This window comes from Spirosoma flavus (assembly GCF_054778555.1).
In genome coordinates this window covers 865072-922742 of the sequence record NZ_BAAGZL010000003.1, presented here as the reverse complement: position 1 = coordinate 922742, position 57671 = coordinate 865072, and the positions used below count along the sequence as shown (strand labels likewise).

37 protein-coding genes (2 of these 37 only partly in view) are annotated in these 57671 nt (G+C 48.5%); 26 read left to right on the top strand and 11 right to left on the bottom strand.

The annotated features are described in order from the left end of the window. From plsY to ACYVF1_RS20195, 6 genes are all read left to right on the top strand, one after another. A protein-coding gene (plsY, locus tag ACYVF1_RS20220; RefSeq protein WP_461082185.1) for a glycerol-3-phosphate 1-O-acyltransferase PlsY crosses the window boundary here: on the top strand, nucleotides 1–38 show its final stretch. The gene continues 613 nt to the left of window position 1, outside the view; 38 of the gene's 651 nt are visible here — the last part of the coding sequence; the start codon falls outside the window, past its left edge; it ends in the stop codon at nucleotides 36–38. Nucleotides 39–189: 151 nt separating this feature from the next. Next, nucleotides 190–1551: a dipeptidase gene (locus tag ACYVF1_RS20215; protein WP_461082183.1), complete on the top strand. Its 1362-nt coding sequence runs from the start codon at nucleotides 190–192 to the stop codon at nucleotides 1549–1551. A gap of 102 nt (nucleotides 1552–1653) precedes the next feature. Further along, the gene (locus ACYVF1_RS20210; protein ID WP_461082181.1) at nucleotides 1654–3000 is read left to right on the top strand and encodes a DUF1207 domain-containing protein; all 1347 of its coding nucleotides are present in this window, start codon (nucleotides 1654–1656) and stop codon (nucleotides 2998–3000) included. An 85-nt stretch (nucleotides 3001–3085) separates the two neighbouring features. Continuing rightward, the gene (gene purB, locus ACYVF1_RS20205) at nucleotides 3086–4426 is read left to right on the top strand and encodes an adenylosuccinate lyase (protein WP_461082179.1); all 1341 of its coding nucleotides are present in this window, start codon (nucleotides 3086–3088) and stop codon (nucleotides 4424–4426) included. 267 nt (nucleotides 4427–4693) lie between these two features. Next, entirely contained in the window at nucleotides 4694–5137 is a 444-nt protein-coding gene (locus ACYVF1_RS20200) for a putative quinol monooxygenase (protein ID WP_461082177.1), read from the top strand. Between the two features lie 408 nt (nucleotides 5138–5545). Next, nucleotides 5546–12388, top strand: coding sequence for a DUF11 domain-containing protein (locus ACYVF1_RS20195; RefSeq protein WP_461082175.1), 6843 nt, complete (start codon nucleotides 5546–5548; stop codon nucleotides 12386–12388). Nucleotides 12389–12482: 94 nt separating this feature from the next. Here the strand turns inward: ACYVF1_RS20195 and ACYVF1_RS20190 are convergent, their stop codons facing one another. Continuing rightward, nucleotides 12483–13505, bottom strand: coding sequence for a LacI family DNA-binding transcriptional regulator (locus tag ACYVF1_RS20190; RefSeq protein ID WP_461082173.1), 1023 nt, complete (start codon nucleotides 13503–13505; stop codon nucleotides 12483–12485). 276 nt (nucleotides 13506–13781) lie between these two features. On the opposite strand from ACYVF1_RS20190, the gene ACYVF1_RS20185 reads away from it, so the two are divergent. The 10 genes from ACYVF1_RS20185 to ACYVF1_RS20140 all read left to right on the top strand — a co-directional run bounded on the left by ACYVF1_RS20185 (nucleotide 13782) and on the right by ACYVF1_RS20140 (nucleotide 34770). Beyond that, nucleotides 13782–16823, top strand: a complete 3042-nt coding sequence (locus tag ACYVF1_RS20185) for a SusC/RagA family TonB-linked outer membrane protein (RefSeq protein ID WP_461082171.1) — start codon at nucleotides 13782–13784, stop codon at nucleotides 16821–16823. 104 nt (nucleotides 16824–16927) lie between these two features. Further along, nucleotides 16928–18403, top strand: coding sequence for a RagB/SusD family nutrient uptake outer membrane protein (locus ACYVF1_RS20180; RefSeq protein ID WP_461082169.1), 1476 nt, complete (start codon nucleotides 16928–16930; stop codon nucleotides 18401–18403). Between the two features lie 93 nt (nucleotides 18404–18496). Further along, nucleotides 18497–19639, top strand: coding sequence for a hypothetical protein (locus ACYVF1_RS20175; RefSeq protein ID WP_461082167.1), 1143 nt, complete (start codon nucleotides 18497–18499; stop codon nucleotides 19637–19639). Between the two features lies 1 nt (nucleotide 19640). After that, nucleotides 19641–21443 carry an FAD-dependent oxidoreductase gene (locus ACYVF1_RS20170; protein WP_461082165.1) on the top strand — a complete coding sequence of 601 codons (1803 nt, stop codon included), beginning with the start codon at nucleotides 19641–19643 and terminating at the stop codon, nucleotides 21441–21443. Beyond that, nucleotides 21418–22422 (top strand): FAD:protein FMN transferase, encoded by a 1005-nt coding sequence (locus ACYVF1_RS20165; protein ID WP_461082163.1) that lies wholly within the window; start codon nucleotides 21418–21420, stop codon nucleotides 22420–22422. Before ACYVF1_RS20170 ends, ACYVF1_RS20165 begins: the two co-directional genes overlap by 26 nt. Next, nucleotides 22419–25022, top strand: a complete 2604-nt coding sequence (locus ACYVF1_RS20160; RefSeq protein ID WP_461082160.1) for a glycoside hydrolase family protein — start codon at nucleotides 22419–22421, stop codon at nucleotides 25020–25022. Before ACYVF1_RS20165 ends, ACYVF1_RS20160 begins: the two co-directional genes overlap by 4 nt. Nucleotides 25023–25055: 33 nt before the next feature. Beyond that, on the top strand, nucleotides 25056–27929 hold the full coding sequence (locus tag ACYVF1_RS20155; RefSeq protein ID WP_461082158.1) for a hypothetical protein: 2874 nt from the start codon (nucleotides 25056–25058) through the stop codon (nucleotides 27927–27929). A gap of 3 nt (nucleotides 27930–27932) precedes the next feature. Continuing rightward, nucleotides 27933–29654: a sodium:solute symporter family protein gene (locus ACYVF1_RS20150; RefSeq protein WP_461082156.1), complete on the top strand. Its 1722-nt coding sequence runs from the start codon at nucleotides 27933–27935 to the stop codon at nucleotides 29652–29654. Nucleotides 29655–29666: 12 nt separating this feature from the next. After that, complete coding sequence (locus ACYVF1_RS20145; RefSeq protein WP_461082154.1) at nucleotides 29667–32516, top strand: sugar-binding domain-containing protein; 2850 nt, start codon at nucleotides 29667–29669, stop codon at nucleotides 32514–32516. Further along, nucleotides 32491–34770, top strand: a complete 2280-nt coding sequence (locus tag ACYVF1_RS20140) for an FAD-dependent oxidoreductase (protein WP_461082152.1) — start codon at nucleotides 32491–32493, stop codon at nucleotides 34768–34770. Before ACYVF1_RS20145 ends, ACYVF1_RS20140 begins: the two co-directional genes overlap by 26 nt. Nucleotides 34771–34781: 11 nt before the next feature. Here the strand turns inward: ACYVF1_RS20140 and ACYVF1_RS20135 are convergent, their stop codons facing one another. Then, nucleotides 34782–35549: a DeoR/GlpR family DNA-binding transcription regulator gene (locus ACYVF1_RS20135; protein WP_461082150.1), complete on the bottom strand. Its 768-nt coding sequence runs from the start codon at nucleotides 35547–35549 to the stop codon at nucleotides 34782–34784. A 358-nt stretch (nucleotides 35550–35907) separates the two neighbouring features. Here ACYVF1_RS20135 and ACYVF1_RS20130 point away from each other — a divergent pair, with 358 nt between their 5' ends. Genes ACYVF1_RS20130 through ACYVF1_RS20105 form a run of 6 tightly spaced genes read left to right on the top strand, consistent with a single transcriptional unit; the run spans nucleotide 35908 to nucleotide 42639 of the window. After that, on the top strand, nucleotides 35908–37155 hold the full coding sequence (locus ACYVF1_RS20130; protein WP_461082148.1) for an MFS transporter: 1248 nt from the start codon (nucleotides 35908–35910) through the stop codon (nucleotides 37153–37155). A 37-nt stretch (nucleotides 37156–37192) separates the two neighbouring features. Continuing rightward, a complete protein-coding gene (locus tag ACYVF1_RS20125; RefSeq protein WP_461082146.1) occupies nucleotides 37193–38197 on the top strand; it encodes a 2-hydroxyacid dehydrogenase in 1005 nt (334 codons plus the stop codon). Between the two features lie 13 nt (nucleotides 38198–38210). Beyond that, nucleotides 38211–39656 (top strand): FGGY-family carbohydrate kinase, encoded by a 1446-nt coding sequence (locus ACYVF1_RS20120; protein WP_461082144.1) that lies wholly within the window; start codon nucleotides 38211–38213, stop codon nucleotides 39654–39656. Beyond that, on the top strand, nucleotides 39656–41092 hold the full coding sequence (locus ACYVF1_RS20115) for an FGGY-family carbohydrate kinase (protein WP_461082142.1): 1437 nt from the start codon (nucleotides 39656–39658) through the stop codon (nucleotides 41090–41092). Before ACYVF1_RS20120 ends, ACYVF1_RS20115 begins: the two co-directional genes overlap by 1 nt. A gap of 8 nt (nucleotides 41093–41100) precedes the next feature. Further along, nucleotides 41101–41700: a histidine phosphatase family protein gene (locus tag ACYVF1_RS20110; RefSeq protein ID WP_461082140.1), complete on the top strand. Its 600-nt coding sequence runs from the start codon at nucleotides 41101–41103 to the stop codon at nucleotides 41698–41700. Between the two features lie 36 nt (nucleotides 41701–41736). Next, the gene (locus ACYVF1_RS20105) at nucleotides 41737–42639 is read left to right on the top strand and encodes a glycerophosphodiester phosphodiesterase family protein (RefSeq protein WP_461082138.1); all 903 of its coding nucleotides are present in this window, start codon (nucleotides 41737–41739) and stop codon (nucleotides 42637–42639) included. A gap of 92 nt (nucleotides 42640–42731) precedes the next feature. Here ACYVF1_RS20105 and proC read toward each other — a convergent pair whose 3' ends face one another. From proC to ACYVF1_RS20070, 7 genes are all read right to left on the bottom strand, one after another. Continuing rightward, nucleotides 42732–43535: a pyrroline-5-carboxylate reductase gene (gene proC, locus ACYVF1_RS20100; RefSeq protein ID WP_461082135.1), complete on the bottom strand. Its 804-nt coding sequence runs from the start codon at nucleotides 43533–43535 to the stop codon at nucleotides 42732–42734. Between the two features lie 130 nt (nucleotides 43536–43665). Then, the gene (locus ACYVF1_RS20095; protein WP_461082133.1) at nucleotides 43666–44802 is read right to left on the bottom strand and encodes a redoxin domain-containing protein; all 1137 of its coding nucleotides are present in this window, start codon (nucleotides 44800–44802) and stop codon (nucleotides 43666–43668) included. Then, a complete protein-coding gene (gene gatB, locus ACYVF1_RS20090; RefSeq protein ID WP_461082131.1) occupies nucleotides 44799–46295 on the bottom strand; it encodes an Asp-tRNA(Asn)/Glu-tRNA(Gln) amidotransferase subunit GatB in 1497 nt (498 codons plus the stop codon). Before gatB ends, ACYVF1_RS20095 begins: the two co-directional genes overlap by 4 nt. Before the next feature lie 58 nt (nucleotides 46296–46353). After that, nucleotides 46354–47190: a phytoene/squalene synthase family protein gene (locus ACYVF1_RS20085; RefSeq protein WP_461082129.1), complete on the bottom strand. Its 837-nt coding sequence runs from the start codon at nucleotides 47188–47190 to the stop codon at nucleotides 46354–46356. A gap of 131 nt (nucleotides 47191–47321) precedes the next feature. Beyond that, complete coding sequence (locus ACYVF1_RS20080) at nucleotides 47322–48794, bottom strand: phytoene desaturase family protein (protein WP_461082127.1); 1473 nt, start codon at nucleotides 48792–48794, stop codon at nucleotides 47322–47324. A gap of 452 nt (nucleotides 48795–49246) precedes the next feature. After that, entirely contained in the window at nucleotides 49247–49762 is a 516-nt protein-coding gene (locus ACYVF1_RS20075; protein WP_461082125.1) for an RNA polymerase sigma factor, read from the bottom strand. Nucleotides 49763–50111: 349 nt separating this feature from the next. Then, nucleotides 50112–51080, bottom strand: a complete 969-nt coding sequence (locus ACYVF1_RS20070) for a KpsF/GutQ family sugar-phosphate isomerase (RefSeq protein ID WP_461082123.1) — start codon at nucleotides 51078–51080, stop codon at nucleotides 50112–50114. A gap of 107 nt (nucleotides 51081–51187) precedes the next feature. Between ACYVF1_RS20070 and recQ the strand changes: the two genes are divergently transcribed. The 3 genes from recQ to ACYVF1_RS20055 all read left to right on the top strand — a co-directional run bounded on the left by recQ (nucleotide 51188) and on the right by ACYVF1_RS20055 (nucleotide 56032). Next, nucleotides 51188–53398, top strand: coding sequence for a DNA helicase RecQ (gene recQ, locus ACYVF1_RS20065; protein WP_461082121.1), 2211 nt, complete (start codon nucleotides 51188–51190; stop codon nucleotides 53396–53398). A gap of 82 nt (nucleotides 53399–53480) precedes the next feature. After that, a complete protein-coding gene (gene purD / locus ACYVF1_RS20060) occupies nucleotides 53481–54767 on the top strand; it encodes a phosphoribosylamine--glycine ligase (protein WP_461082119.1) in 1287 nt (428 codons plus the stop codon). A 110-nt stretch (nucleotides 54768–54877) separates the two neighbouring features. After that, nucleotides 54878–56032, top strand: a complete 1155-nt coding sequence (locus tag ACYVF1_RS20055; RefSeq protein WP_461082117.1) for a PSP1 domain-containing protein — start codon at nucleotides 54878–54880, stop codon at nucleotides 56030–56032. 69 nt (nucleotides 56033–56101) lie between these two features. Here the strand turns inward: ACYVF1_RS20055 and ACYVF1_RS20050 are convergent, their stop codons facing one another. After that, nucleotides 56102–56767: an immunoglobulin domain-containing family protein gene (locus ACYVF1_RS20050; protein WP_461082115.1), complete on the bottom strand. Its 666-nt coding sequence runs from the start codon at nucleotides 56765–56767 to the stop codon at nucleotides 56102–56104. A gap of 148 nt (nucleotides 56768–56915) precedes the next feature. Next, nucleotides 56916–57071, bottom strand: coding sequence for a hypothetical protein (locus tag ACYVF1_RS20045; protein ID WP_461082113.1), 156 nt, complete (start codon nucleotides 57069–57071; stop codon nucleotides 56916–56918). A gap of 370 nt (nucleotides 57072–57441) precedes the next feature. On the opposite strand from ACYVF1_RS20045, the gene ACYVF1_RS20040 reads away from it, so the two are divergent. Continuing rightward, nucleotides 57442–57671: the 5' end (the start) of a hypothetical protein gene (locus tag ACYVF1_RS20040; protein WP_461082111.1), read on the top strand. The gene runs 568 nt beyond the window's last position; the window shows 230 of its 798 coding nt (coding positions 1–230); it begins with the start codon at nucleotides 57442–57444; its stop codon lies beyond the right edge, outside the window.

Sequence of the window (57671 nt, the reverse complement as noted above, 5' to 3'; positions counted from 1 at the left end):
ACCGCACCGTCCTGATTCGCTTCCGAAAAAAGTCATAGGCTAAGAAACCTGGTTTTCCATAAACATAAATGCCCCGGCGTTGCGTGAAAAGTACGTAACTTCGGGGCAAATTTTTGGGTGTACTCTGAATGGTGTAGGAGTTTTCTGAAAGAAACTAGTACACCCTACGCCCTACATCATACATCACATATGACTGCTTTTCTCGAAACCAACAAACAGCGGTTTTTGGATGAACTGCTCGAACTGTTGCGGATTCCGTCTGTTTCGGCAGATTCACGCTTCAAAGATGACGTACGCCGAACGGCCGAATTTGTCAGGGATAAATTAACGGCGGCCGGACTGGATAAAGCTCAGTTGTTTGAAACGGCGGGCCATCCAATTGTGTACGCCGAAAAAATTGTAGACCCTGCCAAGCCAACCGTATTAGTGTACGGTCACTACGACGTTCAGCCCGCCGATCCGTATGAACTCTGGCATACGCCCCCTTTCGAACCGACGATACGTAACGAACGTATTTACGCTCGTGGCGCCTGCGACGATAAAGGCCAGTTCTACATGCACATCAAGGCCATTGAGGCAATGGTGGCTACAGACGGCCTGCCCTGCAACGTAAAAGTGATGATTGAAGGTGAAGAAGAAGTCGGCTCCGACAATCTGGGTACCTTTGTTCGCGAGCAAAGCGAAATGCTCAAAGCTGACGTCATTCTGATTTCAGATACCAGTATCATTTCCAACGAAACGCCGTCACTCGAAACGGGTCTCCGGGGACTTTCCTACGTAGAGGTTCAGGTTACGGGGCCAAATCGTGATTTGCACTCGGGTGTGTATGGTGGTGGTGTAGCTAATCCGATCAACGTATTGGCCGAAATGATTGCATCGCTGCACGACGAAAACGGACGTATCACCATCCCTGGTTTCTACGATAAAGTTGTTGATCTGAGCGATGAGGAACGTAGCGAACTCGCAAAAGCCCCTTTTGATCTGGATGAATACAAGCGTGATCTGGGCATCAACGACGTAATGGGCGAAGTTGGTTATTCGACCAACGAACGTACTTCGATACGTCCAACGCTGGATGTGAACGGCATCTGGGGCGGTTATACCGGTGAAGGCGCCAAAACAGTGCTGCCTTCCAAAGCATCGGCTAAAATCAGTATGCGGCTGGTACCCAACCAGACTCCCGACGAAATTACGGATCTGTTTACCAAACACTTTACGGCGATTGCCCCGGCGGGTGTGAAAGTACAGGTAACGCCCCATCATGGCGGTATGCCCTACGTAACGCCCGTTGACTCCGTCGAATTTGAAGCGGCCAGTAAAGCCTTTGAGGAAGCCTGGGGAAAGAAACCGATTCCGACAAGGGGCGGGGGGAGTATCCCAATTACGGCTTTATTTGAAGAAGTACTAGGTATCAAATCGATTCTGATGGGCTTTGGCCTGGATAGCGATGCGTTGCACTCGCCTAACGAAAGTTACGGCTTATTCAATTTCTATAAAGGCATCGAAACGATTCCCTACTTCTATAAACACTACGCTGCTCTGAAAAGCTAGTGACCTTGTCTGGGCCAGGCTGGAGCTTGGCCTTTGAGAATTAATAAGCATTTTACATAGACCAAACTGGAGCTTGGCCCAGACAGAGTTGCTTTTATTCGTATGAAAAAAACGCTGTTACTTCTTTTGTTCAGTTGTTGTTTTACAATAGTGGCTTCGGCCCAGCAAGGGCGCGTATTGACGCCTGCCGAGCAGCGGCAAAAAGAAAAAGTAGAAAGGGAAGTTCAGCGCGAACGGGAGATTCGGGCGAAGTGGTTGCAGGACCAACGGGATTATGAAGCCAAAAAAGCTGAAAAAGAACGTCAGCGTCAGGCGAAAAAAGCTGCGAAAGAGAATCCCGTTGAAAAACCAGCTCCGGCTCCAGCCGTAACGCCCACCACTACGTCGGCACCCGCGACTGATGCGCCAGCAACGGCAGCTCCCGCTGTAGCTGAACCATCTCGGAAAGAAAAACGCGAGAAGAAGAAAAAGGCTGTTGAACCGGCTCCTGCGGCTACAGCACCAGCGGCAACAGAAGCGCCCGCTGCCGCTACTCCGACACCGGTTGAGCCACCGAAAGTGGCTGAGCCGGCAAAACCAAAACGAGAAAGAAAACCCAGAGAGACGGTCAGGCCAGATTCAGTAGCCGTAGCATCGGGCAGCACTAGCGAACCCAACGTAGTACAGCCTCGGAAAGAATTTCTGCCAAAAGGCCATTTGTTTGACCCGATTCTGCTCGATCCGCTTGAAGCGCAGACGTATGGCAGTGTATTGCCAGGTTATTGGACGGAGGGAAAAAAATATCCGGGAAGTATCGTTCCGTTTGCCTTTGGTTTTGCGAAACCGTTCTATCGTCGAACCACCGAAGCGGGGCGGTCGTCGGAGTGGGTACTGGATTTAGCCTCCTTTACGCAGTTTGAAGCCTGGTATGATTACAAAGCTGACAAAGCCCGGCGGACAATCATGAACAATGATTACAAAGTCAGTATCATTTACAACCTACGTCGGGGCGAAAATAACTACCGGTTCCGGGTGTACCATATCTCGTCGCACCTGGGTGACGATTACATCTACCGAAACCAGATTACGGCTCCAACCCCCAATTCAGTAAATTATGAATTGCTGGACGTAACGTACAGCCGCACGGTGAACAACTGGCGTCTTTATGGGGGTGCCGGTATTGTACTACGTAAGGCGGAAGAGCGCAAGTTGCTGAGTGCACAACTGGGAACATACTACAAAAAACCATCGCTGAAGGCGGCCCGATTAGTAGGTGGCGTGGACATTAAATTCTGGCAGCAAACCGATTTCCGGCCTGGTATCCACGGTGGTATCGGCTTCGAGCTGGGCCGCACGCAGAACAACCTGACGTTTTTGCTGGAAGGTTATTCAGGATTCCGGCCGTATAGCCAATACGAAAATCAGCAAACTTCCTGGATCGGCTTTGGCCTGTACCTCAATCCGTTCTGATACGATATAGGATGTATGGTGTATGAAGTATGATGTAGAAGACACACCATATCTCATACATCATACTTCATAGATGTTACATCTCATGACTTTCTCTCCCCTCACCGCCATTTCGCCTATCGACGGTCGCTACCGGTCGCAGGTCGATGCGCTGGCTCCTTATTTCTCGGAATATGGCCTGATTCATTATCGGGTACGTATTGAAATTGAATATTTTATTGCTCTTTGTGAATGGCCCATTCCGCAACTGGCCAGCGTAGATCCGGCACAGTTTCAAGTGTTACGTGCTCTGTATCAGAACTTCACGGAAGCCGATGCGCTACGTATCAAGGAAATCGAGAAAACGACTAACCACGACGTAAAGGCGGTTGAATATTTCATTAAGGAGAAACTACAAGGCTCCCCAGTTGAGCCATTTCTGGAGTTTATTCACTTTGGTCTGACCTCGCAGGACATTAACAATACAGCGACCCCACTGCTGTTAAGTGAAGCGCTCGATACAGAGATTTTGCCAACGTATCGGCAGGTATTTGTTCGCTTGCAGGAACTGGCGCAGCAATGGGATAACGTACCGATGCTGGCCCGTACCCACGGTCAGCCTGCCTCGCCAACGCGATTGGGAAAGGAGTTGATGGTTTTTGTGGAACGTATCGAAAAGCAGCTTCACCTGCTGGACGCTATTCCGACGGCGGCAAAATTCGGCGGGGCTACCGGCAATTTCAACGCACACGTAGTGGCTTATCCGAACGAAGACTGGAAAAAATTCGGAGATAAATTCGTTGAAAGTCTGGGAATGGTACGTAGTCAGTTTACGACTCAGATTGAGCATTACGACATGCTGGCTGCCCTGTTCGACGCCTTCAAACGGCTGAATACCATCCTGATCGACCTTGATCGTGACATCTGGACCTACGTATCGATGAACTACTTCAAGCAGAAACTGAAAGAAGGGGAAGTCGGGTCGTCGGCCATGCCACACAAGGTAAACCCTATTGATTTTGAAAATTCGGAAGGTAATCTGGGCATTGCCAACGCGCTGTTCGAACATTTATCGGCCAAGTTGCCCATCTCGCGCTTACAGCGTGATTTAACCGATTCGACTGTGTTACGTAGCACAGGCGTACCGCTTGCTCATTCTATCATTGCCCTGAAATCACTGTTGAAAGGGCTAAATAAACTGGAACTGAACGTAGCAGCACTCAACGCCGATCTGGAAGATAATTGGGCGGTTGTTGCCGAGGCTATTCAGACCATTCTCCGGCGCGAGGGTTATCCGAAGCCTTACGAAGCCCTGAAAGCATTAACGCGAACCAACGAGAAAGTAACGGAACAGACCATCAGCCAGTTTATTAACGAATTGAACGTATCTGATGCCGTAAAAGCCGAATTGCGAGCTATTTCGCCATTTACGTATACAGGCATTTAACAAAAGTCTGCTGTATATTTTATGACCTCAAACCCGAGCGTCTTTATCAAGGGTGTTCAACGAAGTGTGTTATGCTGGGTTGAACACCTCGATAAAGACGCTTTCTGACTTACATTCAATTCTTTGTTCTGCAATGAAAAAAGCAGTAATGTTTCGGTTAGGATCTAGAGTTTGACCAGTTTTGACCAGTTGTTTTGTTGACTGATAAACGATGACGTTTGGTCCAGAAAGACGGTTTTTATACTGTATAGACTTTTACTTACTACGATGAACAAGTCCAATCTTCGTGATAAATTGCCCAATAAGATTCCTCGTTGCTATGGCTTACGGTTACTAGGGCTGCTGACAGCAGGCCTGTTGGCTTTATTAAGCACTGAGCGTGCTTTTGCCCAAACTAAAACTCAGATGGTACGAATCGCTAAAATCGTAGTTGACCCGGCACAGGTTGAAGCGTATAAGGCGTTTGCTAAAGAAGAAATTGAAACGTCCATACGACTGGAACCGGGTGTATTAACCCTATATGCAGTTGCCGAAAAAGACGCTCCTAATCACTTTACAATTCTGGAAATTTATGCAGATACCAATGCATACAAAGCCCATATTCAAACCCCACATTTTTTGAAATATAAGAATGGGACAAAGGACATGGTAAAGTCGCTGGAACTGGTAGAAGTAAATCCGTTAGTGCCTGGTATGAAAATTAAGGATTAGACTTAAAAGTGAGCATTATTCGGTTAAAACAAGGCCAGAAATAAATACTAAACTCCTGATCGCTTACTTCTATTCTTCTATTTTGTAACTAAAGGTTGGCATACTATTTGATATTATAAATAAGAGAGTTACTTACCAGATAGTTTGTTAGCTGGTTGGTATAATGAAAATTAGAAACCGAAGACATAGCCTACCGAATAATAGATAGTATATAAGTTATAGTTGGCCAATAGACCTAAGGCATAGCCTTTGTAAACCGCATGACGGGTGCAAAGGCTATGCCTTTGCGCTTTAGCGTACCTCCCTAATATTAACCGTATGACTACTTGTACTTCAACAGGCTTCTGCCGCTGGGAAAACCGTACCCATAGCGACAGAAGTCGGGCTTTTCTTTCAATACGTAACTCTTTGAGCAGGAAGCTGATCACCTTTATCAGTCTTCAGCTTATCGGCTTGTTTTTCGGTTCAAGTGCTGTTCAGGCGCAATACCTTCAATGGAGCACTTCGGCGCCTAACAAATATGCAGGGCAGGGTGTAGCGCATAAAATCGGCCCCGATGGCTCTATCTATGTATTGACCGAAGGACAAAATAACGCATCCGGTTACTCAACGGGTGATATTAAAGAATTTGGTCCACCGCTAGGGGGACCGGGCGGTGGTTACAACGCGATTTTGTCAAAATACTCGCCCGACGGTAATACGTTGTTGTGGGTACGAATTTTCAACGGGGGTAACAACAGCAGTTTCTCTCCATTGGATTTCGAACTAGCTCCCAACGGCGAACTAGTACTGCTTTGTTCGGTGAACGGAAGCGACCAGGTACCAGCGCTGATTACGCCCAATGGCTTCCAAACGAGCCCATCCAACGGAAACGTAGCGATTTTAATGAAACTGTCGGCCGATGGCAAGACAATCAACTACGGTACGTACCTGGGTTCTGTTAGTGGCGAAGCGAACGAACGGGCGCGATTCTGGAACGAATCACCTTATTTCCAGAACCTGATTGTGGCCCCCGATGGTGCTATGATTCTGATGCTACAGAATCAGACCTGGTCGGGAGCGTTGCCAACTACGCCGAACGCCTACCAGGCTATGCCAAAAGGTGGCAGCGACGACCCGTATATGGCCATTTTCAACCAGGATGGTACGCTACGTTACGCTTCGTATTACTCAACCAACGCGTCCGGAGCTCAATTCACAACAGATATTCTAGCCGATACAGATGGTAGTTTCTACGTAACGTATCGAAATGGTAACGGGTATATTCTGCCGGTTACGCCCGGAACGGCTTATGCTAACCCGTCACTAACCAATCAGGTGGGGTACATTGCCCATTATAATTTGTCGGGGCAACTGATCGAAGCAACGGCTCTGCCCGGAACGCAGGTGCAGGGCATTCGCAAACGTCCCAATGGAAACATAGTGGTAATGGGCGTTTTGACTACACCGGCTGAGTTTACAATTGTAGGTTCATCGCCTTACACAGCCTCGCATAATGGGCAACTAACGCTGACCGAATTCAATCCCTCGTTGCGATCGGTGATTCGGAGTGTAGTGATTAGTGCCGGCAATGTGGATGCGTCGGATATGGAAATTGATGCGCAGGGCCGCATTCATATCAGTGGAAAAGCTAATTCGGCGGGGGCCATCAGTCCAACGCCCGGTGCACTGAATTCCTCGTTTGGTAATAACAATACGTATTACCTGGTTGCCGACTGCAATTTCGACAAAGTTCTGTACGCTACGTACCTGAATACCGGCGAGAACAACGCTACAACGGGGGCTTACGATCTGGAAGTGAGCGGATGCCGCGCCACCATTCTGGCAACCGCTGGCTCGCAACAACCCTTTCCGGTTACGCCAATTGGATTCGCCAACGACGGTACGACGACCCGCACGGGTTATAACCTGACCGCCAACCAGGAAGGCTCTACCGCTTACCTGACTGCGTTTAATTTTGCGAAATACGTCGATAACACGAATACGATTGCGGCCACTATTACGGCCTATTGCGAGGGTGCGGGTTTGTTTCCAATAACGGGTTCAAAACCAGTTTATAACACGCCAAAACTTAAAGGTGTAGCCGATACCAATCCGGTACCTTATTCGCTGTATTACCAATGGCAAAGCGGCTCTTCGGCAGCGGGGCCGTGGACGGATATTCCTGGCGCAACGTCAAAAGATTATACACCAACTTCGTTAACGGCAGGATCCGTTTTTTTTCGTCGGGCCGTTCGGCAAACACCTTTTGATGCTACGTGCTCACCCGCTGCCGGTTGTGTCGAAACAAATTACAGCAACGTAGTGGAATACACGGTTTCGACCAGCAAAGCCGCTTCGACGAATCTAGCCAGCCAACCTTATGGTATTTGCCGAGGTACTACGTTGCCCATCGACGTAACAATTACGCCGGGCAGCGATGGCGACCATGGGGCTTATACATACGTACTTAGCCCATTAAAAGGTGGAACGCCGGTTTTGTCGGGAAGCGTTGCTACGTCGGCAACACCCATTACGTTGCCCATAAATACCGAAGGCGAATACGCGCTGAACGTAACGGACAATCGGGGCTGCACCACTTATGATACGTTGAAAACGCTTTTCTTTCACATAAAACTACCCGCCCGAACGGTATTTACCTGCGGAAATTCGAGCGTTACGTTGGGACCACCGGCTTTACCGCCAACCTATGCCAACGTACCGACCAATACGTTCAGTTGGTCGCCCACGGCGGGACTGGATAACCCGAATGGCATCAATCCAAGATTATCCAGCTTACCGGCATCGGGCGCATCGCAGGATTACTATCTGAATTTCAACGGATGCCGCACTGATACCGTTACAGTGATCAATCAAAGTGTAACCCCTTTACGGGCTTTACCCAGCCTGACTATGTGCCAGGGTGATACGGTTCGACTGGGGCAGGGGCTTACGGTGCAGGCCGGTGTCGATTATAGATGGGCGCCGGGGCTTGGTATTGCTGAACCGGCTTCCATTCATCCGCTTCTAACCGCTTCGTTTGCTCCGCAGGGTGTAAATTCACTGACGTATGTCGTGCAGGCATCCAATGGCGTATCGGGCTGCATTCAGACAGCCACGCAACAGGTTACCATTTTCAAAACGCCAAACAACGCCTTTAACCATATTCAGCCTTACGTATATTGCGCACAGGCGGGGCCACCGGCCGCCACTCGTTTTGGTACTCCGTCTGAACCCGGAATCACGTATAGCTGGACAGCGGTTGTTACGAACGTATCGGCCACACAAGGACTACCAACGCCCGAACAGGCACTTACGTTTTTGAGCAGTACGACCGCTTCGAACGTATCGATGCAGATGCCCGGCCCGGGTATTCCGAACGGTGGGCTGGCAGATGGCTCGTATGACATTAAGTATATCCGAATTAGTCAGAATACCGCCAACGCTATCTGTGCGCGGGCTGATACGGCTATTCTTCGGTATATGATTGGGTGTGGCCCCGGCGGTGATTTCTGCCAGCTCGACCAGAAGGGCGGTACGGATGGCCAGTGCGGTGGTTCCAGCACAACGATTGGCCCTATCACAACGGCCGCTAACGGCATTTATACCTGGTCGCCGGTAACGGGTTTGTCGGACCCAAATACCGGATTGCCTTTAACACCGGGAGGACCGCATCCATCCAGAGTAATTGCGAATCCGTCGGGTACGGTTGCCGTGATATATACACTGTCGCTGGTACTGCCGGGAGTGCCCGATACGTGCCGTGTGTTTGTGAAAGTCTTTCCGGCGCAGGCGTCGGTGCCCGTTACGTCGTATTCGTCGCCACTCGCTGCCTGTAAGGGAAATACCGTACAGATTCAGCAGGTACCTATTCCGGGTTATACGTATCATTGGTCGCCGGGATCTATGGTCAACGATTCGACGGTTGCGAACCCCACTACGTTGCCTTTAACCTCAGATAAAACCCTATATGTCAACGTAACGGATGCCACATCGGGCTGTTCGGTACGTGATACAGTATCTATTGTGGTAACGCCAATTGATAACAGCGCCGGAGCCGACGGTACGTATTGCGAACTATCGGGCGGTACGCTGACGATTGGAACGGCTGCTAAATCGGGTTATACATATACTTGGTCGTCGCCAACAACGGGTGTTACGTTCTCCTCAACCACCAGCGCCATCACCGACGTAACCATACCACCCAACACGTCTGGCCCCATCTTATTTATCCGGAACGCAACCAACGGAAATACATCAGCCAATTGTTCGTTTGCCGATACCCTTTACTACCGACAGTTTACCTCGCCCTCGCTACGTATCGCCACGCCCGGACGCTTATGCAATGGGGGAGGGGGCTCAGTAACCATCGGCCCTGTTCCCGATCCAAACCTGACGTATCTATGGTCGACCGGCGAAACAACGGCTCAGATCAGCGCGACGGCAATTGGTACGTATTCGTTAACCGCCGGGCAAGGTTCGTGCGTGGCAACAGCTACCATTGATGTGCAACCGTCCATCGATCCGACGGTAAATTTCGACGCCAGTCCAATTCCGGCCCCTTGTAACGGACCATTATTGATCGGTGTAAACAACTCGCCCGATGGTGGCTGGAGCTACAGCTGGAGTCCATTTACGGAAGTCGTATCATCGGCCAGAGACATGTCGACAATCAGCGTTTTCCCGAGTGCACCAACAGAATATACCCTGACGGCCAGCCATGTAACGGGTTGCTCAAAAACATTCCTTTTCCCGGTTCCGGCGGCCAGCTACGTAGCGTTGCTGCCCACGTCGCTCAATTTCTGCGAAGGTGATGGTCGCCCGCGGCAAATACCGTTGAACGTACCACCCGCCGGCAGCACCGTAATTTGGATTGCCAGTCCGGCTAGTGCTACGGCTTACCTAAGCTCAGTAACGGATAGCCAGCCTGTTTTCGACATTACGTCGGCTCCGGCTGGTACGTATAGTTATACGGCGACAATAACCTACGGAAGTGGTTGCGTATCAACGGCTTCGGTGCTGGTGAAAGTGGGTAAAGCTGCAAGAAATTTGGCCGGGGAAGACAAAAATGTCTGTCTGGGAAATTGTGTTCAGATTGGGGTACCCGCTCTGGCTGGATACAGTTATGAGTGGACGACGATCCCCTACGATGCCACCAAAGTAGCGCAGATTTCGAATCGGACATCGGCCATGCCCACCGTGTGCCCACCGTCGAACACTACGTATCAATTGAGTTATTACGATGCGTCGTCGGGTTGTTCGTTCAGCGATGATCTGATTGTGCAGGTTACTACGTCGAACCCAACATTGACCGTTAGAAATCTGAATGTGGCCTGCCAGAACACCAATGGTAATGCTACGTTCGATCTGACCAACGCCATTCTGACAAACAGTGGAGCTACGATCAGCTATTATGCCGACGCAGCCGCTACCATTCCAATTGCCAATCCGGTTTCGCTCCCGACTACGTATTACATCAAGTCGGTTTCGGCGGATGGGTTTTGCGCCATCGTAAAACCTACAAGCGTTTCGTTCACCGCCTTTGCTGATTTTAAGGCCGTTGCAACATCGCCAGTATGCAGTACTAATGGCGCTGGTACGTCAATAAAGGGATACGTAACGCTGAGCGACTACGTAGCGGGTAGTACGTATCAATACGTAGAAGGGACAGATTTTGCGGTAGGTACCAAAATTCCGGCCAGTCCGGCAGCTTTATCGGGTTTTTCGTCGATAATTATTCAAAACCTGGACGATGCCCTGTTGCCCAAAACGTATACGATTCGTGTATTCAACCCGGCCGATCCGACCTGTTATTCCGAAAAACAGGTGACTGTTCAACCGGCCGGATGCTGTTTCAAACCCGTTGCCGGAGCCGATCAAACCATATGCTCCCCCGCTACGTCGGCAAGTGTATCGGCGGCTGGTAATGGACAAACATGGTCGGCGCAGGTGGGCAATCCGGCAAGTGCCAGCATCACGCAGCAGGGACAGATTACGGGTATGACCGCCGATGGTACGTATCGTTTCATTTTAACTGTAGGCACAGGCTGCACCGATACGCTCCAGATTATACGTAGCACACCCATTAGCCTGACCGTCATGCCCGGTGTTTGCAATACGGTAGCTAACCTATACTCAGTTGCAGGCACGCTAACACTCACCAATGCTCAGTTGGGCGATGTGGTGATCTCCGACGGAACCGCCAGTACTACGCTTACCATTACCAGCAGCACAACAACAGTTCCGTTTTCCTTGTCGAGCATCACAGCAAATGGAAGTACGCATACGGTAGTGGCCATGCTCAGTAGCTGCGGTATGAACAGCGCCACCTATATGGCTCCGCAGGCCTGCCAGCAACCCGTTGTTAAGTTGCAGAAACAGGTAGACAAGTCTCGGGCTGAACAAGGCGATACGCTCACGTATCAGCTTGTACTGACGAACGAGGGTTTGGCACCCGCCACAAACATCGTTGTCCGCGATTCGATGGCCGTTGGCGTAACGTATCTGGCAAACTCAGCTAACGTTCCCGCTTCCACTACGTTTACGCAGGGTGTTCCGATCAGTATATGGAACGTGCCGTCACTTTCGCCGGGACAGAGCTTATCGATGACGTTTCAGGTGCGGGCCGATAGTTCGGGGATTTTATACAATACGGCTAGTATGTCCGGCGATACGGTTATTGCCTGTACGTCTATACCTATTAAGGTATGCGCGGGTGAGCAGTTTACGTTCATCATACGGGTTCGTCCGGGACGTAGCACCTACACATGGCTAAAAGACGGCCAGCCAATTCAGGGTGAGACGTCTAATACGTTGTCGATAACGGCTGTTGGTACGTATAGCCTGCTCACGAATAATCAGTCGGGCAATTGCCCCGATTTCAGCTGCTGTCCGTTTATTCTGGTAGAAGAACCGTTACCGTCTTTCAAGGCGAATACCGTCGCTGCTACGTGTTTGGGCAATGCGGTGCAGACTAGTGGGCAAATTGTCCTGTCGGATTTCGATGCGTCTCACACGTATCAGTATAGCGCCGGTGCTACGTTCGATGCGGCTAACGTATTGTCGGGCGCGGCTAAAACAATTCCGGCAAACGGGGTACTGGTCAATACGTTAGCGAATCCGGCAACGAGTCAGTTTTATACGGTACGGGTTTACAACAGCACGGGTTGTTATAGTGACGTAACCGTTGTGCTTGACCCAACTGTATGCGCCTGCCCTGCTGATATCTGCGTTCCGTTCGTGATTCAACAGACGAAGCGGAGAGTACGTTAAGTCGGGAAGTTATAGAGTTGTAAGGTTGAAGTTGGCTGACGCGAAAGTATTCTATGCATCAGCCAACTTTATAACCTTACAACTCTATAACTTCCTAACTGGCCACCGAAGAACCCCGAACAATGAGCCGGGTTGGGAGAACAATCGTCTCCGGGGCTGGTCTTTCTTCTTCGGCAACTAGCTGATTGATCAGTAATTGAGCGGCTTGTTTGCCCAGCTCGTCGACGGGCTGCGAAATGGTCGTCAATCCTGGTTCGATCAGGGCTGAAATTGGATCGTCGCTGAATCCAACAATCGCTAAATCTTGTGGAACGCGAATGCCGCGCTTTCTGGCTACGCTGAGCGCTTCGAGCGCCGTTGGGTCGTTGATAGTGAACAGCGCATCGGGTGGCGTGGCCAGATTGAGAAGATGGTTGACGTAAATATTCGCCTTGTCCAGATTCAAATCGTAGGAAATAATGAGTTCTGGATCAATGGAAAGGCCATTTTTGAGCAGTGCATCCCGATAACCGTCAAGGCGATTGCGGCTGTTTGTTAACGTATCGGGGCCAGCCAGATGGGCAATACGTCGTCGGCCGGTCTGAATTAGATGCTCGACCGCCTGAAACGCGCCGTTATAATCATCGACGGTCACTTTCGAAACGTCCATATCCTCACAAGCACGGTTGAAAAAGACAACGGGAACTCCCTTGCGCTGAAAAATCCGGAAATGATCGAAGTTGCGCGTCTCTTTTGTATGCGATACGATAAGTCCATCTACGCGGCTGGATAACAGAGCTTTGGCGTTCGAGACTTCTGTTTCATACGACTCATTCGAGTGGCAAATTACTACGTTAAACCCCGATCGGGCCAATTCTTCCTGCGCCCCAATAATTACCCTCGGGAAAAAATAACTGATGAATTCAGGTACCATAATGCCTACCGTTCCGGTGCGATTGGTTAACAGTGAAATAGCCAACTGGTTTCGTTGGTAATCTAACTGTTCGGCCAGTTCGAGCACTTTCTGCCGGGTTTTCGCATTCACGTTAGGGTGGTCCGTCAATGCTCGGGATACTGTCGATTTTGAGATGCCTAACTGGCGGGCAATATCAATGATTGTTGTTAAGTGACGCTGCACGTTATTGTACTATTTTAATTTATTGCTGTCTAGTATACCGAACAGGAAAAACAAATGCGTTCTTTTTGGGAAAGTTCCCAATTGGTTTTGGGAATGTTCCCAAAAAAATAATCAAATTATTCCTTGACAAAAGTCTGTTTGTAAGCCAAATTCAAGTAGTTCTGGAAAAAAGGACATTTGAAGCCGCTTTTTTGGTGGTTTTAACTGAATTGGCACTTAATCCAGGCTAATTCTCGTAAATATTGCAAAATTTAATTATTCCTAGATTTTCTAAACATGGAAAAACGAATACGCTTCCTGGCATTCCTGATGCTGGCAACCCTAAGTATAGTAACGGGTGCGTGGGCGCAGGGCCGTACTGTAAGTGGGCGTGTGCTCGGTCCCGATGGGGGCGAACTACCCGGTGTAAGTGTGGTATTGAAGTCCACACAACGCGGAACAACTACAGATGCTTCTGGACGTTTCTCAATCCCAAACATTCCTAACGACGCCGTTCTGACTTTTTCGTACATCGGCTACGTATCGCAGGACGTAACGGTTGGCAATCGTTCTACGCTCGACGTAACACTGCAATCGGACGACCGCTCGCTGAATGAAGTAGTGGTGGTGGGTTACGGTACGCAGCGTAAAGTGGAAACAACCGGTGCGATTGCTTCTGTAAAATCGACGGAACTGGTACAGACACCCGTTGCCAACGTAGCACAGGGCTTGCAGGCTCGCGTATCGGGTGTGCAGGTGAGCCAGAATACGGGCGCTCCCGGTGGAAGCATCAGCGTTCGGATTCGCGGAACAAACTCGATTAATGGTAACTCGGAGCCGCTCTACGTAGTGGATGGTATTCAGATTTCGAATGGCTCGAACAACAGTGGTGAAATTAACAGCGTCAGCCCACTGTCGACGATCAATCCAAATGATATTGAGTCGGTAGAAATCCTGAAAGATGCGTCTGCATCAGCCATTTACGGCTCGCGTGCCGCCAATGGCGTTGTACTGATTACGACAAAACGCGGTAAAACGGGTGCCACACGTGTTACGTTAGATAGCTATTATGGTGTGCAGAACGTCAACAAAAAACTGGATTTGCTCAATGCGGCCGAATTTGCGCAGGTAGAAAACGAAACGTTCAAAAACAACTATTATCCAAATCCATCGTCGCTTGGTGAAGGCACTGACTGGCAGAATATTATCTTCCGTCAAGCACCTATCCAAAACCACCAGTTGTCGATTAATGGCGGTTCGGAGAAAACGCAGCTAGCGCTTTCGGCTGGTTATTTTAATCAGGATGGTATCATTATCAACTCAAACTTCAAACGCTATTCGTTCCGCCTGAACGTCGATCACCGGATTAGTGACCGCGTAAAAATTGGGACCAGTATTTTAGGGAGCTATGCAATCAACTCGGGCGTTACAACGGGGAACCAATCGATTGGCGATGCCGGCGTAGTGACCGGAACGGTGCTCGGTGCTGCTGTTGGGGCACCGCCAACCTTGCAGCCTTACCGTCCAGATGGCTCGATTTTTCCCTTTGGTGAGCAGGCCAACGGACAGTATCGCGAGGTAATTAACCCACTGAATTATACCGCGATTCTGAACCAGACGGCCATTCGCCGGACGCTGGCAAACTTCTACGCCGATTTCAATATCGTGAAAGGTCTTACGTATCGGGCTTCGTTCAACATTGATATGCAGAACACGCTTCGTGATACGTATTCGCCCCGCTCGATTGTCAATAAATCGGATTTGAATGATAACTCGGGTTCAGCGTCCAAGACGAACACGAGTAATATGGCGCTGTTACACGAAAGTATTCTGACGTATAGCACTACGTTTGCGAAAGATCACTCGTTGAAAGTGACCGGCGTATTTGCTTCACAGTCAGAGAATTACAACCAAAATCAGATTAACGGTACGGGTTTTCCAAACGATGCTACACAGAATGAAGCGTTGCAACTGGCGCTTAACCGAACCGTTAACAGCTTTCGCTCGACGCAACGACTGGATTCATATCTCGGACGTATCAACTACGGTTTTAAAGACCGGTATTTCCTTGACCTAACCGCACGTATCGATGGATCGAGCCGTTTCGGCGCCAACCACAAATACGGTCTATTTCCAGCTGTTTCGGCGGGCTGGCGGATTATCGAAGAGCCGTTCATGAAATCGGTTAGCTGGGTTTCTGATCTGAAACTGCGCGCTAGCTACGGTATTACGGGTAATGCGGCCGGCATCGATCCGTATCAGTCTCTGGCAACGGTTTCGGCGTCGGGTAGCGATTATAACATTAACCACGCTTACGTAACCGGTATCAACCCATCAGGGATTGCCAATCCCGATCTGCGTTGGGAGCGTTCGGCACAAACTAACATTGGTTTAGATCTGGGCATCCTGAATAACCGCATCAGCTTTATTGTCGATGTCTATCAAAAGACAACCAGAGACTTGCTCTACGTGAAAACGCTGCCCTTGAGTTCTGGCTACAGCACCATTACGGGAAACTTTGCCGCTCTTGAAAACAAAGGGTTAGAGCTGGCTGCCAATGCGCGGATTCTGGACGGGGCGCTGAAATGGAACGTATCGGCCAACGCTACGTTCAACCGCAACAAAGTGCTCGATCTGGACGGCGGTACTACACAAGAGCGTTTCGTGACAACATACTCTGTTCTGCAGGTTGGCAGCCCACTTGGTTTGTTCAAAACGTACGTATTCGACGGGGTTAACCAAACTGGCGAAACCGTTTTGCCAGGCTACGGTGGTGCGTTAGGCAGTCAGAAAGTAAAAGATCTGAATGGCGATGGTACCATCACGGCTGCCGATCAGATCATTACGGGTAATCCGAATCCGAAATTTATTTATGGTTTCTCGACCAATCTGGCGTTCAAAGGATTCGATTTCAACGCGTTCCTGTCGGGTTCGCAGGGTAACGATATTTACAACGCCAGCCGCCTTTCGTTTTCTCAGCCGCTGGGGCAACGTAACATGTTGCAGGGCGTCGTAAACCGCTGGACACCAACCAATCCAAGCAACGAATTTCCTGCTCCGGCGCAGGGTAGCCGCATGCCTATCAGTAACTACGTAGTGGAAAATGGTTCGTACCTGCGTTGCAAGAACGTAACGTTGGGCTACACGCTGCCACGTATCAAAGGCATTCAGAACATTCGGGTGTACGTGAGCGCCAACAACCTGTTTACGATCACGAAGTACAGCGGCTTCGATCCAGAAGTTAATACGTACGCTGGCTCGAACACACAAATTGGTATTGATAACCTCGTGTATCCACAAGCTAAGTCGTTCTTAGGCGGTTTGCAGATCACGCTATAAAGAGGTGAAAGAGCGAAGAGTGAATGAGCGAAAATGACGCATCAGACACTCTGTTTTCCACAAAATCGCTCTTTCGCTCTTTCATTCTTTCGCTCTTTAAGCAAATGAAAAAGACTCTCATTCCCATACTCGCAGCCCTTTGCCTGGCAGGCTGCAAACTGGACGAAACCATTTATTCGTCCATCTATACCGAAGCGTTCTATAAAACGGCGGCCGATGCTGAAAAAGGGCTGATTGCCGCGTATGACCCGGTCGCCGACTTGTACAGCGGTCCGGCCATGACGCTGGTTCCTGATTTCAGTGATGATCAGACCTATCCGCGTGGCGTGGTAGGACGTAACACGCTGACACTCTTTTCGTACGACGTAAACTACACGGTTCAGAAAAGCAACGGACGTACCAACGAATCGCCCCAGCAAATCTGGGCGTCGAGCTACGATGGTATCGAAAAAGCCAACTGGATTATCGCCAAAGTGCCTGCCGCCGTTATGGACGAAACGCGCAAGAAGCAGATTATTGGTGAAGCATATTTTCTGCGGGCGTTTTACGAATGGGCACTGGCAAAAAACTTTGGTGATGTAGCCATCAAAACAACACCCAGTTATTCGGAAGCCGACGCGGTTGTCGGTAAAAGCACGAAAGCTGAGGTGTACAAGCAGATTTATGCAGACTTAGATATGGCGTTTGCGGCTGGTTTGCCATCCTATCCAGCGGTTGATAAAGGCCGTCCTTCGAAAGAAGTGGTCAATGCGCTTTATGCGAAAGCGGCTTTGTACAACGAAGATTGGGCTAAGGCACTGGAAAAAGCACAGGCAGTTATTACGTCCGGCAAATACTCGCTGATGCCCGACGTACGTAACGTTTACAAATTCGATCAGGAAGATGCCGCCCGTATCGAGAATATGTGGGCCTACGAAAGCGATCCCATTTCACCGGGTCGGGGACACCAGCTAGTGGGTTTGTGCGGTCCTGCCGGTAGTGCTGGACTCGAGTATGCGCGTACGAGCTTCGGGTCGATGTTTGCCTACATGTCGTTCTATAATTCGTTCAACCCTGCCGATAAACGTCGTCTGTTGCTTGACACAACCTATATCGATCGCAGCAACAAGGTCGTGCCGCAACGTAACATCACGCCGATTACAACCGATGGCGTACTGATCAAAAAATACCAGGACCCGAATTCGACGCAGGGTAACATCTCAAACATCCCGATTTTCCGTCTGGCCGATACGTACCTGATTGCCGCCGAAGCCGAAGCTCGACTGAATGGCGCAACGGCAACTGCCTATGGCTACATCAACACAGTACGGAAACGGGCTGGCTTGCCTGATTTACAGGCTGGTCTCAGCAAAGATGCGTTCGTCGATGCTGTTATTCAGGAGCGTGCGTGGGAATTCTTCGCTGAAGGCGACCGCTGGTACGATTTGACACGTACCGGTAAATACCTGACGGTCATTCCAAAAGCCGTTAACAGCGTGTATCCATCGCGCCCGGTTACGGCGAAGAACAAATACTTCCCCATTCCTCAGGACGAGCTGAACGCAAACCTAAAATTGCAGCAGAATCCGGATTGGAAATAAAGAGTGAAAGAGTGAAAGAGTGAAAGAGCGAATGAGCGAAAATTTTGGATGTGAAGGATGAGATTTGTAACGGATTATTCCTGGCTTAAGCAAATGAAGCGCGTAGGCTCTGGCTTATCACTACGTTCTCTGTTTTTCACTCTTTTACTTTTCGCTCATTCGCTCTTTCACTCATTCGCTCTTTCTATCGATCCCGGAAAAATTCGGGAGTTTCATATCCGCGAAAATGACACAACCTCGTACACGCTCAAACTCGTGATGGACGATGATGGGCAGCCAGCCTACTTCTTTCGGAACATCTTCACGCCGGTTTGTCTGACGGGCGAGTGCAAGCCCGTCTACATCAATTTCTACTGGGACCTGCTGGGCAACTATCAACGCTTCGATTTTCCGCCGGGCGAGGTGCTCACCAAAATGGATCACAAGGAATTCAAGGAAGAAGATTACGAAAAGTTGCAGAACATTCTGCGTAACACCAATTCGTTGCTGAAGGACGTAGCAATGGAAGATCTGGTCGGAAAAGGCACTGAGAATCTGGCTGATTCGGTTGATGCGAAGGCAGGCGCTACGTTGAAAACGGTTAAGAATGAAGTCATTGACGGAGCGGTTTATACGTGCTACACACTCTGGCACATTGCCCACGGCTACGTAGTGAACGAGATTCGCCGAATTACCGAAACGTACCAGGACGATACGTTGCTGCATCGGTTTCTGGGTAGTACCAACTTCGATTATCAGTACTGGGCGATGGAGCGCGTCATTACGTCGGAGGGTGACATCTATCCCGGTTTTATGCCCGACGTAGAGAAAATCGTCCAGGGAAAAAATCTGTTCACTGCCCGACATGCGCTTCAAAAACTCTCGGACCGTTTTTTTCAGACCGATAGTCGGCAGAGTTGGCTGTGGGAAACGTATCAGAAAGCCGGTTACGCATTTCAGATCGCCATTTTGAAAAAACTAGCGAACGTACCATTCCATGCTACGTTGTCCGAAGCTATCGCGCAGAAATTACCAGAAAGCAATCAGGAGCAATCGGGAATGATGCTGAAACTGCTGGCAAAACAGCCGAATCTACCTGACAAGGCACAACGGCAACTGGCTCGTCAACTCAGCGCTTCCAATTCGGAACAGAGTACTGCGATTTATCAATTGCTGACGAAGTTGAAGCCTAAAAATCAGGAAGTTATTGCTCAGTTGAAAACATTTGAACGGAGTGCTACTCAAACCAATAAGTAACATGAAAACACTTTTTAGCCTATTGTTTTGCCTGATAATCAGCCTGAAACTATCGGCGCAGGACCAGGTTTTCGTCGAAACGGAATCGTTCGAAAACAAAGGAGGCTGGGTTATCGACCAGCAGTCATTTGTGGTGCAGGGCTCGTCGTACATCATGGCACACGGCATGGGTCGACCCGTAAAAGACGCAACCACAACGGTCAAATTCCCGAAAAAAGGAAAGTATCACGTTTGGGTACGTACCAAAGACTGGGCACCCTTCCCGAAAGGACCGGGCAAATTTCAGGTAAAGCTTGATAATCAGGCATTACCAATGGTTTTTGGTGAAAGCGGCTCCGACGAATGGAAATGGTATGACGGTGGCGAAGTGAACGTAACGAACGAACAAGTTGCGCTGGCGCTTCACGACATGACCGGCTTCAACGGTCGCTGCGACGCGATTCTGTTTACGAATACCCCAAAATTTACGCCCCCTAACAAACTGGAAGAACTGAACGCGTTTCGGAATAAATTGCTGAATCTGACCGGTAAAACTGCTGACGCTGGCAATTTTGATTTGGTTGTTGTAGGTGGTGGAATTGCTGGTACATGTGCGGCAATTTCGGCGGCTCGGATGGGTCTGAAAGTGGCGTTGATTCAGGATCGGCCGGTTTTAGGCGGTAACAACAGTTCCGAAATTCGGGTGCACTTGATGGGTGATACCGACAAAAACCATTACCCCAAACTCGGACGTATCGTTCGCGAAATGGACAACGGCGACCCCGGCAACGGTAATGCCGACGCCAAAGAATACGGTGATGGGCGCAAAACGAACATCGTGAAAGCCGAACGTAACATTACGTTGTTCCTGAACACACACGTTTACAAAGCCGAAAAATCAGGCGATAAGGTCGTAGCTGTTGTTGGACGCGACATTGCCACCAATCAGGAAACGCGTTTCAGTGGTACGTACTTCACCGATTGCACCGGCGATGGTACGTTGGGGCATCTGGTTGGCGCTGAGTATCGGTTTGGACGCGAGAGCAAAGCTGAAACGGGAGAATCGCTGGCGGCCGAGAAATCGGACGATTTCACGCTCGGTACGTCGAATCTGTGGGCGTCGCTGGAGCGTGATACGGTATCGTCGTTTCCCGAGACGCCCTGGGCGCTTCCCTTCACGGATGAATATCATATCGATCAACCAAAAGCCGACTGGGAGTGGGAAACGGGTTTCGGCAATTTCAACACGATTACTGACGCCGAAAAAATCCGCGATCATAACCTGCGGGCGATTTTCGGAAACTGGTCGTATCTGAAAAACAACAAGAAGGAAAAATACGCCAAACGCGAACTGGCCTGGGTAGCCTTTATTGGTGGCAAACGCGAATCGCGCCGGATCATTGGCGATCACATTCTGAACCAGATGGATATTCAGGAAGGGAAGCAATATAATGACGGCACCGTAACCGCTACGTGGACCATCGACCTGCATTTTCCTGACGCTAAAAACAGCAAATATTTTGAAGGTCAGGAGTTTTTCGCTGGCACGAAGCATATTAAAGTAGCGCCGTATACCATTCCGTATCGTTGTCTGTATTCGAAAAACATTTCGAATCTGTTCATGGCCGGACGTAACATCAGCACGACGCACGTAGCATTCGGTAGCACCCGCGTGATGCGGACCTGCGGCATGATGGGCGAGGTAGTTGGCTTTGCCGCCTACGTAGCGAAAAAATACAATACGTCCCCGCGGGGTGTTTATCAGGCACACCTACCCGAACTGATGGGGATTATCAAAGATGAACCAACTACTGCTAAACCCTAACCTACTTCTACTGCCCTTCCTACCGCTTCTGTTTCTCTTAACAGGAATGGAAGCGGCAGGGGAAGTGCCGTTGATTAGTCTGGAGGGGGAAGCGCAGGGAACAACGTATCACATCAAATACCGCGACGAGCGGCAACGTAACGTCAAGGCCGAAATTGAGTCAACGCTGACAGATATTGACAAAAGTTTGTCGCTGTACCGGGCTGATTCTGAGATTTCGCAATTCAATCGCGGTACAACGTATCGGTTTCGGTCAGGACATTTTTATTCGGTGTTGAAAAAGGCCGTCGAGGTTTTTCGGCTTACGGAGGGGGCCTTTGATCCGACTGTTTTGCCGCTGGTTGAAGCTTACGGATTTGGCGCTAAAAAAGTAGGAACGCCGGAAAGTGCAAACGTTGATTCGTTGCTTCAACTGGTCGGATTTCATTACGTTACGTTCGATTCGTTGTCGATTCGAAAGCTGAAACCAAACATTCGGATTGATTTGAACGGTATCGCGCAGGGTTATACGGTCGACGTGCTGGCGAAGCTGCTGGAAAGTAAAGGCATTAATCAATACATGGTGGAAGTTGGCGGGGAGATTCGGACGAAAGGGCAAAAAGGAGAGGGGCAGCCCTGGACTGTGGGCGTTACCAACCCGCTACGGCCTGAGCAGTTGCAGGCCAAAATGCCTTTGACGAATCGGGCGATGACCACGGCAGGTAATTACCGCAATCGCTACGTATCAAACGGGCAAGTGTTCAGCCACATCATCAACCCAAAAACGGGGCTGATGGAGCAAAGTGATCTGTTGAGCGTAACGGTTTTTGCCGCCGATGCCATGACCGCCGACGCTTACGATACGGCGTTTATGGTGATGGGGCTGGAAAAAACGAAACGTTTTCTCGAAACCCATCCCGAATTAGATGCTTACCTCCTCTATACCGATCCGGAGGGTAAGCTTCAGGTATTCGCCACGAATGGCGTAAAAACTTTATGAAAAACGGTACGTTATTTTTCGTTTATGCACTTTCGTTTCTGCTGCTTGCAGCGGGTAACGTAGCAAAAAGTCAGTCGGGTTTGCCTCAATTGGCGAATGATCGCGTGAAGCTAAGTTGGACAAAAACGGCTCAAGGTTATGCTCTGAAAGAGGTACAGGTTCGGCGGGGAAATGGCTGGCAGACAATTGGTACGCCATCGGGCGAAAACACGCTTCTGTATGCCGCCGAAAAACCATCTGATAACGGCAACGGCCGCCCGGCCGATACTACGTTCAAAACCATTACGGGTGAAGACTTTCCCGGCCCGAAATACCATTATCAGCAGGCACAGTGGGCCGAAACGACGAGTCCCGTTTCGCTAAATACTGCCGGCCAGGCCATTCACTTTTTCCCGCATAACGCCCAGACAAGTGGCAAGAATAACGTAACGTTTCGCCAGGAAACCGACGTAGCAACGATCACGACAGAATGGAAATTCGATCCAAAATTTCCATCGGACGTAGTAGTGACGCAGCGACTTACGGCTAAAAAACAGGGCTATTTCTCATTAGCGACTCCTACGCTAACTACAGTTGCCGAATCGCAATTGAGTTGGGCTACGGTACCGGGTTATTTTCAAGGGAACGCATTTCAGAAAAACTTTGCGTTGGCTTATGCGTATGGGCATGGCGTTCCAATGCTGCCAGTTGTGTATCGTGAGCGTAGCGCTAGTACGTTGTCGCCGATGGTCAGCACACGTAACGGCCTTACGTTGTCGGTTATTCCCGAACCCGGTCTGGCTCGTGATCCGTGGGCAAACGACAAAATCACGCAAACTGATTGGCAGCTTGGTCTGTCGCACATGAACCGCAAAGCGCAACTTTCACCGACGCTGTATTACCCTGTTTTGGGTGAAGCGAAATCGGCGATGAACACTGGCGAAACAGTAAGTTACACCTTTCGCTACAGCCTGACCGATGGCGACTGGTTTAAAGCCCTGAATCACGCGGTATACGATGTCTATAAGTTTAAGGAATCGCTGGCGATCCGGCAAAACAAGCAACCGCTGACCGACCGAATTCAGAAAATGCATCATTACCTCATCGACCCAAAAACGTCGCTTTGGAACGTAGAGGAATTTGATGGAAAGAAAATTGGCGCGCAGTCGTACCTCGGCGGAGTGGTTGGTTCCAACAAAGACGCCATGAAAAATTCGGATTATGGCGCAATGTGGATGCTGGCATCGGCTACCAAAGATCCGCTGTTGACACAGAACGTACTGCCTTATGCGCTGAATTTTAAATTGGTGCAACAACAAACGACACCCGGATTTTTTGAGGGAGCCGTCAGAGGACAGTATTATCTGGCGAAATCCAAAAAGTTTGTGGAAGAATGGGGCGACGTGATGGAACCCATCGGCGTTACGTACTACACCATGCTTGACGTAGGCAACATGCTCCTGTTCGAGCCGAACAGCGCCGAGCTAAAACAACGATTGAAGCTGGGAGCCGACCGCCTGTTGAGCTGGCAAAAGTCTGACGGTAGCTGGGCTGTAGCGTATGATCACCACACTGACGCTGAGATTTTTAAAGATGTGCAGGATGTCCGGCCAACGTTCTACGGCCTGATTGTAGCGTACCGATTGCTGAAAGACCCAAAATATTTGGATGCCGCTAAAAAAGGAGCGGAGTGGATGCTGAAAAATGCCATCGAAACGGGTAGTTACCTTGGCGTTTGTGGTGATGCGCGCTACGCTCCCGACTTCGCGACAGGACAAACGGCGCAGGCGTATCTGGATTTGTACGACCTGACGAAAGACGCTCGCTATCAGAAAGCCGCCATCACCGCAGCCAAAGTTTACACGACCTCAATTTATACCCATCCGATTGCCAGTCATAAACCCAAAAATGTCAACGGCATTACCCGCGAAGATTGGGAAATCAGTCAGACGGGTTTGAGTTTCGAACACGGTGGCATTTTTGGGTCGGCTACGAGACATGGCCCAATTCAACTGGCGAGTCACGCAGGCATGTTCATCCGGATGTACGGGCTGACTAAAGAACCCATTTTTGCCGATATGGCGCGGGCAGCAGCTGTTGGTCGTCATGCGTTTGTCGATCCGCAGACCAGCGTGGCGTCGTACTACTGGAATACCATGAACAAAGGCGCGGGCCCGTATCCGCACCACGCCTGGTGGCAAATCGGCTGGCTGACCGACTACTTACTCGCTGAAGCCGAGCTCCGTTCGGCGGGTAACATAGCGTTTCCGCGTGGATTTGTAACGCCAAAAGTTGGCCCGCACCAGACCTATGGTTTCGCGCCGGGACGCATTTACGGAAAACCAGCGGAATTACTGATTCGCGAGGACGTAGTGACGCCCGATAACCCAAACGTAGAATGCGTACTAGCACAATCAACCGATAAAAAACAGTTGTTTATCGTATTGCTGAACAATCGGGCGCAGGCAACTACAGCCAACATTCAATTAAAACCAGAAGGGCTACGTACCGGAAAAGGAAATCTGAAATCCCTGTCCGACGGCAAAACTTTGTCTGGAACTAATCCGGCCATTCAACTTCCGGCTTTTGGAATCGCGGTTTGGTCGTATGAATGGCAATAAAACTCAACGTAACAGATTTAAACACAATCGTTCATGAATCTAAAGAATCTGGTTTTCGCTCTGTTCAGTAGTTGGATATTGGCTGCCCCGGTATGGTCGCAGCAAGTGCTTACTATTCGCAACGATACGTACCAGATTTCGGTGCCCGCCCGCCTAAATTCAAAATCGGTTTTAACGATTACCAAAGGCAATTTACGACGTAGCATTCGCCCTGAGTTGCTGTTACAATCCACCACGCAAAATCCGAATCTGCAAAATACGGCTGCGGAAAAAACGCGCTATCCGATTGGCGGCTGGAAACGCTCGGCGACAGACATTGAACGGGATGCATTTAAAGTGGCTCCCGGTACGTATCATCAGGCGGTGAGTGTTCGGCAGGGACAGGCCAACGAGTTGATTTTTTCGTTTAAAGAAACGTCTCAGGGGAGTTTATCGCTACGTGTTACGTTGCCAGCAGGGCAAGGAGCGTCTGTCATTGAGATGCAGCTTACTCCTAAAACAGATGCGTATTATTCGCTGGGATTCACAGGGTTAACACCGACTGATACGTCTAATGTCCAGTTCTTGTATCAGCCGATGACGTGGTCTTGGCGGAGGTTTCCGAACAAATCGTACCTGGCTCCCGAAGCGTTTGCGCTTACGGCTGCTACGTTCGTCAATACCAACGGCCTGACCGAAGGCGTAGCGCCTGATCCATCGGAGATACCGTATCGGTACGCATTTACCAAAAATTCGCGCTTTGGTTTGGTGCTACGTGACGAAGCTGGAAAAGCCCGCCCGATGCTGTTTGCGCCAATTCTGGGTAGCGACGATTCGAAGATGACGCCGGGCAAAACGTATTCGTTCAAACTCCGCTACGTCCTGCATCCGGGCGATTGGTACACGGGTACGCAATTCATTCTGCGCGACATTTTTCATTACAAAAAAGAACGCCAGAACGCCACCGTTTCGCTCAATCAGACGCTCCAGAACATGATTGACTACGCGATGGGGCCGTATGGCGGTTGGGTGGAAGAGCTGAAAGGCTCTGACTACGTGCAGGACGTAGTGGGTTCGGTGAAGAACGTATCGGCGCTGCACGCGCTGGGTGTAGCGTTGAGTACGGGAAGCATGGAAATTTACCGGCGTCGGGCGTTGCCGATGATGGAGTACGTGATGTCGCGGGAGAAGTATTTGTATGCCATTTCCGACACGATACGACTGCAAAGTCCGTCGCATTTTCTGAAAGGCCCTTGTGTCGAAATCGGTGAATTATCAGGTTTGCATGATATGACGGGTGGTCGAACTTCGGCCTTTCAACTCGAAACGGAGCGCATATTCGGAAAAGCTCGTAAACTGAATCTGAACACGGCAACCGGTGGTGATTCGTGGCAGGATTTTCTGGCCCGATACCGGATGCTACGTACCCCTGCTGATCTCGAAAAAACACGCCAGAAAGCAGACGCGGCTGTCAAACAGGAGCTAGGAAAATACCCAACCAATTTCCAGACTAATGCAGGACTGAAAGATACGGAAGCGCTGTTCTACACTGATTTTACGCCCCGCTGGCTCGATTTGCTTGAGCTTTATGAAGAGACAAAAGAGCCGCGTTATCTGGAGGCCGCTATCACTGGTGCGCGTCAGATGTTGCTCTGGCTACGTTCAAACCCAATGGCTCCCGATTCGCTGATCACCGTCAATCAGGGGGGGGTTGTGAAGGGGCAGGCGCATAAACGGTACAAAATAAACAGCCTCGATTTTTTGCCTGGATTCGACGCTACGATTCAGGCTCCTGAACAGAAAATAGATGCCTGGCGTACGTCGCTGGTGGGTTTATCACCTGAACAGCCGCATACTTATGTGGGTAATGGCCCCATTATGTTGGCGCATCATGCGGCTTATTTGCTACGTCTGGCGCATCTGGCTAATGATACGTTGTTTCGCGATGCGGCTTACAACGCGGTGGTTGGGCGATACGCTAATTTCCCCGGTTATTATTTTACTACGTTGGCAACCAACGTCTATCAGTCGCCGGATTACCCGCTCCACGATTACTGGGACATCAAATTTAACTTCATCTTTTTTAATCACATCTGGCCGCACATTGCGCTGGTGATGGATTTTCTGGTGAGCGATGCGTACCGAATGTCGAAAGGGAAAGTGAATTTTCCGTCGGCCTATGCACCCGGTTACGCCTACCTGAGCAGTAAGGTATATGGGCACAAATCGGGTGAAGTTTTCGGAAATAAAGACGTTCGGCTGTGGCTCCCGGCTAACGCGATGCAGGTAAACGACATTGCGCTAAATCATTTGTTCGGCGTTGGGCAGAATGACCTCTACGTAGTGTTAATGAATACGGCGAACAAGGCCATTACGTCGACGCTCAGTCTGCAACCTGATTTGATTCCCTGGAACAAAGGCCAGACGTATAAACTCACGATTTATCAAGCTGATGGTACGTCGATAGAAGGCACGATGACCGACGGGAAACTGTCTGCCAACGTACCGGCACTTGGGCTGATCGGTATTAAGATTCACGGGTTGAAAGTAGACGTACCGTTGCAGAAACAAGCCGTTCTGGAAACCGGTAATGGTACGTCTACGGGTGCTACTACGTTGCCGAAGGAAGCGTTTCATCGTAAAGAAACCGCTACGCAGCTTGGCACCGTAACAGGAATGCTGTTTAATCTGGTGCCGCAATTTTCGGATGCCTACATCTTTACCGACGCGACCGAAAAAACGCTGAAACAGGTGACGCTACGTTACCGACTTGGGAATCAGGAGTGGAAAACGGTTGAGGATACACGCTATCCGTATGAGTTCAGCATTCATCTGAACGACCCGAAACAAGTGCTGGAATACAAATTAGAAGGTATTGGAACTGATGGAAAATCTATAACCATCGACCCTATGACGCTACGTAATTAACTGATGAATACAACCATTGATACCGCCGTCATCGTCATTTTCTCCGCGTTTGTGCTGGGAATCGGGATGCTGTTTGCCCGGACGGGACGCAACCTGAAATCGTTTTTTGCCGGTGGCGAAGCCGTTCCCTGGTTCATCGGTGGCCTGTCGCTGTTCATGAGCTTTTTCTCGGCCGGTACGTTCGTGGCCTGGGGTAGTATTGCCTACAAATACGGCTGGGTGGCCATTACGATTCAATGGACCATGTGCATCGGCGCGCTGGTAACCGGTCTGTATCTGGCTCCCCGTTGGAAAGCCACAGGTGCGCTCACAGCCGCTGAGTTCATCCGTGAACGGCTGGGACTGACGGTGCAGAAAGCCTACATTTTCATCTTTACACTGGTCAGCATTTTTATCAAAGGATCGGTGCTGTATCCGGTAGCCAAACTCGTCAGTTCATCGCTGAATTTGCCGCTAGTGCCTACGACGATTGGGCTGGGTATTTTCATGATTGCGTACACCGCCGTTGGTGGGTTATGGGCGGTTATGGTGACCGACATTCTGCAATTCGTGGTGCTTTCGGCCGCTGTGTTTATCCTGCTGCCCTTATCGCTTGATCGTGTGGGCGGCTTCGATGGGTTTATAAACGCTGTTCCCAACGATTTTTTCAACGTTCTGAATGGCGAATATACGTTTGGTTTCGTGCTGGCTTTTGTCTTTTACCACATCGCCTACATCGGGGGAAACTGGACGTTCGTGCAGCGATACACTAGTGTCGACAGCCCGAAATCAGCCAGGAAAGTGGCCTTTCTGTTTGCTGGACTATATCTGATTAGCCCAGTTATCTGGATGATGCCACCGATGATTTACCACGTTATTGACCCATCACTGACGGGGCTGGATACTGAAAATGCATACCTGAAAATCTGCCAGTTGGTACTACCGCCGGGATTGCTCGGCCTGATGTTGACGGGCATGTATTTCTCTACGTCGGCCAGCGCCAACACGGCTTTGAACGTAGTGTCCGCCGTATTTACAAATGACATTTATAAGGGCTTGATGAATCCGCAAGCGTCTGACCGACAGTTGATTCGTGTGGCACGCGGTTCGTCCTGGTTCTTTGGGTTGGGTATGATTGGTATCGCGCTACTGGTGCCAAAAGCAGGCGGTATTGTTGAGGTAGTGCTGAGTATCTCATCGATTACAGGCGGACCGTTGTTGGCTCCTCCGCTCTGGGCCCTGTTCTCGAAACGCCTGACCAGTCGTGCTACGTTATGGATTACGAGTATTGGCCTGGCCGTGAACCTGTTCTTCAAAGTGCTATCACCGGCTTTACTGAATTTCAAACTCTCACGCGGAACGGAGACGGTGATTGGCGTTGGCCTGACGCTGGCGTTGCTGCTGATTTATGAACTCTACGCCCGTTCGAAAGACTTGGTCGCCGATGAGCATTTACGTTACCTCGAAGCCCGGCAACAGAAGCGCGACAACGTAGCAGAAGCCACTTCGGCGGAAGAAAAAGAAGCCATTGCTCAGCAAAATCGATTCGGGCTTAAAGTGATTGCTGGCTCGCTGGTTTTCACCGCGATCATGCTGTTCGGGCTGGGTTTTCTGGCTAATGTCGGCGGGACTGTTACGTCTGTTATTGGCGTCGTGATTTTACTAGCCGCGCTAATTCCCTGGCGAGCTTCCCGACGTAGCGAATCAACGAGTGAACCGGAACCAATGAATGCTGAATCAAAATAACTAATACATAGAATGCAGTTCCTTAGTAACCATATTAAAGTCAATACGTTATCAATTCTTGCCTTCATTGTATTGGCAATGACAGCGCCAGTCTTGGCTCAAAATACGTCGCTCAATGGCAAATGGGCTTTTCGGACAGACCCTAACGATGTGGGTGAACAGCAAGGCTGGTTCCGGTCAGAAGCGAATGTTGCCAGTTGGGATTCACTGCCGGTTCCGGGGAACTGGGATTTGCGGAATGAGTACGCCAGTTACGTCGGGAAAGGCTGGTATCGTCGGACGTTTGCTGCGCCCCAACGTAGCGGTGATAAGGTTGTTCGGTTGCTGTTCGAAGCGGTTTATCACGATTGTGCCGTCTGGCTCAATGGTCAGAAACTGGGCGAAAATCATAGTGGTTTCCTGCCGTTTGAATTCGACGTAACGAAATTACTGAACGCCAACGGCCCTAATACGTTGGTTGTCTGTGCGGATAACTCACTCACGCGTGGGGCTATCTGGAATTGGGGTGGTATTCGCCGGCCGGTTTCGCTGGTGGTGTCGGAGCCGGTTCGGATTGTTCGTCAGCACATTACACCTTCGGTCGATTTAAGTAAAAAATCGGCGACGGTTTCTGTTCGGGTTTTTCTTCAAAACCATGGAAGTCAGGCCGCTAACGTAACGGGAACGGTGCAGTTATCTGCCACGAATGGTTTTACTCGGTCATTACCGTTTACAGTGAGTGTACCGGCCAGCGGCACTGCTTCTACCGTTGTGCAAGCTGCACTGACAACTAAAGAAACGCATCTCTGGCATTTTGATGATCCATTTTTATACTCATCCAACGTAACGCTTTCCAATACTGAAAAACAAACCAATCGCTTCGGGCTACGTAAAATTGAAATCGATAACAAAGCGTACACACTAAAACTCAACGGCGAAATTATCCGACCGATGGGCTTTAACCTCGTACCCGATGACCGCACGACGGGTAATACGTTACCGACCTGGCGCATCAAGGAAGATATTGACTTGCTGAAAAACGTAGGCTGTACCATGACGCGATTGTCGCACCTGTGCCTGCCCGAAGAAGTGATGGATTATCTTGACGAACGGGGTATGCTGGTCATTTCCGAGATTCCGCTTTGGGGTTTCGACCGGTTTGCTGATCCGAATAGTGCTACGTCGCGCGATTGGCTTACCCGGCTGATTGCCAATCAATATAATCACCCAAGCGTGATAATGTGGAGCGTGGGAAATGAAATTGGCTACTTCCCCAAATCGCTGCCGTATGTCGAAAAAGCAGTTCCGTTTGCCCGTACGCTGGATAGCACGCGATACGTATCGGCGGTCAGTCATACGGGTCGATTTACGCCGGATGTCGTCGATACCAGTGATATGGGGCTGGTGAATGGGTACAGCCAGAATTTAGGTCCGAACATTCGCCAGATTCACGAGAAGCACCCGAACAAAACGCTCTTCTACACCGAATACGGTATCACACAGTTTACCGAAAATCTCGATGGTAACTTCAACGCGCATTTGCTGGTCGATTCAATCCGAAATATTCCTTACCTGATCGGCGGGTCATTGTGGACGTTTAACGATTACCGAAGTCGGTTCAACGGCACGAAAGAAGGTTCCGGAAACCGCGCCTGGGGCGTTGTGGACGTATACCGAAACAAGAAACGGGCTTATCAGTCGATTCGAAAAGAATACAGTCCGCTACGTGAATTGGCAGTCAAAGCAACCGGTACGTCTGCTACGTTGACAATAACCCCGCGTGGTATTCTTGATTTACCCGCTTACGCATTACACGGCTATCGACTGATTTGGAAACGGACCGACGCAACCGGCAAAATTGGTCAGGGTGGTTTAGTGACGTTGCCTGATATCCGTCCTGGCGATGCTGCAAAGAATTTTACTGTCAAATGGCAAGCTGACAACGCCTTTGCTATGAGCGTCGAGTTGCTGGCTCCGACTGGCGACGTTCAGGCTGATACTACGTTATTTCTGCAAAAGCCAGCGCCCGTCAAATTGACCTATTCCAACGGCGGAAGAATTTATTATAATGGCACAAATGGAGGTGGTGTGATTCGCGTTCATTTTCAGAAAAGCCCGACGGCAACGGCATATAAAGCACGTTATGGCGAATCAGGTCTGGATCAGGAAACGTCCACTACGATCAACGATTTCATCGAGATTCCAAAGCTAACGCTGGGCAAAACGTATCAGGTCGCGCTCGTAGCCATGAACAACGTGGGCGAAACGCAGTCGTCTGAAGTACGTAAAATAAAAGTTGACACGGCGCAGTTTGCTCCACCCATTATTCAGCACGTAGAGCCAGCCGACGGGGGCTTTTTCATTGGATACGCTAGCCCCGAAACGGACTATATGTACCGGGTGCAGGTAACTACGAAGCCCGGCGATTATGCCAATGCACGCACCATACAAACGTCCGCTGCCGGTACGTTGTTCGTACCAAATCTGATAAATGGCCAGCCGTATTCGTTTCGATTTCAGCGCGTTACTGATAGCTGGAGCGATAGCGATTGGTCGGAGGAACGTAGCGTTACGCCCGATGGCGGACAAAAACCAGCAGCTCCGGTTTTACAAGGTGTTCTGCGTTCGGGGAGCGACGCTGTTATCTGCTTTGAACCAGTTTCTAAAGCCACCGGCTACGTAGTGGAATATCAGCCAGCCGGAAGCAGTGCATGGCTTCAAAAACCGATTTCGGCGGCACAAACGGGCCGGTTTCTCCTCACCGGATTAGACGCTAAAAAAATATATCAATACCGACTCGCTACTCTGAACAATGTCGGTCAGTCTCCATACTCCATAAGTTTAACAGGTCAGCCTAATGATAAAATCCAACGCAACCGATAAACGAACATTAAATACAATTACTCATAACGCTGACCTGATTGTGGTTGGGGGCGGCCTTTCCGGTACATGCTGTGCCATTACCGCGGCTCGGGCGGGCGCGCGCGTAGTGCTCGTGCAGGATCGGCCCGTGCTGGGCGGAAATGCGTCGAGTGAGGTACGACTGTGGGTCTTGGGCGCTACGTCGCACATGGGCAACAACAACCGCTGGGCGCGCGAAGGGGGCGTTATCGACGAACTACTTGTCGAAAACTGGAACCGTAACCCGGAAGGGAATCCACTCATTTTCGACACTATTTTGCTCGAAAAAGTAGTGTCGGAGCCAAATATCAAACTACTACTAAATACGGCCATTTACGAAGTCGAAAAATCCGGGCCGAACACCATTAGCGGATTGAAAGGATTCTGTAGCCAGAACAGTACGTTGTACGACCTGACCGCGCCACTTTTCGTTGATGCGTCGGGCGATGGAATCGTTGGTTTTCAGTCAGGTGCAGCTTTCCGGATGGGGGCCGAGTCGTCGGAAGAGTTCGGCGAGAAGTTTGCGCCCACGGCTGAATACGGCGAATTATTGGGTCATTCAATGTATTTCTATACGAAAGATGTCGGTCGTCCGGTTCGATTTGTGCCACCTGCGTATGCGCTGAACGATATCACGAAAATTCCGCGTTACCGAAATTTCAACGCCCAGGAATTTGGTTGCCAGCTTTGGTGGATTGAATACGGTGGTCGGCTTGACACGGTACACGATACCGAAACCATCAAATGGGAACTCTGGAAAGTCGTGTATGGCGTCTGGAACCACATCAAAAATTCGGGTCAGTTTCCCGAAGCCGAAAATCTGACGCTTGAATGGGTCGGCACCATTCCCGGCAAGCGCGAAAGTCGTCGGTTTGAGGGCGATTATATGCTGATCCAACAGGACGTAGTGGAACAGCGTCAGCATGCCGATGCCGTTGCGTTTGGTGGTTGGAGCATCGATTTGCACCCGGCGGATGGAGTTTTCAGCGAAAAACCGGGTTGTAATCAATGGCACAGCAAGGGAATTTACCAGATTCCGTACCGTTGTCTGTATTCGCGAAACATCGATAATCTGTTTCTGGCCGGACGTATCATTTCGGCTACACACGTAGCGTTTGGCTCGTCGCGGGTGATGGCTACGAGTGCGCATGTTGGTCAGGCGTCGGGTATGGCGGCTGCGATTTGTGCCCGCGAAGGGCTCAATCCGCGCGATTTGCTGGCTACCGAACGCATGAAAGATTTGCAACGAGAGTTACTCAGAACTGGTCATCATATTCCGAATTTACGATTGCAGGATGAACAGGATTTGGTGCAAAATGCTACGTTAACCTCATCGAGTGAGCTCATTCTGACGCAGTTGCCGCCCGATGGTCCACTTGAACCATTGGCTGATTCGGCGGCTCAGATGCTTCCGTTACCGGCTGGTTCTGTCCCAAAAATGACGGCTTTTGTTACGTCGGATGCTGATACGACGTTAACGGTTGAGCTACGTCGGAGCAGTAAACCAGTTAATCATACGCCCGACGTAACGCTCCAAACGCTGACGTTACCCATTCAAAAAGGAAAACAGGACGTAACACTGCCGTTTGACGTAGCACTTGACGATCCGCAATACGTGTTTGTCTGCTTTATAAAAAATCCGCACATTCAGCTGCAATACAGTCAGCTGCGCCTTACAGGAGTACTGTCGGTTTTCAACAAAACCAATCCGGCAGTATCGAATTACGGAAAGCAGGTGCCAACAGAAGATATTGGTGTCGATGCGTTTGAGTTCTGGTGCCCCAGCCGTCGGCCCAATGGCCATAATATTGCATTGAAAATAGAAGGAGGGATTTCGCTTTTTGCAGCCGGTAACGTAACGAACGGAGTGCAACGACCTACGAATCAGCCCAATGCGTGGGTTGCTGATTTAATAGATACCAACCCGACCTTAACGCTACGCTGGCCGGAAACACAACGTATCAGTCGAGTCGAACTGTTTTTCGACGCCGACTTCGATCACCCGCTCGAAACGGTTATCATGTTAAATCCTGAAACGGTTTCGCCCTTCTGTGTGCAGCAGTACGTTATTTGCAATGACCGTCAGGAACGTATTCACGAAACGGCCAATAACCACCAGGCACGAAATACAATTTTATTCGAAAATCCTGTAGAAACCAGTCAGTTAACGATTCATTTAAAACCGAATGCAGGGCTGGCCCCAGCAGCATTACTAGAAGTCCGTTGTTATGAATAGTCGGCAACATATTACGTACCGATAATAACTTTAATGCCCCGGTCTTCTAAATTTCGGACAATTTCCGGCGAGGTATTAGCATCTGTGATGACGTATTGAACATGGTCAAGGTCGCCTATTTTGCCAATACCTCGCCTGCCAAATTTGGAGAAATCGGCCATAACTGCTACGTTTTGGGCCGTTTCCAGCATTTTTCGATTAATACTGGTTTCGGTCAGGTTGCTGATCGACAGGCCAAAGTCAAAGTCAATACCATCAACGCCAATAAACAAAAGGCCACACGACAAATTATCCAGCATTTGCTCGGCCAGCGTTCCCACTACCGAATGAGAATTAGGTCTAATCAGTCCGCCTAATTGCAGAACTTCCACATTAGCACGGCTGCTGAGTTCGTGAGCCACTTTAACGGCGGGCGTGATGACAGTCAGCGCCTTTTGGGGATATAAACAACGAGCTAATTCAAAAACGGTCGTTCCTGATCCAATGATGATTGAATCCTGCTGATTCACCAACGTAAGAGCCGCTTTAGCGATTTTCTGTTTCTCTTCCGCATTAATAAGCTCTTTCTCATCGATGGGTTTTTCGAATGCATATGGATTCGTTAATGAGCCGCCCCCGCGCGTCCGAAATAGCAAACTTTTGTCTTCAAGAAGTTTCAAATCCTTTCGGATCGTAACGCCTGAAACGTCCATCAGATCGCTTAACTCCTGAATATTTACCCGCCCGCTTTCTTTCAGTTGTTGTAATATTAGCTGGTGTCTCTCGGCTATATTTCTCATTATCAATAAGCTGTATATCGCAATAAAGCTGGTCTTTTGTCGGCTGTACCAAGAAAGTTTTTAACCGCAAAGCTATTAAAAAGCATATCTAATTAAGATTTTATTGTATTATAAATACTTTTAAAACACTTTCAAAAAATTTAATTTACTTTTTATTTGTTTCATTACGTCTTTTCATATTTGTTTGTGCCTATCTATTGTTGTTTAAGTACAATAAGTTTTAGAACCGGGATTTAGCAGATTTAAGGATTGACTGGACTTTGTTTTCGCTTCTCCGAAGCGTTTTATCAATTAACAAAATCCAGTCAATCCTTAAATCTGCTAAATCCCGGTTCTGAATTCCTAAACCTTTCAAAACATGAATTCTGTATTTGATAAAGTTGGCCTGCCGAAGCCCTTGGCCTGGGGCTATCTGGGGATCATTATTTTCATGATGGGTGATGGGGTCGAACAAGGATGGCTCAGTCCGTATTTGCTTGAACATGGCATGAGCATTCAACAATCGGCTTCATTATTTACGGTTTATGGGATTACTATTGCCATTTCGTCCTGGTTTTCGGGCGTACTAGCTGAAGGTTACGGGCCACGCAAAGCCATGCTGGCCGGTTTGCTGCTGTATATTATTGGAACGGTTGGTTTTGTAGGTTATGGCATGGAAAAACTCAGCTTTCCGGTCATGCTATTCACCTATGCCATCCGCGGTTTTGGCTATCCGTTGTTTGCTTACTCGTTTCTGGTCTGGGTCACGTATCGAACTCCACAAAATCAGCTCGGTCGGGCGGTAGGCTGGTTTTGGTTCGTGTTTACGGGCGGCCTCAACGTATTTGGGGCTTATTATTCGAGTTGGGCCATCAAGGAATTAGGCTACCAGAATACGCTCTGGACATCAATTTTCTGGGTGGCTTTGGGCGCTTTCTTTGCGCTTGTTCTCAACCGCGACCAGTTTCGTCCGTCGGTAACCGCTGCCGGAGTGAAAACGAAAGAACTTCTCAACGGCCTGACTATCATTCAGAAAGAGCCCAAAGTATTGCTGGGGGGTATTGTGCGAATTATTAACACTACAGCGCAGTTCGCTTTTCCGGTCTTTCTGCCCATCTACATGGCTACGCATGGTTTCGATACTGTTCAATGGCTGCAAATCTGGGGGACTATTTTTACCAGCAACATTATTTTTAATCTGATTTTCGGCTTCGTGGGCGACCGACTAGGCTGGCAAAACACAATTATGTGGTTTGGCGGGGTGGGCTGTGGCCTCACTACGTTGCTATTCTATTATTCACCCATCTGGTTCGACGGTAGTTATGGCATGGTGCTGCTTTCGGGTGTACTCTGGGGCGCATTGCTGGCGGGGTACGTACCACTAACGGCTCTGGTGCCGTCGCTGGTGAAGGAGGATAAAGGCGCGGCTATGGCTATTCTGAACTTGGGAGCCGGCCTGCCCGTGTTTGTCGGTCCGGCGTTAGTAGGGCTTTTTATCGGCTCTATTGGTAATGAAGGCGTTGTCTGGATGCTGGCTATTCTGTATTTCATCAGCGCCATTCTCACCCGTTTCATTACGTTGCCCAGCGAATCAGTTAAGGCCGAAGCAGCTACTGCCAGTGTGTAACTGATTTTTCTAATCGAACAATCTGAATACAATCAATATGAAAATCGTTATCACCGCTCCTTATTATCAGAAGGCGCAGGATGAATTACAGCAATTGTTTGGCGAGGTGATTTACCGTCCCTGGAAAGACTTAGGACATGGTTACACTGAAGCAGAGCTCGTCGGTTTGTTACAGGAAACGCAGGCCGATGCCCTGATTACGGAACACGACCACGTAACAGCAGGCGTTATCGAATCTTTTCCGAATCTGCGCTTTATTGGCGTTTGTCGCGGAACGCCATCGAACGTAGCGGTAGAGACGGCTACACAAAAAGGCATTCCGATTTTTAATACGCCCGCCCGGAACGCCCAGGCAGTAGCCGAACTGTTTATTGCCAATCTGATTACGATGTACCGGCAAACACTGGCGAGTATTCGTTGGCTGGAGGGCGAAAACTGGGAAGCCGGTGCGCATACGTCCTATCTTCAGTTCAAGGGTAACGAAGTAGCTGGTAAAACGATTGGGATGGTTGGCTTTGGCGCCGTCGGGCAAACCATCGCCAATTTGATACGTCATTTCCCGACGCAGATTCAGTATTACGACCCGTTTTACACATCCGACGATTCGTATTACCAGAAAGTAACGTTGGAGGAAATCTTTTCCACAAGCGACGTAGTATCAATTCATTTGCCAGTTACGGAGCAAACGAAAGGGTTGATCGATAAACGATTGTTTTCGCTAATGAAACCCGATGCCGTTTTTGTCAATACAGCCCGCGCCGTGGTAGTAAACCGAGAGGATTTGCTGGACGTACTGGAACGAAAACAGATTCGCGGGGCCATTCTGGATGTGTTCGATTATGAACCGCCGGATGCAATCGATTACAAGCTGATTCATCGTGACGACGTACTGGCGACTCCGCATATTGCCGGTGCTACGTTCGAGGTGGAAGATCACCACGCCGATATCATGAACCGGGCGTTACACGATTATTTTATCGGGAATAAAAAAGCGATTCGACAACTGGTTAATCCAGCTGCGCTAACAATCAACGAAGCCTGATCCGACATTGACAATGACAGCACAGGACGCTTATCTGATTATTGATGTCGGGACGGGAAACGTTCGGGTAGCCGTAGCAAAACCGGATGGCCAAATTCTTCACGTTGAACGCGAAGATGTTCGGTATGAGCGCGATAGCCATTATCCGGAATCCATATATTTCGATCCTGAACAGACTTGGGGACAAGTTCTTCGGCTTGCAAAAACAGCGCTAACCAATGTCGGCAACGTAGTAATACGGGCCGTAACGGCCACGAGTCAGCGTGAAGGCATTGTCGTCGTGAATAGAGACGGACAATCGCTCATTGGCATGCCCAACATTGACCATCGGGGCCGTGAATGGGAAAACGACATCGCCGACAAAGATTGGGTCTATAGCCTGACCGGTCGCTACCCGACCTCGCTTTTTTCCGCTCTGAAACTCGTTGGATTACGGCAACGTAGAGAAAACATCTGGCAAAATGTAATTACGTTCCTGAGTATCAGCGATTGGGTTCAGTATCAATTGAGCGGCATCGCTGGGTATGAACATTCGCAAGCTTCCGAAACGCTTCTTTACGACGTAGCAGCCAAACGGTGGTCAACAGATCTATGTGCTACGTTCAGTATTGATACGTCGCTTTTACCACCTCTGGTAGCATCTGGAACAGTTTTGGGTAAAATCCATGAGTCGATTGCTGCTGAGCTTGGTATTACGTCCGAAGCGCTGGTGGTTGTTGGCGGTGCTGATACGCAACTGGCCATCCGAAGTACCCAGCCTTCGGTTGATGATGTCGTGATTGTGTCCGGTACCACTACGCCCATCACCCAGATAGCGGCTCACTACATAACTGATAGTCAGCAACGTACCTGGACCAGCCGCCATACCGACGCCGATAGTTTCATTCTGGAAGCCAACGCCGGCGTAACGGGACTCAATTACCAGCGATTGAAAGAAATTTTCTATCCCAACGAAGCCTACGAAACGATTGAACAGGAGGTTATTGCCAGTGAGCAATCGCAGTGCGTGGCCGCTTTGGGGTCGTTGCTGGCGGATGAAAAAATGCCCCTTATTCGAGGTGGTTTTCTGTTCAATACGCCGGTTTCGCACCAGTTGACGCGTGGCGATTTCGTGTTTGCTACGCTCTGGGATATTGCCTGTAGCATCTACGAGAATTATAAAAGTCTCTGTCAGGTCAGTCCTCATTCGCTGGACTACATCTGGGCGTGTGGGGGAGGAGTACAAAGTCGGGTGCTACGTCAATATCTAGCCAATCTGACCCGGAAAAACATCATCATTCGCGATACGTATCGACAGGCATCGGTGGTTGGTGGCGTATTTGTGTGCAACCAGGCGCTGGGTTTTCCCGACCCTGAACCATCCACACTGGAAACCCTTGTTCCAACTAACGAGCCGCGTTTTATGGATTTATACGCCGACTGGAAGCGCGTTCGTCAGACCTTTAAAACCTTGAGTTAATGCCTGCTTATTTTATTGGAATCGACGTTGGTACACAGGGCGTTCGGGTTGTTCTGGTTGACGGGAAAGGGGCGCTGAAAGGCTCGGCATCAGAATCTTTTGCATTAACAGAGCAATCCCGGCTTGAGCAATCGCCCCAGCAATGGTGGGAATCCTGTCTACGCTGCCTCAAAACGCTACTGGCCGATGCATCGACCAGCGAATTGAAGCAAGACATTAGATCAGTAGCTGTTACGTCAACCTCGGGTACGGTGATTCCGCTGGATGAACGTAACGAACCGCTACATGATGCGCTCATGTATAGTGACCCGCGTTCGGCGGCTGAAGGAAAGTACTGTAAAAATATTGCCGAAACGTATCATCCCGAAGGTTATACGGGATTTAATGCGTCGAGTGGACTGTCGAAAATGGTGTGGTTCGTCAATCAATTTCCAGAAAAGGCGAGTCGAATTTACACCTGGATACACGCGGCCGATTACATTACGGGTAAGCTATCCGGTAAATTTCGCGTTACGGATTATACCAATGCGCTAAAATCAGGCTACGACGTAGCAAATGATTGCTGGCCAACGTACCTATTTGATCAGTTACCATTGCAGAAAAGTTGGATGCAGGACGTAGTTGCTTCTGGAAAACCTATCGCTACGTTGCTACCTGAATTAGTTTCTGAACTGGGGCTGCCTGCAATAACAGTTGTTGCTGGTATGACGGATGGCTGTGCCTCACAAGTGGCTTCGGGCGCTGTTCGGCCGGGCGATTGGAATACGACTATCGGTACTACGTTGGTCGTCAAGGGGGTAACGGCAAACGAGCTGATCGATCCGGAGGGGCGGCTCTATAGTCACCGACATCCGCAAGGGTATTGGATGCCGGGGGGCGCCAGCAATATCGGTGCTGACTGGGTAGCAACCGATTTTGGAAATGATCTTCAGGCGCTGAATGAAAAAGCAGCTCAGCTCATTCCTACGTTTAACATTGCTTATCCGTTACGTCAGTTGGGTGAGCGATTTCCGTTTATTTCACCCAATGCGCGTGGTTTCGCTCCTGATGGACTTTCGGAAGCTGAGTTATTTGCGGCCAGTATGGAGGGCGTTGCTTACGTCGAACGATACGCTTACAAACTAATTGAACAGCTTTCGGGTGAAACAGTCAAGGCGGTATATACGGCGGGCGGCACCAGTAACAGTGATACGTGGTTGATGATACGTAGTGCGGTATTGAACCGGCCTATCTACAAATGCAGACACGTAACGGGTGCTGTTGGAGCCGCTATTCTGGCCGCTTCACAAACGTACTTCGAGTCATTGAGCGAGGCCGCGCTGGCGATGACGCAAGTTGAAAAAGAGGTTCTCCCTCGTGCCGATTGGATAAAACCGTACGACGAAGGGTACACACAATTTTTAGGGGCTTTACGAGAAAGAGGATTTATTAAGTGAATAATAATATGCTGACTGTCTATTTGTTACGTCATGGTGAAACGTTCTGGAATGCCGATGGCAATCGATATTGTGGTGCATCTGACATTGGTCTGACCGAAAAAGGTATCCAGCAAGCGCATCTTGCCGCCAGTGTGCTAAAGGATATTTCGTTCGACGCTATTTATTCATCACCCCTCCAACGCGCATTTATTACCGCGCAAATCGCTTCGGGAAAGCCAAACAACGTAGTGGTAGATGCTCGCTTGATCGAAGCCAGTTTTGGGAAATGGGAAGGAAAAACCCGCGAAGAATTTATTGCTGAAGCTCCACAACTATGGGAGGATTGGTGTCAGGAACCGGACACAACTCGCGCTGGTGGCGAAGGTGATACCGCTACCGACATTGTGGAACGGGTAAATGCATTTTTTGAAGAAATGCGCCAAAAACATCCGAATGGAATAATTCTGGTGGTTGCCCATAATGCAGTAAATCGATTTTACATGGCCTGGAAGCTGGGTATGCCGCTTAGAAATTACAGAAGGTTGGTTCAGGAAAATTCGTCCGTTACGTTATTCAATCTAGACGAGGAAGGAGAATTTAGTTTGTTGAAATTGAACTGCCGGTAATAAAAACGTATCAATTACTAAAAAACGAAAGTACTCATGCGTGTGAAACAGACCATAATTTCCTTTATCACATCTGCTACGTTACTGATTATAGTTTCGGGTTTTCAGCTAAATGCCCAGTCCTTACAAACGCTTCCGATAAAAACGGTTCAGGATCTGCACGACTACTTCAAATGGTCGAGCCAGAAAGGACCCATCATTAGTGGGCACCGGGGCGGAATGGTGAAAGGCTTTCCGGAAAATTCCATTGCTACGTTCGAAAATACGCTAAAACACACACCCGCTTTTTTTGAAATCGACCCGCGCCTGACCAAAGACAGCGTAATTGTACTCCTGCACGATGCTACGTTAGATCGTACCACCACGGGCACCGGCAAACTGTCGAATTATACATGGGAAGAACTGAAAAAACTTCGGCTGAAAGATGCAGAAGGTAACGTAACGGAGCATCGAATTCCGACACTCGCCGAAGTCATTGAGTGGGCGCGTGGCAAAACCATCCTCAACCTCGACCGAAAGGACGTACCGTTTGCAATGACGGCCGCTCTCATCCGAAAACTCAACGCCGATGCATTTATGATGCTTACGGTTCACGCGCCCGAACAGGCTCAGTATTACCTCAAGGATAATAAAAATCGCATGTTTTCGGTGTTTATCAAAAACAAAGCCGAGTTGGATGCCTACGAAAAAGCGGGTATTCCGACATCCAACATGATAGCCTATATCGGCCCGACGGTAAAACCGGAAAACAAGCAATTGTACCAACTGCTGAACGGACGTGGTATTATGTGCATGATTTCAGCGGCTTCGTCGTACGATAAATTAACCAGTTCCAAAGAACGGGCAGCCGCCTACCGAGCGATTATTGCTGACGGAGCCACTATCCTGGAAACAGACCGGCCGATTGAAGTAGCAGAAGCGTTGAAAAAGATGAACTAAGGCCCAAACAGGCTCCGGCTGTTTGAATTATAACTACAAATTAGCCTTCGGCTCAAACAGCCGGAGCCTGTTTGGGCCTTATTCAAATTCAACTACCCCTTCGACAACTCTGTAGCCCGAACCTGAGCGGCTTTGATGCCTGCTACCAACGTATCAGACAAAGCACCGCTCTCGAAGGTACGTAGCGCGGCTTCGGTAGTACCGCCTTTCGAGGCAACGGCTTTGATGAGATCGTCCAGCGATTTGTCAGCAGTGTTGATGAGGTGATACGCACCAAGCATGGTTTGTTTAACCAGCAAGGCCGATACGGCATCATCGAAACCCATTTGTTTACCGGCGTCAATCATGGCTTTCACAACGTAGTAAAAGTAAGCTGGACCGCTACCACTAAGAGCCGTTACTGCATCCAGCATGGCTTCATCTTCAAGAAAAATTGACCGACCCGTTGCGTTGATGAGGTTTTCGACCCGGCGCAGGTTGGCTAAATCGACTTCTTTCGCGGCCGTAAAACCGGTGATGCCCATGCCGAGCATGGCAGGTGTGTTGGGCATGGCCCGAACCACCAGCGGGTGCGCCAACTTTTCCTGAATCTGGCTAATTGGAATACCAGCCATAATACTCAAAACCACTTGATTCGGCCGAACTACATCACGTAGCGATTCGTGTACGCTATTGAAATCCTGCGGTTTGACTGACAAAATAATCAAATCGGCATCGCCAACGCGTGGGCTGATCGTATCGACCACAACCCCGGCTTTCTCAGCTTTGAGCGCTTCCGATCGATCAGCGCTTTTTTCGATGAGTAGCAGGTCATCTTTTTTTACCAGATCATATTGGAGAAACGATTTGGCAAACGCCATACCCATATTACCACAGCCAACAATTGCAATTTTCATTTTTCAAGAACTAAAAATGAATGAATAAGCCGCCAAAGCTGCCAAAAATGATACATGCTGATGAAGTGATAAACAAAAAAGGTCAGGTTAATAAAACCTGACCCTGCAAAACTAATGACTAGCGGTTAACTCATTGGCCACCTTTGAGAACTTCTTCTAATTTTTGCTCCAGCGCTTCGCCCCGAAGGTTCTTCGCGATGATTTTTCCATCCTTGTCGAGCAGGAACGTAGCGGGGATGGCCTGAACGCCGTATTGCTGAGCCGCTGCCGATTGCCAGAATTTCAAATCGGATACGTGGGTCCAGGTGAGGTTGTCGTTACGTATGGCTTTGGTCCAATTGGCTTTTGCCTGATCGAGCGAGACGCTGTAGATGGCGAAGCCCTTGTCTTTGTACTTATTATACATCCGTACTACGTTCGGATTTTCGGCCCGGCACGGTCCACACCACGACGCCCAGAAATCAAGTAATACGTATTTGCCACGTAACGAAGAAAGCGGAACCGGGTTGCCTGTTGTATCGCTGAGCGCAATCTCAGGAGCCTGAGCACCAACCGATACGCCTTTGATACGTGCCACGCGGCCAATGAGTGATTTAGCGTGCGGGCTATTTGGATTTTCCTTTTCGAAACGATTCGCCAGTGATTCATACGTAGCAAAATCGTTCTCAATATTTATGAAATTTAGTGCAAACAATGACACCAGCGACGTACCCATTTCAGGTAGCATAGCTTTCACTTTGGTCACTACGTCCTGCTCAGCGGCCTGATATTCCTGCTCAATCTGAGCGGCTTTTTTATTGTCTTTTTTCTCCGTAGCGGCAGCCATCTGTTTGTTCCAGTTCTGCACTTTGGTTTCCATATCGGTACGTAGCGCCATCAGTTTTTCGTAGTACTCCATATTTTTGGAGCCTGTAACCGATGCCTTTCCAACCTGTCCAGTTTTGGCATCCATCCGGAAACCGTCGGCTGTTACGTTAAGCGTTTCACCGCCTTCAACCAGTAACGCCATTTTCTGGCCTCCGCCCACATTCAGGACGAAAACTTCACCCCCTTCCGCTACGTTGCCTTTGAGCGTGAAGGTGTTACCAGCGGCAACTTTGACCGAATCGAGTTTGCGAGTCGGCTGGGTATTAGCCTCCAGATAGACATAACTACCGGGAGCGGCATTTTTGATCTTACCGGTTACGGTGAAAGGCTTAGTGGCCTGAGCCTGAGCCGCGACGCCAGCGGCCAGCAAACTGAGGATGGTGAAAACTACGTTCTTCATTGTTTTTGGAGTGTCTTCGCTAATAACTCGTTAACCAATTTGGGATCAGCCGAACCTTTTGATTTTTTCATAACCTCACCCATAAATAAACCCAGCAGATTTTTCTTGCCTTTTCGGTATTGCTCCACTTTGTCGGGCCAGGCCGCCAGTACTTCTTCTACCAACGTTTGCAACGTATCCGTATTGCGATTCTGAATTAATCCGTGTGCGCTGGCGAGATCGGCGGGAGTTGCTTCGGGTGCGTCAATCATCAGCGTAAATACCTGTTGCGCAGCCGTTTGGCTTACCGTTCCTTCGTCTATCAAGGATAATAAAGCTGCCAGTTGATCAGCCGAAACCGGGAACTTTCGCTCACGTAACGTTTTTTCGTTAAGCTGCCCTTTCACCGGACCCATCACCCAGTTCGAGGCCGCTTTATAATTACTGGTTTTTGCACAAACGGCTTCGTAGAACTCTGCTAACTCTTTCGCATCAGTCAGCAACGTAGCGTCATAATCTGGAAGACCATACGTGGTCGTGAATTTCTGATGCAGCGCTGCGGGTAAGGTTGGCATACGTTCCTGAATATCAGCCAACCACTCGTCCGAAATTAGAACCGGAGTAAGGTCAGGATCAGGAAAGTAGCGATAGTCGTTCATGGTTTCTTTCTCGCGCATGGAATAGCTTTGTCCCGTAGCCGCGTCGAATGTGCGTGTTTCCTGCGTGATACGTTCGCCAGCACCGGATTCCGTTAGTTCAACCTGCCGCCGAAATTCCGCTTCAACTGCTCGCATTACGTTCCGAATTGAGTTTAAGTTCTTTACCTCAACCTTCGTGCCGAGATGTGTTGCTCCCTTCAGACGGATGGAAATATTTACGTCACAACGTAGCGAACCTTCTTCCATATTACCATCGCAGATATCCAGATAACGTACCAGTCGACGGACCTCGGTTAGGTACTGACCGGCTTCGTCGGCAGTACGTAGGCAAGGATCTGTTACCATCTCGATCAGTGGCGTTCCGGCGCGGTTGTAGTCCAGTTGCGTAGTCCAGTCGCTGCCATCATGAATGCTTTTGCCAGCATCTTCTTCCAGATGGATATGATGAATCTGAATGGTTGTCTGATAAGGTTTACCCGTAGCAGGATCTTTGGCAGTTATTGGAACGCCCCCACCAACACAGATTGGACCTTTGTCTTGTGAAAGCTGGTAGCCTTTTGGCAGATCGGGATAAAAATAATTTTTGCGGGCAAAAACGTTACGTCGCGTGATGCTGCAACCACAGGCCAGCCCCATCCGAACGGCGTATTCAACGGCTTTACGGTTAAGTTTTGGCAACGTACCGGGATGCCCCAACGTAATGACGCTAATGTTGGTATTTGGCTCAGCGCCAAACGCATTGGCATCGGCCGCGAAAATTTTACTTTGTGTTAGTAACTGACAGTGCACCTCCAGGCCGATAACGGCTTCATAACGTGCCATCACTTCTGGCGAAAGGCTTGCTTCGGCTACCATTGTGGATATTTGATTGTTTGCGCAAAGATAGCGAAAAGGCACGGAGGGCGGCTTGTCTCTAAATCACATTTAGCCGATACTTAAGGTAAGTTTGGGCCAGCAGGGCTATTTTTTGTGGGTTCGGCACCCGGATTCGTTCGTTCTGGATACGGGAGGCTGGTAACCGTTTGATTTTGTTGAACAGCGTCTGGTAATACATATAAGCCAGGTAAACGCCCATTCGGGCACCACGCGGCAGATTCATGATACCAATATAAGCCTCGTCGAAATCCTGCTGAATATCAGCTTCTATATGCTGTTTAGTGTCGCTGCAGAAGTCTTTAAAATCGATGCCGGGGAAATAGGTACGTCCCCGATCAACAAAATCGCTTTTCAGGTCGCGGAGGAAATTCACTTTCTGGAAAGCCGATCCTAGCTTACGAGCCGGTCCGCATAGCCGGTCAAATTCAGCTTTATCACCCTCGCAGAACACGCGCAGACACATCAGACCAACTACTTCGGCAGAACCATAAATATATTCGTCATAGCCGTCCGCGTCATATTGCTGTTGATACAAATCCATTTCCATACTTTTCAGGAACGATTCAATCAACTCGTGTTCAATTTTGTATTCTCTGACAATCAGTTGGAACGAATGAAGAATGGGATTCATGCTGATACCTTCCTCAATGGCCTGATACGTATCGTGCCGAAAACGTTCGAGCAGGTTTTTCTGGTCGTGTTCGTAAAACGTATCAACAATTTCATCGGCATACCGCACAAACCCATAGATGGCATAAATCGGCATGTGGAATTTGCGATCTAAGGTCTTGATCCCCAACGTAAAAGACGTACTGTAACGCTCGGTAACAAGTTTACTACATTCCATCGCAGTTGTGTTGAACAACGCCATCATAAAGTAAAGAGGTAAGGGTTAATTGACTGAATAATTGATACGATGTAATGAATAATTTTAGTCCCGATAGTCAGCTGAAAGAACGTTATTTGGTATTCATTTTACATTCTACATTTACTCAAGTCTGTAAGTTAACGAAATTCTTTGGCAACCTCATCCGCTACAACCAGCCCCGAAATTAGCGAGGGCGGCACTCCCGGCCCCGGTACGGTGAGTTGACCGGTGTAGAACAAGTTGTTTACCCGTTTGTTCTTTAACGCAGGTTTTAAAAGTGCCGTTTGTCGCAACGTATTAGCCAGACCATACGCATTGCCCCGAAACGCGTTATAATCGCTTTTGAAATCGCGGTGCGCGTAACTTCGTTTATAAACGATGTGGTTTCGGATATCTTCGCCCACATACGCTTCGAGCCGGTCCATTAATAGATCAAAATAATGTTCGCGCGTTGCTTCGTCGTCCGTAAGATCAGGCGCTACCGGAATCAGCAGAAACAGGTTTTCGCAACCTTCCGGTGCTACGCTGGGATCGGTTTTCGACGGAGCCGACGCGTAAAACAGCGGTTTGCTTGGCCAGCGTGGTGTTTCGTAAATCTCCTGTGCGTGCAGCTTAAAATTTTCGTCAAAGAAAAGATTGTGGTGCTGTAAGCGTGGCACTCGTTTGTTGATACCCAGATAGAATAGCAGCGACGAAGGAGCCATCACCCGACTTTGCCAATACGTATCACTATAGTTTCGATACGTAGCGTCGACAAGTTTGGATTCAACATGATGATAATCGGCACCGGCCACTACTACGTCCGTTTCGAAAATACCATCTTGTGTTACTACGTTGTGCACCTGATTTTTCGCTATCTCGATTTTCTGAACCGTCTGATTCAGAAGAATTTTTACGCCCTTTTCTTCCGCCAGACTTACCATCGCTTTCACGATTTCGTGCATACCGCCCATCGGATACCACGTGCCCATTGCCATCTCCGCATAGTTCATCAGACTGTACATAGCAGGCGTATTTTCGGGCGTAGCACCCAAAAAAAGCACAGGAAATTCGATGATTTCAAGTAGACGGGAATTTTTGAAAAATTTTCGGGCGTGAATAGCGAATGACTGAAATACGTCCAGCCGCGCTACGTCGAAAAGCAATTTCAGGCTTAAAAACTCAGTAATCGACCGGCTGGGTTTCCAGACGAACTGGTTCATTCCAACGTCGTATTTATAAGCAGCCTGTTTTAGAAACGCTCGCAGTTTAGTTGTACTTCCGGTTTCTAACTGTTCAAACAGTGCCTCTAGTTGGGGCATTCCCGCAGGAATATTCACTACGTCGTCCGGACCAAAAATAACGCTGTATGACGGGTCGAGCCGGACTAGATTATAATAATCGGAAGGTTTTTTACCGAAGCGAGCAAAGTAATTTTCGAAAACGTCGGGCATCCAATACCAGCTAGGGCCCATATCGAAGGTAAATCCCTCGGCCTGAAATACGCGGGCGCGGCCACCGGGCGTACTATTTTTTTCAAGAATGGTAACGTCGTAACCTTTATCGGCGAGACTGGTAGCAGCGGCCAGCCCAGCGAATCCGGCTCCGATTACAAGTATACGTCGGGGCATTAGTACGTCTTGATTGATTGGGTTTGTCTGGTAAGCGATTGTAGATATAATTTGTTTGTTTGAGACTCTTGGAATTTTTTCATTCCAAACTGACGTCTGTGGTGAACGAGCAAGTAAACATGTTTCGTCCAGTCGCTCAAACAGCTACGTAAAAATTCATGAAAAATTTTTCAATTTTTTCTGCAAAAACACGTGACAGACCAGTTTTGAAGCTCGTAAAAATGTAGTTGGTAGTACGTTTCGGACCTGATTTAAGAGGATTTTACAGGAAGTTGACAGTCGACAAAGTCATTTCGTCTCAGTTTTGATACGTTTCTTAATTAGTTGATTATAAGATATATAAAACAAAAAAGCTGGAGGGGATTCCCTCCAGCTTTTCGAACCTTCCTCTTTTTTAACCAAAAACTACTCAATCAATATTCCTTAGACGGAGCATGATTGAAAAAGTATCGCTACGCATTGAAATAAGCGTAAACTTTTAACTGATCTTTCAATTCCTTGCGGGCAATGTGAATACGATTTTTCACGGTGCCGATGGGGATATTTAGTTTAGCAGCAATCTCGTGGTATTTAAAACCCCGGAAGTGCATCATAAATGGAGTCTTGTATGTGTCGTCGAGCCGATTAACAGCCCGGTTAATGTCATCCTGAGCAAACGACGAATAAGCGAGGTTATCGGTGCTGCTTTCGGTCGAGTTGATGTAGTGTAAGTTATCCGTCGTATCGATGAACGTGTTCTTACGTAGCATACGCTGATAATTGGTTATGAACGTATTCTTCATAATAGTATAGAGCCACGCCTTAAGGTTAGTACCGTCCGTATATTTATCGCGGTTGGTAAACGCCTTTAATAAAGTATCCTGTAGCAAGTCATTTGCGTCTTCAACATCTTTCGTTAGACGGAGGGCGAATGGGCGCAGTGATTTCGATACTTTGCCGATATGATGGGTAAATTCAAGAGCGGTCATGGTCGTTTAAGTTTTTCCTGTTGAATCAAATCTGTTAAGCTATTAGACAAAAACAAAACCAGTCTTTTCGAAAATCAGAATTGTTACTTAATTTTCTCTTGTAATATACTGAAAATGAGAATTTTGAAGGTATGTTAAAATATTTTTAATACCTATATACGTTTGTGGAATTAATTGTGGAGTGTGGAATATTTCCCCCATACTGTGGAATCTTAAACCACCACATTGTTGAACATTTATGAAATTTCCTTAAACAGAAGAATTTACTTGTTAAGCAGTACTAATTATATAAAAATCAATTGCAATTGCTTGAATATAAGAATTTTATGCGTATTGTGTAGGTCGAAAATTATACTAAACCTTCTTTTAGCAAATCGTGGAGATGCACGAAACCTCTAAGATGCCCCTCTTCAGCCACGATCAGTTGGGTAATGTTACGTTCCTGCATGATTTGCAACGCGGCTACAGCATAATCATCAGGCGATACGCAGATAGGAGAATGAGTCATTATATCGCGGGCGCAAAGCTGCCAGAACGAATCGTGTTGATAAGCCATGCGCCGAATATCGCCGTCTGTAACAATTCCGGCTAATAATCCCTGCTCATCGACGATGGCTGTTGCACCTAGCCGGTTAGCTGAAATATTGAAAATCAAATCCCGAACGGGCGTATCGGGCGATACCTTCGGACACTGATTGTGTGGAAAAATATCAGCAACCTTCAGATAAAGTTTTTTGCCAAGTGAGCCACCTGGATGATAACGGGCAAAATCCTGCCGCGTAAATCCGCGCATTTTAAGGAGACAAACTGCCAGCGCATCACCAAGTGCCAGTGCCACTGTAGTGCTGGTGGTTGGTGCCAGGTTTAGAGGGTCGGCTTCGCGTTCGGCGTAGGCATTTAGTATGTAATCGGCGTGTTGTGCTAAATAAGAATCGCGCGCGCTCACGAGAGCAATTAGTCGAACGCCCGCACGCTTCAACAATGGTAACAAAACCTTAATTTCAGCCGTATTACCACTTTTAGAAATCAGCATTACTACGTCATTCTCCTGAATCATACCCAGATCGCCGTGAATGGCATCGGCCGCGTGCATAAACAAGGCCGGAGTTCCTGTAGAGTTCAACGTAGCAACGATTTTTTGCCCGATCAATGCGCTTTTGCCTACACCCGTCACTACCAGTCGACCAGTTGTTTGCAAAATCACTTCGACGGCAGCATCGAACTGGTCATCAAGCAAATCAGCCGCTTTGCGAATGGCATCAGCTTCAGCCAACAGCACTGAATGGGCGACCATTTGCGTATTTTTTACTACTTTCAATATTAGTTTTGTTTATCAAGACCCGTTTGCTACGTATATTCGCTAACTTTATAAAGCAAAGATACGGCAACATAGAAGAGTAAAGTAACTTTTGTACGATTTGTAGAATGATGCAGGTTGATGAGTCAGTCCATGCGACGCTTAAAGAGCGATTAAAAGAAATTTTTGGGTACGGTCAGTTTCGGGGTGAGCAGGAAGCTATTATTTATAGTATCATGGCCGGGCGTAATACGTTTGTTATCATGCCCACCGGAGCCGGTAAATCACTGTGTTATCAATTGCCTGCTATTGTTAGTGATGGCACTGCGGTGGTGATTTCGCCCTTGATTGCCCTGATGAAAAATCAGGTTGACCAGTTAAATGCCTTCGGTATCAATGCTCAATTTCTCAATTCGACGCTGTCGAAAGCGGAAATGAACAAGGTGAAAAAAGATACGCTCAACAGCACGTTGAAACTTCTTTATATTGCTCCCGAATCATTAACAAAAGAAGAGAATTTGGATTTTTTAAAGAAAGCCAATATCTCATTTGTTGCCATCGACGAAGCGCACTGTATTTCCGAATGGGGGCACGATTTCCGGCCAGAGTATCGAAAAATACGGGGAATTGTCGATAACATTGGTAACCTGCCGGTCATCGCGCTTACGGCTACGGCTACCCCCAAGGTACAGCAGGATATTCAGAAAAACCTGCAGATGGAAGACGCCAATCTCTATAAGTCGTCTTTCAATCGGAAAAACCTTTTCTACGAGATCAAACCGAAAGTTGATGCCAAAAAACAGCTTATCAAATACGTTAAGCAGAATAAAGGCAAATCGGGGATTGTGTATTGCCTGAGTCGCAAGACCGTCGAAGAAATTGCTGAATTGCTGAGCGTTAACGATATAAAAGCGCTGCCCTATCACGCCGGTCTGGATCCGCAGACGCGTATGCATAACCAGGATGCGTTTCTGAACGAAGATGTTGACGTAATCTGCGCGACTATTGCGTTCGGGATGGGCATCGACAAGCCAGATGTTCGGTTCGTTATTCACTACGATGCGCCCAAATCGCTCGAAGGCTACTATCAGGAAACCGGTCGGGCGGGCCGCGATGGACTGGAAGGTAACTGCGTAATGTTTTACAGCTACGACGATATCGTGAAGCTGGAAAAATTTAATAAAGACAAACCAGTTACTGAACGCGACAACGCCAAACACCTGCTTCACGAAATGGTGTCATACGCTAATTTGGGCGTTTGCCGTCGTCGGCAGTTGCTGGGTTATTTCGGTGAGTTTCTAGACAAAGACTGTGGTTTCTGCGATAATTGTGTAAAGCCGACTGAGAAGTACAAGGCGCAGCATGAAGTAGTACTGGCGCTGCAAACCGTTTTGCAAACGGACCAGCGTTTCGACGTAGCGCATCTGGCCGACGTATTAACGGCTACTCACAACCAGTACGTAACAAGTTATGAACACGATAGACTTGACGTATATGGCAAAGGGCGCGAGTTTAATGACGACTGTAATTTCTGGTGCTCACTCATCAAACAGATTACCATTTATGGGTATCTGGAAAAGGATGTGGATAATCACGGCATTCTGAAGCTCACGCAGCGTGGTTTGAATTACATCGAAGATCCGTATCCGATAACGCTCTCAAAAGACCACGACTACGAACAGCAAACGGCTGATACAAAAGAAGATGATGACAAAGACTCGGCACCATCGTCGGGAGGTGTAGCCTATGATGAAGAATTACTCGGTCTGCTAAAAGCGCTTCGCAAGAAGATTGCTAAAGAAAAAAACCTGCCGCCCTACGTTATTTTCCAGGAGACATCTATGGAAGAAATGGCGACGACCTATCCGACCACGCGGGAAGAAATGGCCCAGATTAATGGAGTCGGAATGGGTAAGGTACAGAAATTTGGACGGCCGTTCATTGATCTGATTACCAAGTACGTAGAAGATAATGAGATTGAAACGGCGAAAGACGTAGTAGTAAAGTCGACCGTCAATAAATCCAAAGTCAAGATTTTCATCATTCAGCAAATCGACCGCAAGATTGATTTAGATGAGATCGCCGAATCGAAATCGCTATCGATGGAAGATTTGATGGAGGAAATCGAGCACATTTGTTATTCTGGAACACGATTAAATCTTGATTATTACATTAATCAGGTAATGGATGAAGACCGACAGGATGAAATCTATGACTACTTCATGCGGGCCGAAAGCGATAACATCGCCATCGCCATGCGTGAATTTGGGGGAGATGATTTCACCGAACAGGATTTGCGTTTGATGCGCATCAAGTTCCTGTCGGAAGTAGCAAACTAGGTGATGAGTAATGAGTCATGAGTAGTGAATGCGGCTGACGTACAACTACTCATCACTCATCACTCATCACTCATCACTATTTATGAATATACTAATACTGGGGTCGGGTGGGCGTGAACACGCGTTTGCGTGGAAAATGGCGCAGAGCCCGTTGTGTGATACGTTGTTTGTAGCACCCGGAAATGCGGGAACAGCCCAAGTTGCTACTAATTTACCCATCACTTTTACCAATTTTTCGGCGGTTGTGAAAGCCATTCGCGACCACCAAATCGACTTGCTCGTTGTTGGTCCAGAAGAGCCATTGGTGAAAGGTATCGTCGATTTTATACGTAACACCCCCGATTTAGCTAATCTACGTATCGTTGGCCCCGATGCTAAAGGAGCTCAACTGGAGGGCAGCAAGGATTTCTCCAAACAATTCATGCTACGTTATGGCATTCCGACAGCGGCTTCACAAACGTTTACGGCCGAAACACTTCAGGATGGATTGACGTATCTGGAAACCCATGCATTGCCTGTTGTCCTTAAAGCGGATGGTCTTGCGGCTGGTAAAGGGGTAATTATTGCCGAAACAACAGCCAGCGCGCAGACTGCTATCCGTGAAATGCTTGAAGGACAGAAGTTTGGCGAAGCTGGTAGCAAAGTGGTTGTGGAGCAGTTTTTGCGTGGTATCGAATTGTCGGTTTTCGTGCTTTCCGACGGTGAGAACTATAAGATTCTGCCCGAAGCCAAAGATTACAAACGTATCGGCGAAGATGATACCGGGCCCAATACAGGTGGCATGGGTGCTGTTTCGCCAGTGGTTTTTGCCAACAAAACGTTTTTGAAGAAGGTTGAAGACAAAGTTGTAAAACCAACCCTCGACGGTTTGAAGCAGGAAGGTATTCGTTACCAAGGCTTTATATTTGTCGGGTTGATGAAAGTTAATGGCGAGCCATACGTTATTGAATATAACGCACGTATGGGCGACCCTGAAACAGAAGTAGTATTGCCACGTATTCAAACTGATTTTGTTGAACTCATGGTGGCTACGGCCGATGGTGAACTTGACAAACTCGACGTACAAGTCTCTCCGCAGACAGCCGTAACGACTGTGCTGGTGTCGGGTGGATACCCCGGTGCGTATGAGACGGGTCAGGTTATTTCAGAGTTAGAGCGTCTGGACGACGTAATGGCATTTCATGCCGGAACGCTCGCCAAAAATGGCGACGTAGTAACGAATGGCGGACGTGTACTGGCCATAACGGCACAGGCAAATTCGCTCGAAAATGCTGTCCGAAAGTCGCAGGAAGCGGCCCGGATGGTGCAATTTGATGGAAAACAGTATCGCCGTGACATTGGGGTTGACCTGATCCGGTATGCTGATTGATCACAGAGTTATAAAGTTTTAGTGTTGTATAGTTATAAAGTTCATGAGTAATTTTTAATGCCTTAACAACACAACCCTAAAACCGTACAACTCTATAACGATATATCTATATGAGTTGTAAATCCTGCGCAACCGGCGGGTGTGGCACTCAAAACGGAGCATCCAACGGCCAGAAAACGGCTACTGCAGGATGTGGAAGTGGCGGATGCAGCTCTGGAGGTTGTAATAAATTGAATTCGTTCGACTGGCTAAGCGACATCGCCATGCCCGGTCTAAAACGATATGACGTAGTAGAGGTGAAATTTAAGGGTGGACGTAAAGAATACTATCGCAACGTTCATCAACTCGATCTTACTACAGGTGACTACGTAGTGGCCGAAATGCAATCGGGCTTTCATATTGGTGCTGTATCGCTGCAAGGTGAACTGGTACGTTTGCAGGTGAAAAAACGGGGCGTCAAAATTACCGACGATACCAAAGTGATTCACCGAATAGCTACGCCAAAAGATATGGAACGGCACGAGCAGGCCGTGCTACGTGATCTGCCCGCTCTCTATCGTTCCCGCGAAATTATTCGTGAGCTGAAGCTGAGTATGAAACTCTCTGACGTTGAGTTTCAGTCAGATAACAGCAAAGCTACGTTCTATTATTCGTCGGAAGAGCGCGTTGATTTTCGGGAGCTAATCAAAATGCTGGCGAGTGAGTTTAAGGCACGTATCGAAATGCGCCAAATTAGCTTGCGACAGGAAGCAGGTCGTTTGGGTGGAATAGGCTCCTGCGGACGTGAACTCTGCTGCTCGACCTGGCTCACTGATTTTAAAAATATTGCTACGTCGGCAGCTCGTTATCAGAATTTGTCGCTCAATCCAGCGAAATTATCCGGGCAATGCGGGAGATTGAAATGCTGTCTGAATTACGAGCTTGATACGTATATGGATGCTCTCCGCGATATTCCAACCATCGATAAACCGCTGGAAACGCAGAAAGGCAAAGCGTATTTGCAGAAAACGGATATTTTTCGAAAGTTGATGTGGTTTGGCTACGGGGCTGAAAGTACCTGGCATGCATTGCCCATCGTCCGCGTACTCGAAATCGTTGAACTGAATAAAAAAGGCATTACTCCTGAATCGTTCGACGTACTAACGCCCATCGGCGAAAAGGAATCTATGGCTCCAGGTGCTCTCAACAGCGATTTACAAAAACTGGATGCCAAGTACACGTCACGTTCTCCCAAAAAGAAAAAGAAGAAGCCTAGAGGAAATTAGTTGCGAATAAATAAAACAGGTGGCAATTTGTAGATAGTAAATGAATCTACAGATTGCCACCTGCTTTATTTAAAAATCTCCGGAGTAAAAGGGGCTGAAAACGTAGTAACTGCTATCGCGCTTGGCACGTTTGGGAGCTGTCTGAACGTAGAGAACAAATCGATGAACCTGCCGAGTGCTATCAGCCCATTCATAAAATGGCCGCTCGTGCGTATAGAGCTTGTCAACTTCGCGAATATGTACACTTTCAATCCGTGCAGGTTTAACCGCGAGCCCGTTTATATATACGTCGATATTGTGCGCGTAGTCATCATATAGCTTCAGGTAATCGTCTTTGGTGCGGGTCACAAAAGCATGTTTATCGCTAAAAAATATAGCTTCCATCAATTTATTCATGGAAAAGCTATTGGAATAGCCGAGGGGATAATCGGTCAGTGCGTTAGCTGATAGAAACTTTTTCCAGCTCGCTCGAGTAAAGTTCTGCCGGGGTGTTTTATGAGTAGTGCTGATGTATATCCGAAAAGATTCTGGATACATTTCGGCGTCGAGCATCTGTTCCAGTTTCTGGTATGTCATCAGCTCATCAACTTCCTCGAAAGTTAGTGCTGACAGCGCCTGAGCCGATTTTTCCTGTCCATTGATAAATAGTTTCGTCTGAAGGGAATCTGCCGATTTGAGGGCCAGATGATTTTCGCGCAAACACAATAGTAGCGGATAGTGCTGGGCTAAACCCATATTGATTCGTTTACCATTAACTACTCGTGTTTGGTGGCCGGATGATAGGCTAGATAGTAGAAACCAGCAATTTTTGAGGTCAGCTATCAAAGTGTGGGTTACGTTCGTTTGGGGCAACGTAGCCTTTAGAGGCACATTTTCTAGTTGCCTATGCCGACAAGCGAGTCCCATAATACTCATCACAACCGTCCAGGCAACGTAGCGCCACCACGTTGTTGAGCCAGAACGTTGGCAGTTTATCAAGGAGATACGTTGCTTCAGGCCGGAGCCATTGAAGCGGTTCGTGAAGGAGTACATGGATCATTAGTTAACGTATAATCCACACCTGAACGCTTTTGGGTAGCGGAGTTGTAAACTACTATAAAGTGAGAGAAATATATTAGTCGAAACGGACGTGGGCTATGCTGAGGAGTAGCCCATGAGGGAACGGAAAAGCAATATACAGTTATAGGTGCTGTTTGCTTGGAAAAATCTTGAAGTTTAAAGGTAAACTCTAAGTATAATAAACTTGTCTCAGACTCTATTTTGATAATAAATATTAGTTAAGTATTTACTTTTGATGAATATAAATATAAATAAGTATATTTATATAATAAATTTAACTATTTTTTAATTTATATTAATTCAGTATAATAGTTAATTAGTTTTCAATAATCAACAAAACCACAAATAATATGAATACTTTCTCAATTAACTCGCTTATTAGCCCTTTACGGCTATTTTATCAAGTAGCTTTTATGATTGCTTTGGCTCTATTTTCAAGTTGTTCTCGCAGTACCTCTGACGAAATAACTAAGGAAGCATCAGCCAGAGTAGGAAAGGAGCCTAAAGGAAAAGCACGGAGAGTCACGTGGGCATATTTGCGTGCAATGGCTGCAACCGGCCAAAATCCAACAATTTATAA

What these genes read in the sequence shown, in the direction of transcription:
- ACYVF1_RS20105 (WP_461082138.1), top strand. Translation starts at nt 41,737, where the DNA reads ATGCGTGTGAAACAGACCATAATTTCCTTTATCACATCTGCTACGTTA.
- ACYVF1_RS20110 (WP_461082140.1), top strand. Translation starts at nt 41,101, where the DNA reads ATGCTGACTGTCTATTTGTTACGTCATGGTGAAACGTTCTGGAATGCC.
- ACYVF1_RS20170 (WP_461082165.1), top strand. Translation starts at nt 19,641, where the DNA reads ATGAAAACACTTTTTAGCCTATTGTTTTGCCTGATAATCAGCCTGAAA.
- ACYVF1_RS20045 (WP_461082113.1), bottom strand. Translation starts at nt 57,071, where the DNA reads ATGATCCATGTACTCCTTCACGAACCGCTTCAATGGCTCCGGCCTGAA.
- ACYVF1_RS20140 (WP_461082152.1), top strand. Translation starts at nt 32,491, where the DNA reads ATGATAAAATCCAACGCAACCGATAAACGAACATTAAATACAATTACT.
- ACYVF1_RS20115 (WP_461082142.1), top strand. Translation starts at nt 39,656, where the DNA reads ATGCCTGCTTATTTTATTGGAATCGACGTTGGTACACAGGGCGTTCGG.
- ACYVF1_RS20125 (WP_461082146.1), top strand. Translation starts at nt 37,193, where the DNA reads ATGAAAATCGTTATCACCGCTCCTTATTATCAGAAGGCGCAGGATGAA.
- ACYVF1_RS20185 (WP_461082171.1), top strand. Translation starts at nt 13,782, where the DNA reads ATGGAAAAACGAATACGCTTCCTGGCATTCCTGATGCTGGCAACCCTA.
- ACYVF1_RS20130 (WP_461082148.1), top strand. Translation starts at nt 35,908, where the DNA reads ATGAATTCTGTATTTGATAAAGTTGGCCTGCCGAAGCCCTTGGCCTGG.
- ACYVF1_RS20200 (WP_461082177.1), top strand. Translation starts at nt 4,694, where the DNA reads ATGAACAAGTCCAATCTTCGTGATAAATTGCCCAATAAGATTCCTCGT.
- ACYVF1_RS20080 (WP_461082127.1), bottom strand. Translation starts at nt 48,794, where the DNA reads ATGCCCCGACGTATACTTGTAATCGGAGCCGGATTCGCTGGGCTGGCC.
- ACYVF1_RS20165 (WP_461082163.1), top strand. Translation starts at nt 21,418, where the DNA reads ATGAACCAACTACTGCTAAACCCTAACCTACTTCTACTGCCCTTCCTA.
- ACYVF1_RS20050 (WP_461082115.1), bottom strand. Translation starts at nt 56,767, where the DNA reads ATGGGTTTAGCCCAGCACTATCCGCTACTATTGTGTTTGCGCGAAAAT.
- ACYVF1_RS20120 (WP_461082144.1), top strand. Translation starts at nt 38,211, where the DNA reads ATGACAGCACAGGACGCTTATCTGATTATTGATGTCGGGACGGGAAAC.
- recQ (WP_461082121.1), top strand. Translation starts at nt 51,188, where the DNA reads ATGATGCAGGTTGATGAGTCAGTCCATGCGACGCTTAAAGAGCGATTA.
- ACYVF1_RS20095 (WP_461082133.1), bottom strand. Translation starts at nt 44,802, where the DNA reads ATGAAGAACGTAGTTTTCACCATCCTCAGTTTGCTGGCCGCTGGCGTC.
- ACYVF1_RS20175 (WP_461082167.1), top strand. Translation starts at nt 18,497, where the DNA reads ATGAAGCGCGTAGGCTCTGGCTTATCACTACGTTCTCTGTTTTTCACT.
- ACYVF1_RS20160 (WP_461082160.1), top strand. Translation starts at nt 22,419, where the DNA reads ATGAAAAACGGTACGTTATTTTTCGTTTATGCACTTTCGTTTCTGCTG.
- ACYVF1_RS20150 (WP_461082156.1), top strand. Translation starts at nt 27,933, where the DNA reads ATGAATACAACCATTGATACCGCCGTCATCGTCATTTTCTCCGCGTTT.
- gatB (WP_461082131.1), bottom strand. Translation starts at nt 46,295, where the DNA reads ATGGTAGCCGAAGCAAGCCTTTCGCCAGAAGTGATGGCACGTTATGAA.
- purB (WP_461082179.1), top strand. Translation starts at nt 3,086, where the DNA reads ATGACTTTCTCTCCCCTCACCGCCATTTCGCCTATCGACGGTCGCTAC.
- ACYVF1_RS20145 (WP_461082154.1), top strand. Translation starts at nt 29,667, where the DNA reads ATGCAGTTCCTTAGTAACCATATTAAAGTCAATACGTTATCAATTCTT.
- ACYVF1_RS20155 (WP_461082158.1), top strand. Translation starts at nt 25,056, where the DNA reads ATGAATCTAAAGAATCTGGTTTTCGCTCTGTTCAGTAGTTGGATATTG.
- proC (WP_461082135.1), bottom strand. Translation starts at nt 43,535, where the DNA reads ATGAAAATTGCAATTGTTGGCTGTGGTAATATGGGTATGGCGTTTGCC.
- ACYVF1_RS20135 (WP_461082150.1), bottom strand. Translation starts at nt 35,549, where the DNA reads ATGAGAAATATAGCCGAGAGACACCAGCTAATATTACAACAACTGAAA.
- ACYVF1_RS20085 (WP_461082129.1), bottom strand. Translation starts at nt 47,190, where the DNA reads ATGATGGCGTTGTTCAACACAACTGCGATGGAATGTAGTAAACTTGTT.
- ACYVF1_RS20075 (WP_461082125.1), bottom strand. Translation starts at nt 49,762, where the DNA reads ATGACCGCTCTTGAATTTACCCATCATATCGGCAAAGTATCGAAATCA.
- ACYVF1_RS20055 (WP_461082117.1), top strand. Translation starts at nt 54,878, where the DNA reads ATGAGTTGTAAATCCTGCGCAACCGGCGGGTGTGGCACTCAAAACGGA.
- purD (WP_461082119.1), top strand. Translation starts at nt 53,481, where the DNA reads ATGAATATACTAATACTGGGGTCGGGTGGGCGTGAACACGCGTTTGCG.
- ACYVF1_RS20215 (WP_461082183.1), top strand. Translation starts at nt 190, where the DNA reads ATGACTGCTTTTCTCGAAACCAACAAACAGCGGTTTTTGGATGAACTG.
- ACYVF1_RS20210 (WP_461082181.1), top strand. Translation starts at nt 1,654, where the DNA reads ATGAAAAAAACGCTGTTACTTCTTTTGTTCAGTTGTTGTTTTACAATA.
- ACYVF1_RS20180 (WP_461082169.1), top strand. Translation starts at nt 16,928, where the DNA reads ATGAAAAAGACTCTCATTCCCATACTCGCAGCCCTTTGCCTGGCAGGC.